24 protein-coding genes and 1 pseudogene are annotated in these 40,382 nt (G+C 68.9%); 13 read left to right on the forward strand and 12 right to left on the reverse strand.

Annotation, left to right across the window (positions count from 1 at the left end):
• The 3 genes and pseudogenes from G4D87_RS02740 to G4D87_RS02750 all read right to left on the reverse strand — a co-directional run.
• A partial coding sequence (locus G4D87_RS02740) for a hypothetical protein (RefSeq protein ID WP_163778297.1) occupies positions 1 to 624 on the reverse strand: 624 nt, incomplete at its 3' end.
• 14 nt (positions 625 to 638) lie between these two features.
• The gene (locus G4D87_RS02745; protein ID WP_163778301.1) at positions 639 to 2,198 is read right to left on the reverse strand and encodes a deoxynucleoside kinase; all 1,560 of its coding nucleotides are present in this window, start codon (positions 2,196 to 2,198) and stop codon (positions 639 to 641) included.
• A 393-nt stretch (positions 2,199 to 2,591) separates the two neighbouring features.
• Positions 2,592 to 2,846: pseudogene (locus G4D87_RS02750) on the reverse strand (IS1182-like element ISStau7 family transposase); the annotation flags it as partial.
• Between the two features lie 116 nt (positions 2,847 to 2,962).
• On the opposite strand from G4D87_RS02750, the gene G4D87_RS02755 reads away from it, so the two are divergent.
• Entirely contained in the window at positions 2,963 to 3,172 is a 210-nt protein-coding gene (locus tag G4D87_RS02755) for a hypothetical protein (protein ID WP_163778307.1), read from the forward strand.
• Positions 3,173 to 3,419: 247 nt separating this feature from the next.
• Here G4D87_RS02755 and G4D87_RS02760 read toward each other — a convergent pair whose 3' ends face one another.
• The 3 genes from G4D87_RS02760 to G4D87_RS02770 are packed head-to-tail and all read right to left on the reverse strand — an operon-like array spanning position 3,420 to position 17,372.
• Positions 3,420 to 6,686 carry a phospholipase D-like domain-containing protein gene (locus tag G4D87_RS02760; RefSeq protein ID WP_163778310.1) on the reverse strand — a complete coding sequence of 1,089 codons (3,267 nt, stop codon included), beginning with the start codon at positions 6,684 to 6,686 and terminating at the stop codon, positions 3,420 to 3,422.
• 16 nt (positions 6,687 to 6,702) lie between these two features.
• Positions 6,703 to 10,104, reverse strand: a complete 3,402-nt coding sequence (locus G4D87_RS02765; RefSeq protein ID WP_163778313.1) for an Ig-like domain-containing protein — start codon at positions 10,102 to 10,104, stop codon at positions 6,703 to 6,705.
• A gap of 20 nt (positions 10,105 to 10,124) precedes the next feature.
• Positions 10,125 to 17,372 (reverse strand): hypothetical protein, encoded by a 7,248-nt coding sequence (locus G4D87_RS02770; RefSeq protein WP_163778316.1) that lies wholly within the window; start codon positions 17,370 to 17,372, stop codon positions 10,125 to 10,127.
• Between the two features lie 621 nt (positions 17,373 to 17,993).
• Here G4D87_RS02770 and G4D87_RS02775 point away from each other — a divergent pair.
• Both G4D87_RS02775 and G4D87_RS02780 read left to right on the forward strand, forming a co-directional pair.
• Positions 17,994 to 18,383 carry an ArsR/SmtB family transcription factor gene (locus G4D87_RS02775; protein ID WP_163778321.1) on the forward strand — a complete coding sequence of 130 codons (390 nt, stop codon included), beginning with the start codon at positions 17,994 to 17,996 and terminating at the stop codon, positions 18,381 to 18,383.
• The gene (locus G4D87_RS02780; RefSeq protein ID WP_163778325.1) at positions 18,380 to 18,847 is read left to right on the forward strand and encodes an SRPBCC family protein; all 468 of its coding nucleotides are present in this window, start codon (positions 18,380 to 18,382) and stop codon (positions 18,845 to 18,847) included. Before G4D87_RS02775 ends, G4D87_RS02780 begins: the two co-directional genes overlap by 4 nt.
• A gap of 65 nt (positions 18,848 to 18,912) precedes the next feature.
• Here the strand turns inward: G4D87_RS02780 and G4D87_RS02785 are convergent, their stop codons facing one another.
• The 3 genes from G4D87_RS02785 to hflX form a co-directional block, all read right to left on the reverse strand.
• Positions 18,913 to 19,074, reverse strand: a complete 162-nt coding sequence (locus G4D87_RS02785; protein ID WP_163778328.1) for a hypothetical protein — start codon at positions 19,072 to 19,074, stop codon at positions 18,913 to 18,915.
• 138 nt (positions 19,075 to 19,212) lie between these two features.
• Positions 19,213 to 20,133 carry a hypothetical protein gene (locus G4D87_RS02790; RefSeq protein WP_163778331.1) on the reverse strand — a complete coding sequence of 307 codons (921 nt, stop codon included), beginning with the start codon at positions 20,131 to 20,133 and terminating at the stop codon, positions 19,213 to 19,215.
• 264 nt (positions 20,134 to 20,397) lie between these two features.
• The gene (gene hflX / locus G4D87_RS02795) at positions 20,398 to 21,816 is read right to left on the reverse strand and encodes a GTPase HflX (RefSeq protein ID WP_163778334.1); all 1,419 of its coding nucleotides are present in this window, start codon (positions 21,814 to 21,816) and stop codon (positions 20,398 to 20,400) included.
• 168 nt (positions 21,817 to 21,984) lie between these two features.
• Between hflX and G4D87_RS02800 the strand changes: the two genes are divergently transcribed.
• Positions 21,985 to 23,262, forward strand: coding sequence for a DEAD/DEAH box helicase (locus G4D87_RS02800; RefSeq protein WP_163778337.1), 1,278 nt, complete (start codon positions 21,985 to 21,987; stop codon positions 23,260 to 23,262).
• 66 nt (positions 23,263 to 23,328) lie between these two features.
• The gene (locus G4D87_RS02805) at positions 23,329 to 24,234 is read left to right on the forward strand and encodes an RluA family pseudouridine synthase (RefSeq protein WP_163778340.1); all 906 of its coding nucleotides are present in this window, start codon (positions 23,329 to 23,331) and stop codon (positions 24,232 to 24,234) included.
• 201 nt (positions 24,235 to 24,435) lie between these two features.
• Here the strand turns inward: G4D87_RS02805 and G4D87_RS38810 are convergent, their stop codons facing one another.
• Together G4D87_RS38810 and G4D87_RS02815 are read right to left on the reverse strand one after the other, a co-directional pair.
• Positions 24,436 to 25,953: a hypothetical protein gene (locus tag G4D87_RS38810; protein ID WP_205507399.1), complete on the reverse strand. Its 1,518-nt coding sequence runs from the start codon at positions 25,951 to 25,953 to the stop codon at positions 24,436 to 24,438.
• 267 nt (positions 25,954 to 26,220) lie between these two features.
• The gene (locus tag G4D87_RS02815; RefSeq protein WP_163778343.1) at positions 26,221 to 26,889 is read right to left on the reverse strand and encodes a hypothetical protein; all 669 of its coding nucleotides are present in this window, start codon (positions 26,887 to 26,889) and stop codon (positions 26,221 to 26,223) included.
• A gap of 35 nt (positions 26,890 to 26,924) precedes the next feature.
• Here G4D87_RS02815 and G4D87_RS02820 point away from each other — a divergent pair, with 35 nt between their 5' ends.
• Entirely contained in the window at positions 26,925 to 27,977 is a 1,053-nt protein-coding gene (locus G4D87_RS02820) for an AraC family transcriptional regulator (RefSeq protein ID WP_163778346.1), read from the forward strand.
• Between the two features lie 65 nt (positions 27,978 to 28,042).
• Positions 28,043 to 28,624 (forward strand): imm11 family protein, encoded by a 582-nt coding sequence (locus G4D87_RS02825; RefSeq protein WP_163778351.1) that lies wholly within the window; start codon positions 28,043 to 28,045, stop codon positions 28,622 to 28,624.
• A 62-nt stretch (positions 28,625 to 28,686) separates the two neighbouring features.
• On the opposite strand, the gene G4D87_RS02830 is transcribed toward G4D87_RS02825, so the two are convergent.
• Complete coding sequence (locus G4D87_RS02830; protein WP_163778353.1) at positions 28,687 to 30,006, reverse strand: ferritin-like domain-containing protein; 1,320 nt, start codon at positions 30,004 to 30,006, stop codon at positions 28,687 to 28,689.
• A 1,033-nt stretch (positions 30,007 to 31,039) separates the two neighbouring features.
• Here G4D87_RS02830 and G4D87_RS02835 point away from each other — a divergent pair.
• The 6 genes from G4D87_RS02835 to G4D87_RS02860 form a co-directional block, all read left to right on the forward strand.
• Positions 31,040 to 31,453, forward strand: coding sequence for a PaaI family thioesterase (locus G4D87_RS02835; RefSeq protein ID WP_163778356.1), 414 nt, complete (start codon positions 31,040 to 31,042; stop codon positions 31,451 to 31,453).
• Positions 31,454 to 31,625: 172 nt separating this feature from the next.
• A complete protein-coding gene (locus G4D87_RS02840; protein ID WP_163778359.1) occupies positions 31,626 to 35,264 on the forward strand; it encodes an AMP-binding protein in 3,639 nt (1,212 codons plus the stop codon).
• 66 nt (positions 35,265 to 35,330) lie between these two features.
• Positions 35,331 to 36,149: a fatty acid desaturase family protein gene (locus tag G4D87_RS02845; RefSeq protein ID WP_163778362.1), complete on the forward strand. Its 819-nt coding sequence runs from the start codon at positions 35,331 to 35,333 to the stop codon at positions 36,147 to 36,149.
• A 47-nt stretch (positions 36,150 to 36,196) separates the two neighbouring features.
• Entirely contained in the window at positions 36,197 to 37,039 is an 843-nt protein-coding gene (locus G4D87_RS02850; RefSeq protein WP_163778365.1) for a hypothetical protein, read from the forward strand.
• Positions 37,040 to 37,120: 81 nt separating this feature from the next.
• Positions 37,121 to 39,874 (forward strand): type I polyketide synthase, encoded by a 2,754-nt coding sequence (locus tag G4D87_RS02855; protein WP_163778368.1) that lies wholly within the window; start codon positions 37,121 to 37,123, stop codon positions 39,872 to 39,874.
• 28 nt (positions 39,875 to 39,902) lie between these two features.
• Positions 39,903 to 40,382: acyl carrier protein (locus G4D87_RS02860; RefSeq protein WP_163778372.1), on the forward strand; the 480-nt coding region annotated here is incomplete at its 3' end.

A 40,382-nucleotide genomic window follows, 5' to 3' on the forward strand; every position in this document is an offset into this window, starting at 1 on the left:
GACCTCTGCAGTGATGCTGCGGCCATATCGATCTGGGTTACCAGGCCTCTCCAACATGCTCTTAGGCGCTCTGCCCATTCTATTAGCATGAGCCGGAATTGTAATTCCATCATCAATGTACGACTTCGTCATAAACGTAACCTCGAAGTCGATCTTTTCTTCAATCTTTGCCGACTGACCATACTTGGATTCAAAAAACTGATGAACCTTGGCCGTCAACTCCTGAATACGCTGCCTTGAACTGACGAGCCGTTGAATAAAAGCCTCCTTTGAGCCACTGACATCTCCTGCTGTTGCAACGCCTTCGACTTGGCCCGTCACATACTGATCAATCAAACTAGATGCATATGCCAACTGTTCCTGGCGGCGACGCTCCGTTTCAAGGACATCATCAAGCCGCGAAGCGAAAACAGACGAAACACCAAATAGCGCAAGTGCTGCCAACCCCATCGCAATGGCCCTGAGCAGCAATGGCCCTACACCCAAACCATCCAACTCCTTCGCAGCATAATACTCCGCAACAATGCCGCCATAAAAGCCTCCGAACGAAAAGAGAACACGAACAATACTTTTCTGCGTCGGACGAAGACCTGCGTACCAACCTATGAGTTTATTCATTGGCATTCAAACCTGCCCACCTACCCTACCGGGAAAAACCTCTTTAAAAAGCTCTGAATCTCTTCCGACATCAGCAACTTTGGAATATCCGTCAACCTGCGACAGGAAATCGAGAGCAACAAGTCATCCTTCGTCTGTATCCCGGCACCAACAAACGACTCGGGAATCTCCAGACAGTGAACAACAATACATGGCTTCTTAAGCCCTAGAGCCAACCCGAACTCATAATGAGTGCCGTGACTCAGTCCCGGAATTGCGACAATCATATCGCATTCCTCGACAGCCTCCGTGCACCCCCTAAAGACCTTTTCAGCACTAAGCGTCCTTCTTCCCCACTTATTGACATCACGATGCGGAATAAAACTATGCACACCCATAACACGAAGAGTTCTCTCGATACCCGTCAGCATGTTGCGATATCTTCCGGGAGCTATGACTCCGTGGGGGGCTTTCTCCGAAATCAATTCCTCTCCTCTCTTGAGAACCCCTTTAGCCTTGGCTGTAAATGGAGCAGCAACATACGCAGTTGGGTAGCGCGGCGTCACGCTCGCCACTGACAGCTTTGGCCCTTCATCGACAGACTTAGGTTTGTCATATTGGACTCTGAAGAACAAAGGCTCACGACGAGTTGTCCCTCCGCCACCCGCCGCAGCGACTGCTTCAAACAAGCTAAGCTGCGCTTCCATAGGGGACCTTTGCCCCCACAACCACACAAACTCCGAACAAATATCCTTCGCGACTCCATCATTCAGCCAGTTATTCTTTTCACTATCAATACTCCAAACAGACGACTCACGATATCCCGACATCCACTGGGAGTAGAGTGAGCCAATCGCCTCCAGATGCCCCCTGGTATGCAGGGGCCTGTCATCTCTCGCGCGCGCCTTAATCCTGGAATACGCAATATCAATTGGCACATCGCAGAATATCACAAGTTCCGGAGACAGTATGCTTTGCGTAAAATGGCTCGCCAACGCCTTATAGGTGTCAAATGACCGTTGATCTATGTCCCCCGACTCGAAGAAGCTGCGGGCAAACACATAGACATCTTCATAGATCGACCGATCGACAATCACCCTCCTGAATCTGCTAAGCGCGTCTGACAACTCAAGTGCCTTATGACACAGAAAGGCAATTTGAGTCTCATAGGCCCATCGACGAGGGTCTGCCTTTAGGTCGGACAAATACGATTTCCCTACGGGGCTTTGCCCTACATAGTGATACCCCAATCGAGAAGCCATTGTTCTGGCAAGCGTTGTCTTCCCACTGGCTTGGAGTCCTGATATAGCTACTAGATGCGGGAGCCCGCGCGGAGCAGTTCCAGCACTCAACTCCTGAGCGGTTCGAAGCCTCACTGCTTCCAGTTCAAAAGGAAGCCATAGCTCTTGAGGAACCTCAAGATAGCGGCAAATGCCACGCAGAACGGTCCGGCTGGGAAGTCTGATCCCTTGTTCCAAATGCGCAATAGCTGAACGATTCGATTTCGGAGCGAGTCGTTCCGCCAGTTGGCTTTGTGTTAGGCGACGCGCCTGTCTGTAGATCTTTACTGCATCGCCAAGTTGTTGAAGGGATGCCGCCATTGAACGTTTAGGTGCGTGTTTCCAGTGAAGCTATGGCATTTCCGGTGCTCGTGCCAGCTTTCGAGTTGATTGGGCCCCCATGACAGCACTGGGTCGCCACAACCCCACTCCGGGTCTCGGTTGACAGGACGGAGGCGCCTATCATTACTGCGTCAGGGGCCCACAGGTGGCCGTGGAGGCCCGGCGGGCGACGTGAGGCGCGGTGGTGGTTGGCGCGGTGATGGTTGTGGTGCGGTGTCAGGTGGGGCAGCGAGACAATCCGGTGGCATTCTCCCGCACCATCGCGAGCCGTGCGGTGGTGATGCCAGCCGGGGAAGAGGCGGCCTTCGTCAGGGGAGGCTCAACTCCCCCTGGGCCTACCCCTGACGCGGTAGCGCTAGAGCGCCGAACAGGTTAGGTCACGCCGCGAGTTGGTAGGTAGCGCGCGGCGACCTCAAGGTTTTGGACGACGACGACCGCGAGTCGCCTGAAGTCAAAGAGGTTGCGACGCGTGCCGCGGTATCGGGCCTTCGAGCCCTGGCGGTTGGCGAGATGTGCCAGGCAATGCTCGACGCCGACCCGCTCGCGGAGTTGTGCGCGGCCCGCGCGCGACTGCAGACGTGAGCGAAGGCGCTGCTGGACCCGCTCGTCGTCGCCCATTGTTGCCGAGCACGTTTGTTGATGGCCGGGTGAGTCCGCTGGATGATGGACGCCGGAATCCCGAGTCGGTTCAAGGCCCTTCGGCCGCCTGGCGGCGGTGCCCTCCGGGCAGCTTGAGCCGCCTCGTGCTCCGGCTCAAGCTGCAACCGTCGATTCCCCAAAGGGAATCGCCTCAAGAAGAGGCCATCATCGGCGGTGACACCCGGCCGCGCGCGCTCGTGATGGACTCCAGTGGTTTCGCGCGATTGCTGGAGGTGCCCATCAACGAGCCGGTCCGTGGAACGCCGTGGAACCATCAAAAAGCGTGCGCGACAACATTTGGGAGCGGCCGCTAAACCGGAAGCGGATGGGGGCGCGGTGGGGCTGAGTTCCGCACCACCGACGCAGCATGCGGGCCAACCACAGCCACCGGGAGCACCTCTGCAATCGACCCCTCGATTGACTGGAAGCTGAGCTGCACCAAGCCCGCGCGCATGTCCTCCACATCGAGGTGCCCGTAGACGCCTGACGTAGCGGTGAGGCTGGGCGGCCCCGCCGCGCCATCAAGACACTCCCTTCCGCGGGACGCCTCGCCTCCCCCGCTCAGGACAGGTACTCGATGGCGAAGAGCTCCGCCCACAGGGGCGTCTCCTCGGCCACTGCCTTGCCGTCCGGGTTGGCCTGGCGCAGGAGCGCGTCGGTGATGGGCGCCGCGTCGGCGGTGCGCTTGAGCGGCTCCACGAAGCCGCCCCCGCCGGTCTCCAGCACCTCCGACACCACGTCGAACGCGGTGGACAGGTCCCCCAGGCGCACGAAGCCGGGGTGGGCCATGTTGCCCTCCGTGGCGGGGATGCCCAGTCTCCGGGCCATCAGCGTCCGACGGAAGTGGGCGATGGAGGGACACACGTCCTGCTCGTACACCGTGTCGGTGAAGACCAGGTCGCTGCTGGCGTCGAACGTCAGCCCGCGGCGGCGCAGCGTGCTGGAGCCCACCAGCGCCCAGGTGTCGTCCACGATGATGCTCGTCGTCGCCAGCCGGCTCGGACGGCCAGGAAAGCCCATGGGGTGGAAGACGCGCTTGCGGTCCGCCGGCAGCGAGTCCAGCCGCGCCTGGCGGTCCTTCATCTCGTAGTCGATGAAGTTCTGGAACCGGGGCGGGTAGTCCGTCTGCCTCGGCGTGCACAGCACCACCTGCAGCGTCGGCACCTCCATCATCCGCGCCAGCAACACGCTGAAGAGGTCCTCGGGCGCGGGCGTCTGGGTGCCCTGCACCAGGCGGGTGGTGCCCAGGCCCGGCGTCTCGATGTAGACGAACCGCCGCGCCCGGCCCAGCGCCGCCCGCAGCGCCCACTCGGTGTCGCGCCGCCCGTACACCGCCGTCACCACGCGCCGGTCCAGCTCATGGAACAGCCGCTGCTTGCGCAGGTTGGCCGTGGCCACGGGCAGGTTCAGGTCGGTGACGGCCTGGTTCACCTCATCGCGGATGTCCGTCAGCATCTGCCGCGTGGGGGCCGCCACCTCGATGTCGTTGCCGTCCACCGTGACGGTCTTCCCCTGCAGCCGGGTATCAATCCAGTCCACCAGGTCCGAAAAGTTGTTGGCGGGGTTCGTCCACCCGGCCCGCGCCGTGGCGTAGTCGCCCATCTCGTCCTTGAGGAAGTACAGGCCCGGCATCTCGGCCAGCGGCGCGGTGTTCTGGAGCACCGCGCCCGCGAAGGTGCCGGCCGCGGGCGCCGCGGGCGCATCCCAGACCTGCCCGAAGAGCACGAACAGCCCCGTCGGGAGGAACCGCGTGCGCCGCAGCCCCAGCACCGTCAGGTCATGCCTCAGCAACCCGCCCGAGGTGGACACGCCGACGGACTGGACCTCGCGCCCCCCTGGCCCGCCCGGCGAGCCCAGGCGCGACTGCGCGGACAGCGTCTCCGGCGTGAGCCGGCCTCCGGAGATGACGGCGCTGGTGAAGCTGGACACCACCAGGTCCCGGCACGCCATGGTGGGAAAGCGCGGGGGCTCACGCCCCACGGGCCCTGGCGCGCCCGGGTTCTCCGCCTCCACGCCCACCAGGCCCCAGAGCAGGTCCAGCGCGCTGCTGGCTCCCGGCGGTGTCAGCCCCAGCACCCGGGCGCTGCACGTGCTCTTGTACACGCCGGCCAGGCCCAGGGCGTTGGCCACCGGCGCCACGGGCAGGTTGGTGTCCGGCACGGTGTCGCTGGCTGCGAGGCTCACGTCCTGGTTGCCGAAGATGCGGGCCACCGGCGAACCATTCATCAACTGGTCGCTGACGAGCGCCAGGTCGTAGCGCAGCACCGCATTGGTAGGAATGCTCTTCACCGTCCCATCCAGGCCCACCAGACCGAAGGGGTCCTTCAGCACCAACGACACGGACGTCTGATTCGCGGCCACCACCGCGCCCGCCCCGTCGCCCCGCGTCACCACCGCGTCCTCGGAGAACTTCCGGGGGAAGACGTGCACCGCCGTTCCCGGCTCCAGGTTGTTCAGCGTCAGCAGCACGTCCGGCGTGGTCGCCCCCTGCACAGTGATGTACGCCGCGCCCCCATTGAAGCTCCGCGCGGTGAGGTAGTCGGGCGGCAGCGCCCCGGGCCCGGTCACCGGCTGCGGCGCGAAGGCGGGCCACTTCGAGCCCGCGCCCACCACGGCGGGCACGGTGAAGGTGTCGTCCAGGGCCTGCGCCACGCACTGGAACTGGCTGTTGGGGGGAGCCCCCGCCAGCACCGCCTGCGCCGCGCCCAGCACGTCGTTGCCGTCCGGCAGCGGGGTGAGCGTCTCCGCCATGCGCACCGCCGGGCGCTGCTCCAGCGCCACGCCGTTGGCGCGCGCGAAGTCCGGGTCCGGCGTGCCGAGCAGGAACGCTTCCAGGTCCAGCACCCGCACGGTGAAGAAGTCGCGGAACATGGCCGGGCGCGGTCCCGGCTGAGCGCCGGTGATGACGCCCGACAGGTCCGGAAGCGGCGTGGGCGGCGTGAAGGCCGCCCCCAGCGTGCCCCGGTGCGGCGAGCCCAGCACCCGCGAGGCGGGCTGGCCCCCGTTCCGGGTGACGGTGCCCCCAAGGCCATTGGTCAAGTCGCACAGGCCGGTGGCGGCATCCACCGCGCCAATGCCGCCCAGGCCCGCGCCTGAGTGAGGCTGGCCCTCCGGGCCGCACAGCCGCAGCCGCACCCGGTTCGGGTTTCCCTGGGAGAGGACCTGGGCCAGGCCTCCCAGCAGGTTCTGCGCCGGGGGGTCCACAATCATCAGCGGCAGCCACATCAGCGACGGGTGGTACGCCAGGAGGATGTTGAGCGCGGAGAACACCGCCAGCGGGTCAATGGGCTGCCCGTGCACGTCGTAGATGCGCAGGTCCTCGTACTGGCCCAGCTCATCCCCCGGGTTCACTCCGCCGTTGAGCTTGAGCGCCAGGTTGGGCGTCATGTCCTGCGCGGAATAGAAGAAGTACTTCGGCACCGGGCGCACCGGCACGCCGCGCGGGTTCACCGGGTTGCCTGGCACCGCGGGCGTCTCCAGCAGCTCGCAGTACAGGCGGGACAGGCGCGCGTAGAGCTGCGGGAAGAGCGTGACGAGCACCCCCGTGCCCTGCTCCGGCGTCCCGTCCGCGCGCACCAGCGGCACACCCAGGGGCAGGTTGGCCGAGGTGTCCACCTGCCGCATCGTCCCCGCCATCATGGCAATCCAGGTCGCCGGGGTGTTGGCGCCCTGCACCAGGCCCCGCAGGGTGAGGGGGGGCTGCCCGTTGGGGTCCTCCGAGGACGTGACGGTGACCCCATCCACCCATGGGCTCCAGGCGATGCGGGGCATGGCCAGTCCGAAGGCCTGCATCCCCAGCTTGCTCAGGACGTTCATCACGATGGTCATGGCGTGGCCCCTCTCCTTACGGCCCGTTGAACAGCTGCGCGATGGGCACTTCCGTGGCCCGCCCCAGCGGATCCACCAGCCGCAGCACGAAGGGCGAGCCCCAGATGGGCCGCTGGTACGACTGCTGCGTCTGCGGGTCCGTCACCATCTCCGTCTTTCCCAGCAGCTTCACGTACAGCCGGTACTGCGCGGGGAAGGCGTTGTTCGGGCTGCGGAAGAACCGCAGCAGGTGCCCCGCCTGCAGGACGGTCGCCACCATGACGTCGGGATTGGGGAACGCCCCCTGCGCCGCCAGCTCGTGCGTCTTCGCCTGGAGCACCCGGTTCCGCGTGGGCACGCCCCGGGCCGACACGCCCGTCTGGTACAGCTCGATGAGGGCCACGCCCAGGGGCGACAGCCGGTGTGGCAGGTCCGTCTGGAAGGTGAGCATGTTGACGCGGTCGTTCGCGTCCACCCAGGTGTTCCCCAGGAAGTCGAGCGACGGCGGAGCCGGCGGCGTGTGGAACACCTCCACCACGCTGGACGCCTCGGACTCGCCCGGGTAGCGCCCATGCATCACCGGGTCGTCGGGCTGCATGCCGCCCAGCGCCTGCGCCCGGTAGTAGAACGGGAACCAGGACGGCGCCTGCGCGTCCACGAGCACCCGCGTCTCCACCAGCTCCGCGCTGCCCAGAGACTTCGGCACCAGCTCCGTCTGCCACTGCGGCGCGGTGTGGCCGTACGCCGCGGGCCCCATCAGCCCCACGTCCCGGGCCTGCACCTCGCGGCGGACGCGGTGGAGCCGGAAGCCGTCTGCCTCGGGCCCGGGCCCGGGGTGCACGGTGAGCCGGATGCCCCCCGGCTCCGAGCGCGCCATCAGCACTGGCTGGCCCGGCTGCACCCGCTCCGGCACGCCCACCGCGTACATCTCCGACGAGCGCGTGGACTCCACGCCCGTCTTCGACACCGCGGAGAAGCGATAGAGGAAGAGCATTCCCGACGAGCCCGGCAGGTCCGCCTCGAACTCCGTCGCCTTCAGGGGCTTCTCGTTGAGGCGGGTGAAGACGCGGATGGAGTCCTCATCGTCGGACAAGGCCGCGTTGCGCACGGTGTCCTTGAGCAGCAGCGCGCGCTCCTGGATGCCCTCGGGCAGGGCCAGGTTGGCCTTCTTCGCCAGCGCGGACTCGGTGGCCATCCACACCATGTAGCCGTCCGCGGCCGGGTCCCCATCCCACGTCAGCCGGGCGCGAGCCTTACCGATGACATCCGGCAGCGACGTCCACTTCACCTGCGGCGGCGTCAGGTCCACGGCGGGCGGCGTGGGGTCGAAGACGTACGTGACGCGAGGCCCCACCGACGTGCTCCACGCGCCGGGCGCGGGAGGCACGGGGCGCACCGCCTCACTGCCGCGCGCATAGGCGGCATAGCCCACCTTCTTCTGGGACGCGGTGAAGTCCACCGCGCCGCCGTCCAGGATGAGCCGGTAGCGCCGCACGTCCGAGTTGCCGTCCGCCACCGCCCCCAGCACCTGCACGGTGCCATGCCCCGCGTGGGCGGCGCTGGCGAGGTAGGGCTGCTGAGCGCCGTCGAAGCGCACGTGCACCGGCGTCCCCGCGCCCGCCGGCGTCAGCGCGAAGCCCGCGGGCGGCGCGGGGTCCGGATCCACGCCCTCGCCGGGGAAGAAGCGCCCGGTGAGTTCGATGGTGTGTGGGCTGCGGTCTCCCCAGTCCCAGGCGAAGTCCACCACCCACCTGCCGTGGAGGGTGGCGCCGGTCTCCCCCGGGTTGGGCTCGAACATCACCTTGTCCACGCCGGGCCGGGCCACCGCGTCCGCGGTGGAGTTGAAGGACGCCTGCGTCCAGGAGGTGGACCAGCGGCCGAAGACATCCGTGCCGATGACGAAGTAGCGCGTGGTGTTGCCGCCGCTGTAGGGCTGCCGGCCGTACCGGTCCACGTAGTGCGAGCGGGTGCCAGGCATCACCACGCCCTCCACCGTCCCCGGCCGACCGGGCACATAGGGCTGGTAGCCCTTGCCGCCCAGGCGGGGCCCGTTGAGGATGACGGGCGTGGCGGCCGCCCGCTCCGCGACCAGGCCATAAGACTGGGGCAGGAGCGACGGCAGCCACTCGAGCCGGCGGGACTCGTAGGCCTGCGTGTCCCGCGACGGCGGCCTGTCGCGCGACAGCAGCGAGGCGCTCAGGGACTGCGCGGCCGCGGGCTCCGGGCGCACCTCGGCGATGGCGGCCAACTCCACGTCCCACTCCACATGGGTGCCCACCACCTGGGCCAGCACGTGGAAGGGCGCGACCACCATGTAGTCATGGGGAAGGTCCACCAGGCCCGTGGGCCGCACGTACGAGGAGGGCAGCGGCAGGTTCAGCCCGCCGCCCCTGGGCGAGGACACGGTGGACGGGGGCGGAAGGTCGATGGTGCCGTACCCCAGTCCGGTGGCCGCGAAGCTGTCGGTGGCCACGTTCATCATCGACGTGCCCACCACCGGCAGGCGGAACGTCGTCGTGCCCTCGGGAGGCACGTTCTGTCCCACCTGGGCGAGCCCGTCCAACTCGTGGGTGACGACGAAGTCGCGCTGCTGCCGCGTCGGGTCGCTGTCCACCGTCTGCGACAGGCATGCGCGCACCGCCCGGAAGAAGGAGCGCCCGCCCGAGCCCGCGCGGCCGTTCACCATCTCCTGGAGGAAGAGCACCGGGTCCGGCGCGGGCCAGGCCGGAGACACCACCACGCCAGGAACCGGCGGCGGGTCCACCTGCATCAGCGCGGCGATCTCCAGCCGGAACTGCGCGGCGTTGTACCCCGTCATGCTCGCGGGCGCGTAGCCCTGGAGCATGGCGCCGGCATAGACGGGCGCGGCCGCCTCGCCCGCCTTGTAGGGCAGCCCCACCACTTGGATGGGCTGGTTCCAGGTGACCAGGTTCACCAGCGTCTCCTGGGGAATGCCCACCAGCGTGTTCACCGTGCCCACGCCGCTGAAGCCCAGGCTGGCGATGCCGTGCGCCCGGAAGCGCCCCCAGCCAGACCCGCTGAACGTGATGCGCTGGCCGGGCAGGGGTTCGCCGTACGTGTCCCGCGCCACCACCGTCAGCGTGTTGCCCGCCGCCAGGGTGACCCGGAGCGCCACGTCGAACATGGTGTTGCTGCCCCACGTCCACTTCGTGTTGGCCGGCACTGCGAAGGCACCCACCGCCAGCAACTGACCGTGCAGGTTGAGGTCGTCCCCCGTGCGCAGCCGGCGGTAGACCTGGAACGGCCGGCGCGGAAAACCGAGCATCGGCCGCGACATCCACCGCAGCGCCACCGAAGGCCCGGTGGGGTACGTGATGTGGAGGCGCTGCTTGACCAGCTCCTGGCGGCCCTGACGGTCCGCTTCGCTCAGGGGGCCGGCGTGCAGCATCAGGCCCCGGGACCAGACGGTTCTAGCCATGACGCTCCTCCCGCGTGGAATCAGTAATCAAGGTCGTCCTCCCACGGTGGGGTGGCGGTGAGCTGAAGGGTGAGCAGGTCCGCGCCGTCCTGCGGCAGCAGGTCCGCGTACAGGCTGCTGGCGGGGCGGTTGAGCCGCAGGGTGAAGGTGGAACCAGGCTGTCCCTGCGGGGGCAGCATCGCCGGGTCGAAGAAGGCCACCGTGCGCGCGCCGCCCGTCGTGTGGATGAAGCGCTGGATGTGGCCGCTCGGGGACGTCAGCGCCAGGGCCGGCCGGGTGCGCAGCTCCACCCGCTTGAAGTTCGGGTCATACGTGTAGTCGTCCGCGTCCTGCACCGGGACGAGCTCCGGCTCCTGGCGGGTGCGCCAGTGCGGCTCCACCGTGTCGATGAGCACCGCGTGCGGTTGGTCCCCCACCCAGTAGACGGTGAGGGTGTTCTCCCCGGGCGCCGGCAGGGCCTGCTCTCCGGCCGCCATCAGCGCGCCGAGGACCTCCTCCTCCGTGCGCGCGCCGGACACTCCCGGCAGGTGGATGGCGGAGCCCAGCACCTTGTGCCGCACCCGCGCGCCGCGCACGTCCTCGGCGAAGGCGTGCAGGTCCGCGTACCGGCCCGTCTTGAACGAGCGCCGGAAGAAGGGCAGCTCGCCCTGGGCTCCCTCCACCGGCTTGAGCTGCACCGGCGTGCCCTCGTCGATGGCCACCGGCAGCAGCTCGAAGGTGTAGCCCATCAGCGGCGCCAACTGCGCGGCGAGCTTCACGTACGTCTGCGTCTTGCTGGTGCCGGACGCGTTGATGCACGGCAGGTCGGGCAGCGTCTCCAGCAGCGTGTCGTAGTAGGGCGAGCCGAAGTCCGCGGCCTTCTCACCCGAGAACGGCGCGATGTCCACGTCGACGGACGTCTCCGGGTCCTGGGGCTGCGGGAAGGGGTTGCCTCCCTCGTCCTGCAGCGGCGGCATCACCGCCCGGCCGTCCGCTCCGCGGAGGCGGTACTGCAGCTTCGCGTTGTACGCGGCCAGCATGGGGAGGGTGGAGACGTCGTTGAACACCACCATCACCGGCTCGCCGTAGAAGTGGAACGCGTCGCCCGTGTCCGGGTTGAGCCCCATGACATAGGGGTCCAGCCGGCTGGGCAGGTGCGAGTCGGTGCGGAAGAAGAACGAGCGCTTGTAGGCCGTCAGGTCCGTCACCTGCTCGTACGGCTCGATGCCGGGGCCCACCTCGATGGTGGAGACACCGTTGGCCTCGTACTCCACGTCCAGGCGGTACTCGGAGCCAGGGGTGAGCAGCGCCACCGCCTCGCCCTCCTCCACGTAGTCCTGGAGGGTCTCCTTCTTCGTCTCCTTCTTGGAGGACTCGAACTTGAAGCGCTGCTCCTCGGCCAGCGAGCAGACCTCCACCGCGCCCACCACCAGCGTGTACTCCTTCTGCGTGACGGACAGCACCGGCTTGCAGCGCAGCTGGACGATGGCGCAGCGCGACTCCGGCTTGAGGGTGAGCAGCAGCCGGCTCATGAAGGCGAACTCGGGCTTGCCGCTCGTGAAGAAGTCGTAGACGGGGGTGACCTCCTGGGCCCACGGCAGCGCCGGGTCCCTCCACTGGGCCGGCAGGTCCGCGGCGCTGGCCAGCACCTGGGGCGCGGCCAGGTTGAGCGCGGTGGTCTTCAGCAGCACGCCCTTGTTGTCCAACTGGCGCACCTCGAAGACGCCTTGGCTCCAGCTGGCGTCCGCCAGCAGCAGCAGGCGGACCTGGTTGGCCAGCCCCGTGTGCAGGTTGACCCACAGCTTCTGCTGGAGCGCCAGCATCACCTGGTTGTACGCAGGCGGCTTGGGGAACGTGGATGGCGCGTGCGCCGTCTTGTCGAACAGGCGCGGCAGCTGCAGGCCCCGGGCACAGCGCAGGCGCGCCACCTCGCGCTCCGACTGAGGCACCCGGCCAACGACCTTGGCGGGCGCGGGGAACGGGTCCCCGGACTCCTCGGCCACGGTGGCGATGACCTGCTCCTCCGGGGTGAGAATGAGCTCGCCCACGTACATCCCCGTGGGCGGAGGCGTCTCGCGCTCCGTGCCCGGCGGGTCCGGCAGCGGCGTGCCCTCCAAATCCCATCCCTTGCCGGAGGGGCCCAGCGGCTTGTCGCAGAGGGTCCACAGCACGCACGCGGGCGGCGCGGCGGGCGTGCAGGTGGACTCCCAGCTCGACTCCACCAGCGTCTCCAGCTCCGTGGAGCGCTCCAGGGCGCGCGGCGTGGGCGACGGCGTGCGGCTGCCCAGCGCCAGGTCCACCCGCTTGTCGGGCTTGTCGTTGCGGGCCTGCTTCTCGAAACGCCACACCGCGGGCGGCGCCTCCCCGCCGTAGCTCTCCGCCACGAAGGCGTCGGCCGTGCCCGCCTTGCGGCGCCACAGCGACAGGCGCGTGAGGCGGAAGCGGCACTTGAGCGAGCCCAGCGTGAGGTAGCCGTCCTTCGCGTGGAGCGCGGGGGAGATGGGCAGGGCCTCGGTGAAGGTGGCGGTCGGCTCGCGCGGGACGGGGGCCTGGTTGGCCGCGTCCATCCACACCTCGTCGGTGGCGCCCACCCGCGGAGCGCACAGCATCTGCAGCACCGGGATGCTGTCGATGGGCACCACCGGCATGCTCCCCTCGGAGCCGGCCGGGGGCTCGTCGCCGTCGGTGTTGCCCGAAGGCACGCCCCGCACCGCGTTGCCCAGGCTGGCGTCGATGGGCCGCTCGCCACCCTGCCCCGCCGTGATGACGGGCGCGAAGCTCTGCAGGTACACGCCGTTGAGGAAGTCCGGGAAGCCCTGGGTGTTCGGCTCCGAGCCGCCGAACTCCACGTCCACGCAGCCTTCAATCTCGAAGAACAGCAGATGCACCTTGCCGCACACCTCGCCGCGGAACCACGCGGGGGGCGCCTTGATGGTGAGCGCGGCGGACGCGGAGATGCTGATGATCCACAGGTTCAGCTCGCCCGTCAGGCGGAACAGGCCCACCATGAAGAACGGGTCGAACGAGAAGCCCACGTCGGCGCGGGCGGACAGCTCCAGGTAGAGGCCAATCGACTTGGAGCCCCACACCATGCTGGCGAAGATGCCCGCCGCCACGGCGACACCTTCCAGCGTGATTTCATCCCCGCCACCCACCGGGAAGCCGGGAATCTCGTCCCCGGCGATCATGAAGTAGCCGCCACCGCGGATGATGCCGAGGATCTCCGCCTTGGCCGGCTGCTGGATGGTGCCGACGTACAGGTGCCACTGGTCCGGCTTGTTCCAACTGAAGAACAGCTCGATGGGCAGCTTGATCTGGATCAACTCCTTCACCGAGAAGTCGATGATGACGCCCAGGGTGATCTGCCCCAGGTTGAAGTCCAGGTCGAGCACGCCCAGCAGGCCCGTGGTGACGTTGCCCTTCAGGTCCCCCGGCAGCTGGGAGATGACCGTCATCTTCACGGCGATGAGGATGCGGGGCCCGGGCAGCTCCAGCATGAACATGCCGCGCAGGTTGGTGAGGAAGCCCCCGTCCAGCGTGCCGAGGATGGCGCCCACCCCGAAGCTCCACCGGTCCTTCTCCGTCCCCCAGAGCGGCGCGTTGCTGGAGTTGACCAGCCGGGCCGGCTCGCCCTCGGCCTTCTCCAGCCAGCGGAGCGCCGGGCCCACCGGGTCTCCCGGCTGGCGCGGCTCCTCCAGCCGCTTGTAGTGCATGGCGAACAGGCCCTGAAACCCGTAGATGCCCAGGCCGGTGGCGCCCAGGATGATGGGCGAGGGGAACTCCACGGTGAGCCCGACGAAGACAGCGGTGACGCGCTCGGCGGGCGGCGCGGTCGCCGGCACCTGCTGCACACCCAGGCTGGCGGCGATTCGCACCTTGAGCGGCACCAGGGTGACGTCCAGCGAGCCCTCGAAGCCGTTGTCCAGCAGGTGCAGCCGGCCGTTGCCCTTCAGCGTGCCCGGCACGTCCACCTTCACCCCGGCGGGGAGGATGCTGGGCAGCCCCGGCCCCGGGTCGGCGATGGGCCACTTCACCTTGAGCTCGTCCACGGTGACGACGCCCAGGTCGATGTTGAGCCCCAGGTCCACCTCGAGGGTGAGCGGGTTGTAGCGGGCCACCCGCGCACCCAGCACCTTGATGAGGTCTCCCAGGAGCCCGTCCACCTCGAAGAGGCTCGGGTCGTCCAGGTTCAGCTCGTAGCCCTTGGACGGATCGAAGATGGGCTGGTACTGCCAGGCGTCACCGTTCAGCGGCACGTGGAGGTTGAAGCCCACCGCTTTGTAGCGCACGCGCAGCGGCTTGCTGGACTTCACCTTCACGACCTTGAAGTCGACGCCGAAGTCCACCGCGTAGTCGAACAGCACCGCGGCGTCGGAGAAGTGGACGTCCTGCCCCGGCGGCGCGTACTGGCGGGCCTTCAGCTCACCGCCGTAGAGGGTGAGCTGCTTCGTCTGGATGACGTCCAGTCCCCCCAGCAGCGCCGGCACGCCCCACGAGACGGCCATGCCCGCCCAGTCCTCGGGCTGGTCCAGCTCCGCCGTGCCCGTCGCCTTGGACAGGATGGGCGACAGCAGCATCATCGCCCCCAGCATGTTCTTCCACCGGTAGCCCGCCTCGTTCGGCTCCAGGACGATGGGCGGCAGCACGCCGTCCAGGTCCTCCTGCGCGGCGTGGATGCGCAGGCTCTCCGTGCGGTAGTGCGTGGATGGGTCGTACGTATAGGCGAAGGTGAACTCGGTGATGCCGTCGCCGGGGTTGTTGAAGAGCGGCTTCTGGGGCGCGTTGTCGCCCTGGATCTGCTGCTCGCGGACCTTGCGCTCCAGCGTGGTCTCGAAGTCCAGCTCGCCCTCGACCTGGGCCAGGATGAGGGTGTTGCGCTCCACGCGCACGCGCACGCTCATGCGGCGGAACACGTCAGGCGGCGCGTTGGACGGCGGATAGGGCGGCGGCTCCTTGGGCGGTGGGACGATGATGGGCTGGGACGCGTCGCGCTTGAGGGTGCCTGTCGCCGTGGCGGCGGAAGCCCCGCCCACCCCGTCGGCGCGCAGCAGCACCACGCGGTCGTGGATGTTGCCTTCGCGGCCCTTTCCGCTCATCTCCCCGGGCGGGTAGACGGCGGGGTCCGTCTCCGTGTCCGAGCCGCCGTGCAGCTTCTGGCCCGCCTTGGCCAGCAGCTCGCCATGCGCCACCGTGTCCACGTCCCCTGCCGGTGGCTGGAGCACCTTGCGGTTGGCGATCTCCACCGGGGCGCCGGGGTGCTTCGCGTTGTAGTCGTCCACCGCCGCGTAGGCGACGGCCAGCCTTCGCATGGAGAGCTTGAAGTTGTGCGTCTCGGTCCAGGAGTGGCCCTCGGTGCTGGCGTAGCCGTCCACGGAGACGGTCCGCTTGCCGTTCAGCTCGGGCACTCGGTGCCACAGCCAGGCCCGCAGGGCCTCTGGGCCCGTCTGGCCGGGGGACGGGGGCGAGCCCGCCGCGGCGCCCGCGGACGGCAGGGGCCAGGCCGGCGTGGGCACCTTGCTGCCCATGAAGAACGGATCCACCTTGTCCGGCGGTGACGCGCCGAAGCCGCCCACGTAGGCGGGGACGATGCCCGGGTACTCATCCTCGAAGGGCCGGTCGTAGTCGTAGAGGAGGTGGAAGTACTCCCGCTTCGAGTCCACCTGCGCCAGCGCCAGCTCCACGTCGTACTCGGCGCCCTCGGGCACGTCGATGGGGATGGTGGGGACGTAGTACTTCCGCGGGCCGATGACCGGCTTGTTCGTCGCCTTGTCGGTGACGGTGACGGTGACGCCATCCCGGAGGAGATTGTGCCGGGGCGCGGAGACGGTGAGCGTCTCGGTGATGCCGGTGGTGGCCGGCACGAAGGTGACGGTGACGTCCGGGGGAATGGCGTCCGGGTCCCACATCGCCGTGTGCTTCACCGGCGTGCCCGGGGCGGGCAGCTGCGGCTGCTGCGAGGACGGCGTCAGCACCAGGGCCGTCTTCTGATAGCGAGTACGGGGCGCGGGCTTGGACGAGTCCGTCATCGCCACCACCAGCTCGCCCGTCTTCGGCGGAGCGCCGGTGAGCTGGGCGCGCCCCTTCGCGGCGTCCCACGGCAGCGGCGCGCCCGCATAGGAGATGGACACGGTGAAGCCGGGCACCCCGCCCAGGGCGGACACCTGGATGTAGGCGTCCTCGGGCACCACCGCGTTGCCGGAGACGCACTCGGCCTCCGAGTCGGCCTGGATGCCGGGCTGGTAGTCGATGGAGGTGGCGCCGTCCAGCAGCAGCACCGACATGCGGAAGTCGGCCTGGAGCACCACGTCCACGAAGGCGTCGAAGGAGACCTCGCCCTGGAAGGAGATGAGCGCGTTGTCGACGCCGAAGGTGAAGCCCCACTGCTTGGCTTCGTCGGTGTAGTAGACGCGGATGGCCTTGATGAACAGGCCCGTCCAGGCCTCGTCGGTGCCGAAGTACTCCAGGATTTGCGGGGGCGTGGAGTCCTGGCTCAGGTCCAGCAGCACCTGGTCCACGCCGAAGGCGAAGCGCCCGCTCTCGTGCATGGCGATGGGCGGCTCCATGCGGATGAGCTCGCCCACCCCCAGGTCCGCGGGAGCGTCGAAGCCGCCGCTGCCCCAGGACTTCATGCGGAAGCGGGGGGCCGTCGCGTAGCCCTGGTCCTGCTGGTACTCGAACACCACCCTGGGGAGGACGAAGCGCACGTCCCCGTCCGGGTTGGCCGGGTCGATGAGGATGCGGTGGTCCTGGTACACGCCGGGCTTCCAGGCCTTGCCCAGGTGGAAGGACAGCTCCGGCATCATCAACTCCAGCCGGAACGCGGTCCCCAGCGCGTCGGTGGTGGCCCCGGCCGCCAGCGGCGCGCCCTGCGTGGGCACCGGCCCGAGCCGGTCCACCAGGCTGTTCAGGTTGCGCATCGTCCGCCCATCACGGACGAGCGCTGGCTCCAGGTTGGCGGCGATGAGGTCCTGGCCCGCGGCGTCGACCTCGTCGACGGCGGCCTGCAGGTCCTGCGAGGCCGTGTTGCGCGGCACGGTGAGCCGGAAGGGAATGGTGAGCGCGTCCCAGGTGAAGACTTCGCCAGAGGGCGCGCGGTGCTCGCGCTTGGGGAGGGCCCCGGCGTCGCCCATGAGGCTGAGCGTGCCGGTGTAGACGACGGCCGTGTCGTCATAGGTGGCCTGGAGCGAGTCCACCCCGAGGACGGAGAGGTACTCATCGATGAAGTCGGGGAAGGGAATGGCGAACTGCGGCGCGAGCAGCTCGTACAGCCCCAGTTTGGTCGCGGCCATGCAGACCCCTCTTCCCGGGCACACCGGTGCGAATAAAAAGCGCTTCGAAATACATAACGATCCGCCCCTGACATCCTCCTCACGGCCCCTCCGATTTCAGGGTCTGGGCGGAGGTGGGCGATGCTGCGCGCGTCTATGTCATTGGCGGGGCCGCGCCGCAGGTGGAGCCCGAAGTCCTCCATGCGCCACCTTTCCGCCCGCTTCCTCCTTTGTGCCGTGCCGCCCCTGGCGGGCCTCGCGCAGGAGCCCACGCCCTCACCTCCCCCGGACGCGAGTGTCAACGCAGATGACGCGTGAAAGGATTGAGCCGAGCGCTTCACTCCCTGCACTGCCTGGGTAGGGGGCGGGGCCGAGGCGCACAGGGCCAGCGGGAGTCCAATCCCAATCGCGCGTCTTGCCGCGACAGCGCTGCGGTGTCGAGCCGAAGGCTTGCCTGCGCTCGGCGACGCTCGCCGCCATGGGTCGCCAGGCGGTCCCACTTCCGCACACTATCCGGGACGTTCCCGTTTCCACATCGCCGACGCCCTGATGCCATCCTCGCGCGCCGTTCAACGCGATTCGCGCGCCCGCGCTTGCACTTGATTAACCAAGTGGTTATTTTCCCACCTGGTTAATTACGCCATGTCGATCGACCCGCTCAGCGCCACCTTTGCCGCACTCGCCGACCCGACCCGGCGCGCGATCCTCGCGCGGCTCGCGAAGGGTGAAACCTCCGTCACGGAGCTCGCGCAGCCTTTCGAAATGAGCCTCCCTGCCGTGACGAAGCACCTCAAGGTGCTTGAGCGCGCAGGGCTGATTACGCGGAGCCGCGAAGCGCAGTGGCGCCCCTGCCGACTCGCGCCGAAGCCGCTGAAAGACGCGAACGCCTGGCTCGAGCACTACCGCGAATTCTGGGAGGGCAGCTTCGACCGGCTCGAGGACTACCTCGCCGACCTCCAGGGGCAGAAGCGCCCGGCGCGCGCCCGCAAGGTTCCAACTCCGAAGAAGCCCAAACGAGGAGCACACACATGAACGCAGCGATCGACCTCAACGAACTCGCGAAGCGGCAGTTGCAAATCTCGCGGCTGATCAGCGCCCCACGCGCGCTGGTCTTTCAGGCGTTCACCGACGCGAAGATGATCTCCAACTGGTGGGGGCCGAACGGCTTCCGCACGACGACGGTGAGCAAGGATGTGCGTCCGGGTGGCGCGTGGAAGTTCACCATGCACGGGCCGGATGGTACCGACTTCCCGAACCACATCGTCTACACGAAGGTCGTCCCCAACGAGCGGCTTGAATGGGATCACGGCTCGAAGGAGGGCGAGGTGATGTTCAAGGCGGTCGTCACCTTCGAGGATGAGGCGGGACAGACGCGCGTCACGTTGCAGCACACGATGCCCACCGTCGAAGCGCGCGAGCAGGCGGCAAAGTACGCAGTCGAAGGCGGCAATCAGACGCTCGCGCGACTCGAGCAGCACCTCGCGACGCAGCAGTAGTCGCTCGTCGCCACGGTACCGTGCGCGCGAGTGCCCACGTCAGCTCGGCTTCAAGCGCAGCGAACTCAGCAAGGGGAAGAACCGAAGCCCGTGGGGATGCGGCCCTGGTCGGAAATGAGCTCGACGCAGTGAAGGGGAGTTTCGGCCGGCGCTAACATCCCCGGCAATGCCTCGCTCAAGCCCTTCATCGCGCGCATCACGAAATCACCGATGGCTTTCCGCAGCATGAGCGTTGATGGTTTTGTCACTCCTCTGCCGAGCGCATATCGCGAATCGATCGCTTCTCCGTCTGCCGGACGCGTCGCGCTCGCGATCCGCTGGGGCGAGCAGCCCCGCGACCGCGAGCGCGCGTAGCGCCAGGGCGCTTACGGGGTCGGCGGCACGATCTCGCGTGCCGAGGGGTAGGCGAAGTCGACCCGCCGCCAGCCGTCCACGCGGAACGTCGTCTCCCAGCCGGCCCACGTGGCCGCCCGATCGTAGTGACCGGTGTTCTCGCCGTCGCGGTCGTGCCATTCGGTGAAGAGGCGGAACTCGTTACGCGGCGTGCCGGAGGCGTCGAAGGGGTTGGTGTCGAGGAACAGCAGGTTCCGGGTGCCGCCTTCGACCAGATACGAGACCACCTTCACGCCGAGCCAGCGGCCTTCCTGCAACTGGTAGTCGAAGGAGGGCGTGAGCGAGAGGTGGTCGTAGGTCGGGTGGTCGAGCTCGCGGTAGGCCTGGGGCGAGACGCCGCCGAACGGGACGTCCATGCCGACGCAGCTCGAGCGCGCCACCTGGGGCTTCGTGTGCTGGCCGCCGCGCATCTTCCAGGACATGGAGTGGTGCGTGCCGTTGTCCTCGTGGGCGCGCACGTAGACGGTGGCCTCGAAGTTCAGGAGATCGTCGGGGCTGCCGATGAAGCCGTTCTCGAGGGCGCCGTCACGCCAGGTGAAGGACTGCTCGCCGCCGCCGGGACGGAGGTGCAGCCGCACCGTCTTTCCGGCGGGCTTGCCGCTCGCGTACGTGACGCGGTGGCCGGTGGTCGACCAGTAGGGGACGCCGGCTTCGAGGCCAGGCGTGGCCTCGTCGCCTTCCATGTCGAAGAATGGCTCGGAGTCGGTGGGGTCGCCGTCGCTGAGGTGGAAGCTGCTGCCGGAGGGCTCGGAGGGGAACAGCATCCCCACTCCGTCCGGACCAACCTCCGCCACGGGAGCGGGCGGAGTGGCCGGGGCGGCGAGCGCCGGAGCGGCGGTGCCAATGACGAGCGCGGAGATGAACGAAGCTCTGAGGAGGTTTGGGATCGTCATGAGCGGCGCGAACCGCGTGCGGTGACGAGATCATCCCGAACGGGGGCGGCGGTGCGTGCCGGTAGGCGAGCACGCGGCGCTATGCGCGGAGCCCGTTCGACTGACCGCGGCTTCCCGAGGCGCGCTGGAAGGTGATGTGGAAGCCGGGTGCTGAGGAGATTCAGCAGGGGCTTCAGCGGTAGGAATTCCCGACCCAGGCGCGTCAGCGCCCGCAGCTCGCAAAAGGGGGGCCATCCGCCAACGGGGGCGGCCCCCGGGGAAGACCTACTCCTGGAACGTCTGGGTGAGCTTCGCGATGGCCCCTGGCAGCCCCCGCACGCGCAGCCGGCTGCCGCTCTCGTCGTGGGACTGGGACACCACCGTGGTGTGCTCGTACACCTCGCCGATGCGCCCCTGCCGGGCGTAGGGAATCACCAGGTCCGCCTCCACCATCGAGGACTCGAAGAAGGCGATGATGTTCTTGCGCAGCATCGCCACGTCGTCCGGCAGGTGCGCGGAGAGCATCAGGGCGTCCGGGTGCTTCGCGAGCAGCGCTTCCTTCGCCGCCGCGTCCAGCCGGTCCGCCTTGTTGAAGAGCAGCTTGCTCGGTACGGCGTCCGCGCCGATTTCCCGGAGCACCGTGCGGGTGACCTCCAGCTGCGCGGCCCACGTGGGGTCCGACGCATCCACCACGTAGAGCAGCAGTGACGCTTCCAGGGCCTCGTCCAGCGTGGAGCGGAAGGACGCGACCAGGTCGTGCGGCAGCTTCTGGATGAAGCCCACCGTGTCGGAGACCAGGATGCGCGGACGGGTCTCCGGCTGCATCGCGCGCACCGTGGTGTCGAGCGTGGCGAAGAGCTGGTCCGCGACCAGCACCGTGCTGCCCGTCAACGCACGCATCAGCGAGGACTTGCCCGCGTTCGTGTAGCCCACCAGCGCCACCCGCAGCTGGTCCCTTCGCGCGTAGCGGCGGTGGTCCTGGTCCTTCTGGATGGCCGCCAGGCCCTCGCGCAGCTCCGCCAGCCGGTCGCGAATCTTGCGGCGGTCCAGCTCCACCGCGGAGTCACCCGCGCCACGCCCCTGCTGCCGCTCGCGGCCTCCGGTGGATTCGCGCAGCCGGGGGGCCAGGTAGTTGAGCCTGGCGATCTCCACCTGCATCCGCGCTTCGTGGCTCTTCGCGTGCCGGTGGAAGATGTCGACAATCACGCCCGCGCGGTCCAGCACCATCGCGCCGGTGGCCTTCTCCAGGTTGCGCAGCTGGCTGGGCGACAGCTCGTGGTCCACGACCACCACGGTGGGCCGGGGCCCCGCCGTGTCGTCTTCTTCCGAAGGCGGGGGCAGCAGCGCGTCCTCCGGCTCCACGTCGCCGGCCTCCTCCTCCTCGGGGGCGGCCTCCGTGTTGGCGGCGGCCTCCCACTTCTCACGGGCCTTCGACATTCGGTCGCTCGCCCCGGACGCAATCACGCCGGAGCCGCCGGTGAGGGCCGCCAGCTCCTTGAGCTTGCCCGTCCCGAGCACCGTGCCCGTGGCCAGCCGCGTCCGCTTCTGGGACACGGTCGCCACCGTGTCATACCCCAGCGTGTGAACCAGCCGGCGCAGCTCCGCGAAGTCCGCGGCGTGCTCTTCGTCGGAGACGCCCGGAAGCTGGACACCGACGAGGACGGCACGCGGACGCTCAGGGAGGGTGGATATCGTCATGCGCATGCTCGTACCACGTCGGGCCGTCCCGCGACGGGGCGAGTCCACGCCCCCCGCCCCCCACCGGGTCCGGGCGACACCTCGCCTGGATGGGGAGGGGGCAGGAATGCCGAGGGCGGACGTCCCGGACAGGGTAGGCTTCCGCGTCCTCGCGTCACCCAAGGCTTCCTTCCCATGACATTCGCTTCGCTCGGCCTGTCGGACGCGCTCACCCGCGCCTTGGCGGGACTCGGATACGACGAACCCACGCCAGTGCAGCGCGCGGCCATCCCCGTGGTCCTGCGAGGTGGCGACGTCTGGGCTTCGGCGAAGACGGGCTCGGGGAAGACCGCCGCGTTCCTGCTGCCCATCCTGGAGGCCTTGCGGGCGCGGCCCGGAGGGTCGGTCCGACCGGTGCGGGCCTTCATCCTGGTGCCCACGCGGGAGCTCGCCGCGCAGATCGTCGATTCCATCGAGCGGTACGGCCAACACCTGAAGAAGCCGCTGAAGACCTGCCTCGCGGTCGGTGGCGTCTCCGCCAACCCGCAGATGCTGGCGCTGCGGGGCGGCGCGGACATCGTCGTGGCCACGCCCGGCCGCGCGCTGGACCTGGTGCATCAGAACGCGCTCCGGCTGGACGAGGTGGAGACGCTGGTGCTCGACGAGGCCGACCGGCTGTTCTCGCTGGGCTTCGCCGATGAGCTCAACAGCCTGCTGGCGCTGCTGCCCGGGCGCCGACAGAGCCTGTTGTTCTCCGCCACCTTCCCGCCCGAGGTGCGGAAGTTCGCGGAGCAGCTGCTGCACGAGCCCACGCGCATCGACGTCGATGACGGGGAGCTGCCCTCGACGGAGTTCATCCTCCAGCGGGCCCTCCAGGTGGATGTGCCCCGGCGCACGATGCTGCTGCGGCACCTGCTGGAAACCCACGCATGGAGCCATGTGCTCACGTTCGTGGCCAGCCGCTACACGGCGGACCATGTCGCGCTGAAGCTGAACCGCGCCGGCATCGCCGCGACGTCATTGCATGGGGAGCTCAGCCAGGGCGCGCGCACGAAGGCGCTCGCGGACTTCAAGGCGAAGCGCGTGCGCGTGCTCGTGGCCACGGACGTCGCCGCTCGCGGCCTGGACATCGCGCAGCTGCCGGCGGTCGTGAACTACGACTTGCCCCGCTCGACCGTGGACTACGTGCATCGCATCGGCCGCACGGGGCGGGCGGGCGACAAGGGCGTGGCGATCAGCTTCGTCAGCGCGGACACCGAAGCCCACTTCCGACTCATCGAGAAACGCCACCAGCTCGGCCTCCCGCGTGAGCAGGTGCCGGGCTTCGAGCCGACGGAAAAGGTCTCGCCGACCCCGCCGCCCCTGGATCCGAACGGCGGTGTGAAGGGTCGGCGCAAGAGCAAGAAGGACAAGCTGCGCGAAGCCGCCGCCGCTGCCGCTGCCGCCACTCCCCCTCCGAAGCGCAGGCCGTAGCGGCTTGCTCCCGCGCGGTCAGCAGGGCCACGCGCGGGTCAGTCCCTCGTGGTGTAGGGTGCGCGAGTGCTGCTCAACGACGGCTATGTGTATCGCGAGAAGCTCGGGCGCCGACCGGGCAGCAGCGCGCTCGCCCATCTGACGGACAAGTATCGTCACTCCTCGGAGGAGGAGTGGCGGGCCCGCTTCGCTCGGGGCGAGGTGCGACTCGACGACGTCACCGCCGACGGCTCGGAGCCGCTGAGGCCGGGGCAGTGGCTGTGCTGGCACCGCCCGCCGTGGGAAGAGGCGGACACGCCGCAGTCCTTCGAGCTCGTGTACGAGGACGCGGAGCTGGTCGTCGTGGTGAAGCCGAGCGGACTGCCGACCCTGCCCTCGGGAGGCTTTCTGAAGAACACCCTGCTCTCCTTCGTCCAGGCACGATGGCCCGAAGCGGTCCCCATGCACCGCCTGGGACGCGCGACGTCGGGCCTCGTGCTCTTCACTCGCACCCGCGACGCAGCCGCGCGCCTGGCGAGCGATTGGCGTGAGGGCCGCGTGCACAAGCGCTACCGCGCGCTCTCCCAGGGGCTCGCCGCCCAGGAGGCCTACGACATCCGCGCGCCCATCGGACTGGTGCCCCATCCGCTGCTGGGTGAAGTCCATGGTGCCAGTGCGCGGGGCAAGCCCTCACACAGCACGGCCCGGGTGCTGGAGCGGCGCTCCGAGCACACCCTCTTCGAGGTGGACATCCACACGGGGCGCTCCGAGCAGATCCGCATCCACCTCGCCTTCATCGGCCACCCGCTCGTGGGGGACCCGCTCTTCGCCGTGGGCGGCCTGCCGCTGGAGGAGCACCCCGGCCTGCCCGGAGACGGCGGCTATCTGCTGCACGCGGAGTCGCTCACCTTCCTGCATCCGCGCTCGGGCGAGCACGTTCAGCTTCACGCGCCACCCCCGCTCGAGCTCCGCGTCCAGGACTCCCTGCGATAGCGCCCGGACGCACCCCTTGAGCCACGCGCGCGCCCCGGCCACAGGGTGCCGCGCGGTGACCTGTTCGGCAGTGGGGACGCGCCACCCGCGCGACGTTGTCCTGAGCCCCAAGCGGACGTCCCCCGGAGCTTGCCCGTTGGAAGGGGGCTCCGAGGGACGTCTTCAAGCCGGGAGCTGCTGGCGCAAGGCCACGCCACGGACTCAGAGCATGCTGGCGATGTCCTTCACCGGCTGCGGCGCGGCCTCCGTGTTCGCCAGCGCGCCCATGGCGCCTCCGAAGATCATGGAGGCCGGGTTGATGCGGCCCGTGGTGACAGCCCCGAGGACCCCCTCCGCGGCGCCCTTCACGGTGTTGAGGTAGCCCTTCGCGGCGCCCTCGAAGACGCCCTTGACGCCGCCCTCCGAGTTGCCAATGCCCGTCAGGACATTGCTGACGCCCGGCAGGAACCACAGGTGCTTGCCCGCCTCACCCGCGAACCACTGGAAGTTGTCCTTGTTGCTTCCGTCCGCCTTGACGTGGGTGTCCTTCGTGGTCGGCAACTGGTGCTCCCCCAGGAAGGAGTACCCCTTCTCCGCGAAGTCCTTCACCATGCCGGCCTCGGTGCCGTGCCGCGCATCGCCATCCTTGGTGATGCCCTCGATGTTGCCGTCGCCCTTGCCATTCTTGACCTTGTTCGACCGGTCGTCGCCCGTGGAAGCCTTCGCGCTGTCGATGAACTCCAGCACCTTGGCCAGCCGGTAGACGGCGTCCGGGTTCTGCTTCGCGTCCTTCAGGTCGAGCTTGGGGTCGATGCCCGTCTGCTTGCACAGCTCCTTGAACTTGATGTCCTTCTGGCGGCCCAGGTTCTTCAGCGCGGGGGAGTCATCGACGATCTGCGCCGCCGTCCGCTTGTCTCCAGCCGGGCGCTTGTCCTTGGCGCTGGGGACGCCGGAGCCGGAGTCCTCGGGCGCGGGCTTGAGGTTCTCCAGGTTCTTGGGCATCCCGCGGGGCGCGAAGGTGGCGGGCTGGCTGACCGGCCCCTGCGCCCCCGGCAACATCGGCGCGTTGAAGGACTGCGGGTGGGGCATGGCGCCCATTCCGAACCCGTCCATCGGGTTGGCGTGGCCCATGGGCACGCCACCAGCCTGGAGCGGCGACATCGGACCGAAGCCGCCCATCGGCGGGAGCGCCGCCCCCGGACCGAAGCCGCCCATCGGCGCGAGCGCGGCCCCCGGACCGAAGCCGCCCACCGGCGGGAGCGCCGCCCCAGGACCGAAGGCGCCCATCGGCGGGAGCGCCGCCGCCGGACCGAAGCCGCCCATCTGCGGGGCCGCCGCCGCCGGACCGAAGCTGTCCATCGGCGGGAGCGCGGCCCCAGGACCGAAGCCACCCATCGGCGGGAGCGCCGCCGCCGGGCCGAAGGCGCCCGCGGCTTGGAGCGCCGCGGGGCCGTAGTCCGTCACGGCCTGGAGCGCCGCCTCCCGGCCGGAGGTCCGTCCAGGCGCGCCGGACTGGGGCGCCGCCGCCGGGTTGGAGGGCCGAGAGGGCCCGCCTGAGGGCTGGAACGAATCCACCGGGCCGGAAGGCCGCGTGGACTGGCTCGACGGGCCCTGGGAGACGCGCCCGCCCTTGTCCGGAACCGGCCCCGCCGAGGGCGGCGGCTTCGGCGTCGCGGGAGAGGGCTGCGCAGCGTCCGGACGCTTGGGGGAGAAGGAGCGGGTCTTGGCCTTGCCGATCATGGGATCACCTGGTTTTGACAGCGAAGGAGGATTGCTGCGGCGAGTCTGTCCCGCCCATGCGCTGTCTCACTGCAGCGCCCATGCCACCTTGGGCACGCGACGTAACATGCTGATTTCACATGGCTGCGATGGCTTCGACGCCCCCATGTGAGGGGTTGGGCCGGTGACCGCAGTCACCAGGCAGATGGCGCCAGTCACCACCGCGGAGCCGTCACCCCGAGCGCCTCCCCATCCGCTTCATCCACCGAGGTGTCTCGGGGTTCGGTCCTAGCGGAACGGTGCGAGGTGCACGTAGGTCACGTCGGCGTCGGTGGCGTCACCTTCGTGCAGCGGTGGCACGCGCCCGCGAAACGCCACGACCTGGTCATCCGGGCCGAGTCGAAGCGCCATGGGTGCAATCGCCAGCGCGACGAAGAAGCTCGTCGCACGCATCCGCACGGTGTCGCCGTGCAAGGTCAGCTCGAAGCCGTAGGTGCGGCCTCGGTCCCAGAACTCCAGGGGGACGGCCTGACCGGCGCGCAGCTCACGCAGGTGCGTGCGTACGAACCGAAACAGCGTCGGGCCGACGACGAGGTCTGCCCCGCGGCGCTCGCCGCCATCGAAGTGGTGTGCTTCGCCGCGTTGACCGTGCACCTCATCGAACGCAATGAGGCGACCGTCACCCGCTTGCGTCGCCTGCTGCAGCACGACCGGCGTATTGTCGGCGAAGGTGATGTGCGTCGAGACGCGCTCGCCGTTCGGGCGCTCGACGACGCGTCGCTCGTAGCGAAACACAGGGGCGGTGCTCCCCTCGGGCGTCACCGTTCCAACGGAGATCAACTCACCATGGCTGGCCACGGGCGCCGCCAACCGCGACGTCTGCTCGGGCGTGAGAGGTACGTGCCCGCAGCCAACCACACCGCACACAACAAAGAAGAGCGCACTCAGGCATTTCATGCGGAGATGATGCGGACCCATGGGAGCCGCCAACAATGTCGCAGGCCGCCAAACCACTGTCCGAGGGCGACATCGCCGCGTGCAACGTCATCCCGGCGTTCGAAACGTCACTCCGGTTCGGTGCTACCGAGGACGAACTGGCAAGCCAGCTCGGCTGGAGCCGACAGGTGCTGCTCGAGCCTGACGCGTGCGTCAGCGGCGCGTCGACGTACAAGCACATGGAGCTGATGTTCGAGAAGCCCCGCTATGCCGAGTTCGTCGTCGCGGCCGTGCGTGCATACGACGCCAAGAGCCTCGGTGTCGTGGGCCTCGCCTGCAAGACCATGCCGAACATCGGCGTCGCGATGGCGTGTCACGCCCGCTTTCAAAGGCTGACCAACCGCACCGCGACCTACCAGACGGCCCTCGCGGCCACCGGCCTACACCTCCGCGAACAGCGAGATGACCCGCGCCTCGGCAGCCAGCTCATCTCCGACTACACCCTGCTCGTCGCCGTCCGCCTGCTCTCCCTGCTGAGCGACGCCCCCATCCCCGTGCGTGCGATGTTCAGCCGCAGAGCGCGGATGCCAGCACGGGAGCGCGCACTCTATGAGGAGACACTCGGCGCCGCAGTGACGACCGGCGCGACCTTCGCCGAGCTGATCTTGGAGCCGGCTGTCTCCACCCTGGGCGTGCGCAAAGCGGACGCGGAGATGGAGAGCTATTTTCGCGGCGTCCTCGAGCGCGCCCTGCCGATGCCCGACGATGCTCCGAAGCTGCTCACCTCGGTACGCGCTGTCATCCGAGCGCACCTCCAGCAGGGTGCGCCGACGCTGGGCAGGGTCGCCCAGGCCTTGGGACTCGGCGAGCGCACGCTGCAGCGGCGTCTCCAGGGTTTCGGACTTGGCTTTCAAGAGCTGCTCGACGACACACGCAAGGCGCTGGCGGAGGGCTACATGAGGCAGCCGGAGCTGACCCTCGCCGAGGTTGCATATCTCCTCGGCTTCGCCGAGCAGGCGTCGTTCTTTCGTGCCTTTCGTCGCTGGCACGACATGACACCGCAAGCCTATCGGACGCGCAGTCTGGCCCGCTTCCCTCAATGCCGTTGAACTCCGACACTCCGAAATAGTATTCGCGACCCAGTCAAGAACATGACCTTTCGCTAGAGCCACCCATGGCAAGCAAGAACTTCTACATCATGCTGGCGGATCCACCCTGGGCGGGCCCGACATCAAAAATCATCTCAGGCCCAGACATCCAGGTGAATGACGGGCTCCTCCTGGACAACGTACAACAGGGTTATTCAATCGTCCTGTCCGTAGACAAGAAGGCGAAGGATGTCTCCGGGTTCCCTCCGTGTGACATCCACGCCCCCTCTCGCGCCCTCCTGTTTTCTCAGCGGTTTATCGAGCTGCTCACGGGGCTCGGGGTAGACAATGTTCAGTATTTTGATGCGGATGTTGTCTACGAGCCTACCGGGCAAAAGCTGCCCTACAAGGTGGCGAATGTCGTCGGCATCGTGAACGGGCTCGACCTGGACCAGTCGGATGTCGTGATGTCTGGCCGTGGAAACGTTCTGCAAATCAAGGAAATGTGCCTGGACGAAGACAAGCTACAGGGCCAGAAGATCTGCCGCCTCCGTGAGGACATCATGCTGATTGTCGTTCACAAGAGCATCAAGGAAGCCGTTGAACAGGCGGCGCTCACCGGCTTCATGTTCATTGCCGATGATGAATATGAGCCGGGCATGATTTAAACCGAGCTTCGCGATCCTCGAGCAGGGAGGAGCTCGCCCACGAACAGGAGCAGGCCCGGACCTCAATTCCAGAGCTCCCGCGAGAGCAGGTCCACCATCGCGACAGCGACCTTTGGCTCGGGCAGCCCCAGCGTCCGCAGGAGCGCACCATCGGTCGGCGCGGAGACCTCCGCACGCAGCGCCTCCACCGCCCGCTGACGTGCCGCGCGCACCGCCGCCCGTTCGGCGGACGGCAGTCGCTCTACCGTCCAACGGTCAATGGCCCAGGACAGGTCCGCGTGCCGGGTCTCATCCTCGGCGATACGGACCATCGCCTCGCGTACCTCGCCGTCCTCCGCGTGCAGTGCCTGATGGTGAGCCAGCAGCGCGCCGTACGTCTCGCGCACGCAGCCCTCCACCGCGTTGTCCAGCGCCACCTCGAGCAGCGGCCTGGGTGGGAGTGGCGCCACCACCGCGCGCTCAGGCGTCGCGCCATGACGACGCGCCAGTCGTCCACACACCTCCGTGTGAGCCACCTCATCGAGTGCGCTGCGCAGCGCCGCCTGCTGGAGCTCGACCGCCGCACCATGAAGCGCCAGCTCGTCCCGCAGCCGCAAGAAGGCCGTGATGGAAGCTTCCTCCAGGTGGGCGATGAGCGCGAAGTGCTGCCCCAGCGCATCCGCGCATGCCACCGAGCCATCCGAGCGGAGTCCCTCGGGCCTGCGCCCCACGGTGCACCCCTTCGTGCCCCGCTCAAGGATGTGGGCCTGCTTCACGCGCACCTCGCCCGAGGGCGTCACCTCCAGCAGATACTGCGTCAGGTTGGAGCCCTCTCCACACGCAACCCCCTGCGTGGCGACGACGTTGAAGGTCCCGTCCGCGTTGGCCTTCACCGCGCCTTTCTCCAACTCGGTGCAGCTCAGGCTGTAGCCCTCCGCGAAGACCCGGAGCAGCGCCTCCTGAGCGGTGTCGATGCCGCCCAGGAAGGCCTGGAGCGCCTCCTCAGAGGTGTGGGCCTCCACCACATCCCCTCGCGTCGTCACGAGGTAGTACGCGTAGCAGTCTGGCTCGCAGAGGGAGCGAAACCCCTCCTCGGAGGAGAGGGCCTCGAGCTCCGCGTTGCACGCCACCGGCTGCGTGGCGCTCTCACACGGCGTCCCCGAGGACGCGAGGGTCTGCTGTCGAGGCGTGGTGTACAGGTCGGCGACGAGCCGCAGCTCGACGAAGTCCGTCTGTGCCGCGGGAGAGAGCCCTTGGACCGACAGACTTCCACCATCGCAGGCGGGAGGTGTGTAGCCTTCCAGGGAAATCCCCCCACTGCCACAACCGGTGAGCAGCAGCGGGGACGCCAGTGACGCACTCAGCGCTCGGGCGAAGAGCCGACGCAGTTGATCCGAGTTCACGTAACACTCCTCTTTGGAGACGACCTCGCTTTCAGAAGCAATGACGATGCCAGGAGCGATTCATTCGAGGAGCCCGGGGTCGCCGGCTGAACCATGTCCCTGTTTTCCACGAGCAGACTCAGAAACCTGAGGTGCTCGAGGTTGGCTCCCGGAATCAGTCACAGGGCAGCAGGAGGGTGAACTCCGACATGTCGAAGGACTCACGCTGGAGCGCCGGAGTCCGCGCTTCGGCGCGAGAGACATCCAGAAGGTTGTTGCCGTGACGGTGACGCGGGCGCCTTGAACCGCCTGGGGGGATTGGCGAGCGCGGAGCACCAGCCGGAGAGGGCCGCTTCGGTTGCACGTGCGCCGTGCCGGCCCCCCGCCCACCTGACGGGTTGAATCCCAACGCGCCAGGGGGCGCCACCGGGCCCGACCCCGTGGCGCGGATGCGACGCCGCCCAGGCGGATTTCCCCTCCCGGACCACCCGCCGCGGTTCGCAGACATCAAGCGTCCGGCCGCGCTCGCGCAATGACATTTATCCCGGCGACCCTGCGGGTTGACCAGACATCCGGACAGGCGCATCAGGGAAGAACCCACCCGGAGCCGTTTGTTCTCGCGAACTGACAAGGCCCGCTTGGCGGGAAGACTCGGGAGGTGATGTAAAATGACAGACTAAAACGCACGTACCGGGCCCTGGTCTGATGGACGGCGGGGCGGTATCACTACGCCCGCTCGAAAACACCCACGGACGGCTCCAAGGCAATAACCATACGTAGCCACTGATATCCGGATTTACTTGACAAATAAGCATCCGCGACTGAATGTATCGAGAGGTCAGACGTCAACTCAATCAGCGGGACAAGGGGATGAGCGCACGCGCATCCGCCGGGGACCGCCCGAGGCCGGTGGCCCTGACGAGCACCCCACGGTGCGTCCGGCCAGTCTCCTTCCCCGGCGCCCAGGGTGTTCTGGTTCGTCTAGATTTGCAGGTACGCGCATGCCCTGCCTGTGATAGGCGGAGGGGGCCTCATTCCCCAAAGGAGATCACACATGTCGAACCCACTCCACGCCCTGCTGATTGCACAGTTCACCGAAGCGCCGGTCAACAAGCTGCTGGGCGTCACGCTCGAATACAACGACCAGAACGAAGCCATCTGCCGCTGGAAGCGCAAGCCTGACTTCGACCATGGGATGCAGGACACGCATGGCGGCATCCTGGCGACGCTGCTGGACATGGCCGGCTGGTTCACGGCCGCCGCGCACAGCGGGGCCATCGTCGTCACGTCGGACATCAACGTGAGGCTCCTCCAGCCCGCGAAGCAGCAGGACCTGGTGGCCACCGCGAAGGTCATCCGTGACGGCTCCAAGGCCGTCATCGCGGAGATGACCGTGACGTCTCCGAAGGGCCTGGTGGCCATGGCCACCGCGTCCTTCGCGAAGATCGGCGAGCTGCCCAAGGGCTGACGCCCCGCGCCGGAGCCCGGCGGTCTTCCAGACCTTTCCTCGTCCACCGCGACGATGCCGCCGTGCCCGCGCCGGGCGCGGCGGCGCCGCCGCCCCACATGGAGTCATGACGCACGTGCAGCCAGAACAACGGGTCATCGAAAATCCAGCAGGGATGAGTCTCGAAGGGGTCATGACGGATTCCGCCGACGCGCTCCGTTTCTCTCCCACGCTGGTCCACGCGCTGCGGCACTGGGCGCAGGTGCAGCCCCAGAAGAACGCGTTCACCTACCTGAGCGGCCGGGATCAACCGGAGCAGCCCATCACCTACGGTGAGCTGGCGCGCACCGTGTTCGGCGTGGCCGCCCACCTGGAGCGCGAGGGCTTCCGAGGCGAGCGGGTGCTCATCGTCATGCGCTCCGGGCTGGAGTACATCGTCGGCTTCCTGGCATGCGCCGCCGCGGGCGCCATCGCCGCCCCGCTCTACCCGCCGGCGAGCGACAAGGACTGGGCGAAGCTGCGCGCCATCACCCGGGACTGCCAGCCGAAGGCGATGCTGGTGGCGCGCGCCGGGGACGCAAGCCACGCCGCGCAGCAGCCGGACTGCCCCGCGCTCGTCATGGGAGAGCTGATCGCCGCGCACGGCGGCGGCGACCCCACCGGCGCCGGGCTGCCCACGCCCCTGCCGGACGACGTGGCCTTCCTCCAGTACACGTCCGGTTCGACGGGGGACCCCAAGGGGGTAATGGTCACCCACCGCAGCATCGTCCACAACAACCGCATGACGGCCGTGGCCATGGGCAACACGCGCGACAGCGTCATCGTGACGTGGCTGCCGCTGTACCACGACATGGGCCTCATCGGGATGATCCTCCAGTCGCTGGGGCTGGGGGCGCGCACGGTGCTGATGGCGCCCAAGAGCTTCGTGCGCGACCCGGCGCTGTGGCTCCAGGCGGTGTCCACGTACCGGGGCACCTGCGCGGGCGGGCCCAACTTCGCCTACGACATCTGCATCGAGAAGGTGGACGACGCCGTCATCGGCACCCTGGACCTGTCGTCATGGAAGAGCGCCTTCAACGGCGCGGAGCCCATCAAGGCCAGCACGCTGGAGCGCTTCCAGCGCCGGTTCGAGCGCGCGGGCTTCCGGAGCGAGATGTTCTTCCCCTGCTACGGCCTGGCGGAGGCCACGCTGTTCGTCGCGGGCGGGCCGCGCGGCAAGGCCCCCACCACGTTCGAGCTGCGGGACGAGCGGCGCGTGCAGACGCTGGTGGGCATGGCGCTGGACCAGCGCGAGCAGACGGTGCGCATCGTCGACCCGGAGTCCTGGACGCTCCAGCCCGACGCGCGGGTGGGCGAGGTCTGGCTCAAGAGCGACAGCGTCACGCGCGGCTACTGGAACCGGGCCCAGGCGACGGCGGACACCTTCCACGCGTACACCACCGACACCGGCGAGGGCCCCTTCCTGCGCACCGGTGATTTGGGCTTCGTCCACGAGGGCAGCCTCTACATCACCGGCCGCATCAAGGAGCTCATCATCGTCAACGGCTTCAACCACCACCCCCAGGACCTCGAGGACACGGTCCAGGCGCTGTCGGACGACCTGCGCGTCCACTGCGGCGCGGCGTTCAGCTTCGACGACGAGAAGCTGGCCGTCGTCCAGGCCGTGACGCGGGGACGGGAGGTGGCGCCGCGCTTCGAGGAGCTCACCGCGAGCATCCGCCGCGAGGTGCTGCGGGTGCACGGGGTCGCGCCCGCGTACATCGCGCTGGTCAACGCGGGGATGATTCCCAAGACGAGCAGCGGGAAGATTCAGCGCGGCGAGGTGCGCAAGGCGTTCCTCGACGGCACGCTGGAGGTCCTCCACGACTGGCGGCCGGAGCCTCCCCAGCAGGCCGCCCCCCTCCGCGCCGTCCCCGGGGACGCCAAGGCGCTCCGGCCCGTGGTGGCGGAGAAGCTCGCCTGGGTGCGGGACTACTGCGCCACGCGGCTGAACTCGTTCGTCATCGACGAGCGGCGCACGCTGCCGCCCTACGTCATCCTCGACTTCGGCAACCAGGGCCTCCTGGGGATGCTCGTCCCGGAGGCGCACGGCGGCCTGGGCTTCACCACGCGCGAGTTCCTCCGGGTGATGGAGCTGCTCGGCAGCAAGGACATGACGCTGGCGCTGTTCGTGGGCCTCAACAACGTGCTGGGCGTGCGCCCGGTGCTGCGCTTCGGCGGCGAGCAGCTCAAGGCCCGGTACCTGCCGGCGCTGGCGCGCGGCCGGGAGCTGGCGGCCTTCTCCCTGACGGAGCCCGGCGCCGGGTCCAACCCCCAGGCCCTGGAGACGACGGCCCGGGCCTCCGGTGACGGCTACCGGCTGAGCGGAACGAAAATCTGGAGCGGCTCCGCGGCGTGGGCCGGGCTGATGAACGTCTTCGCGCGGCACGTGGACGCGAACGGGCAGCCGGCGGGCTTCTCCGCGTTCGCCATCCCGCAGGGCAGCCCGGGCGTGCGCCAGGGCCCCGAGGCGCTCACCATGGGCCTGAGGGGGATGATCCAGAACACCGTCCACCTGGAGGACGTCCCGGTGGAGCCGTGGCAGCTGCTCGGCGAGCCCGGCAACGGCATGGCCGTGGCGCAGGACACGCTGTGCTACGGACGGCTCGCCATCGCCTCCGTGTGCCTGGGGGCCACCCGGCTGTGCGTGCAGCTGATGCTCCAGTACGCCCAGGGCCGCCGCGTCTCCACGGGCCCCCTGCTCCAGAACCCCTACACCCGCGCGGTGCTGGGCGAGGCGATGCACCAGATCGCCGCCATTGAAGCGCTCATCGACCGCGTCGTGGGCAAGGTCGAGGCGGGCCAGGACGTGGCGCCAGAGGTGCTGGCGGTGTGCAAGTCGGTGTCCACGGAGGTGCTGTGGACCACCGTGGACCGCACCATGCAACTGGCGGGCGGACGGGGCTACCTCGAGTCCAACTTCATCCCGCAGTTGTTCCGCGACGCCCGCATCTTCCGCATCTTCGAGGGGCCCACGGAGACGCTGCACCACTTCGTCGGCACCTCGGCGCTGCGCGGCCGCCCGGTGCTGCGCGCCTTCCTGCGCGAGTCCCTGGACGAGGACACGGTGCGGACGCACTACGACGCCGTCCTCGCCGCGCTCCAGCCCGCCCGGCCGGGCGAGCGCGACACATCCCTGGAGGACTGGCAGGGCCTGCGGTTCGGCCAGTACGTCGATGACCTGGTGCTCTACGCCGCCGCGGCTGGAAGCGGCGTTGACGCGGCGACGCGCCGCTGGCTGCACGAGCGGCTCCAGGCAGCCCTGGCCCGGGTCACCCAGGCGACGCGGGCGTTCCCGGAGCTGCCAGGCGCCGAAGCGCTGCGGGCCTTCGGTGAGGCGCTGGACCGCGACTTCGGTCGCCGGGGAGACGGCCCCGCGATGCCCGACGTGTCGCTCGACGCGCTCTTCACGCCCACGGCCGCCGCGCCCACCGCACCTCCGCCAGCGCCAGCGCCGGCGGCGGCGCCATCCGCGCCCGTGGTGGCGGCCCCACCCGCCATGCACGTGGTGGCGGCGCCAACCCCGGTGGGGCGCGCGGAGGTGGAGGCCTTCATCCGCCAGTGGATCTCCGGCCGGTGCGCCAGGCCCGTGGCGTCGCTCCAGGGTGACGTGGAGTTCGCCATGCTGGGCCTGGGCTCCATCGACGCCATCGACCTGGGGGCCGCGCTGTCGGACGAGTACGCGCTGACCGTCGACCCCTCCGTCCTCTTCAGCTACCCGAACATCCGGGAGCTCGCCGGCTTCCTTCTGGGAAGGTTGAACAAGAGGAGCGGCGCGAAGGTGGCCGGGTAGTCCGGCCGCTGTTTCCTGGGCGGACCTCCGGGTCCGCCTTCAGTGAACCTGCTCACGAGGCATCCCATGCGGAATAAGCTGCTCCCCTTCCCGGCCGACGGCTGGGCGGTGGTCCTCATTGTCTTGACGTTCGCCGCGCAGCTCTCGCTCTACCTGTTTGTCGACAGCATCGGCTGGCTGGCGGCGGGCGCGTTCGCGCTGGTGCCGTTCTGTCTGTCGGTGGTGGCCTACAACCACAATCACATGCATGTGCGGACGTTCTCGAACCAGCCGCTCAATCGCATCCTCGAAGTCCTCATCTTCCTGGAGACGGGCTCCTCGCCGTTCAGCGGCACGCTCAACCACATCGTCGGGCACCACGCCAGCTATGACAAACCCGAGCTGGACACGCTCAACTGGCGCCGGCGCGACGGCACGACGATGGGGCGCCACGAGTTCGCCCTCCGCTGCTTGGCCTGGCACTACCCGTCCTGCTTCGTGCTGGGCCAGAAGAACCCGCGCCTCCGGGCGCAGTTCCTCACCTGGCTGGCGCTGGGGGTGGCCCTCCTGGGGGGGCTCATCGCCTACCGGCCCGTCCCGGCGCTCATCGTGTTCGTGGCGCCCATGCTGCTGATGCTCTACGCGCTGAAGTGGTCCGCGTACGCGCACCACAGCGGGCTGCCCTACGGCGACGACTACACCGCGTCGAGGACGCACACGGGGCGCTTCTACAACTGGTTCACGTGGAACGCGGGCTACCACGCCGCGCACCACTTCAAGCAGGCGCTGCACTGGTCCCAGCTCCCCGAATACCACGCGACGCTGGCCCCCCGGATTCCCGCGGAGCTGCAGGGGGACGGCTGGGGCGAGGACCTGAAGCGACGAAGCATGACGCCGGCGGCCTGAAGTCCCACCCCGAAACACAGACAGCCCATTCAGCCAAGGAGCCCGAGATGAAGTTCCCCATCGAGAATCCGCGGGAGATTTCCCGCCGCATCGTGCGTGAGTCCGTCGACGCGGACCTCTGGCAGCAGAACGAAGACTTCACCCGGAAGCTCGAGCGCGGCATCAAGGATTCGCGCCTGTTCAACCATCCGGTCATCGCGTCGTTCGCCCGGAAGGAGTTCACGCTCAAGTCCATGGGCCTGGTGCACTCGGAGGTGCGCTACGCCTTCGCGGAGCACTTCGGTGACGGGCTCATCCGCCTGATGGAGACCACCGGCGCGCTCGAGCGCCGGCTGGGGGCGAAGGCGAAGATGGCGGCGCGCTTCCTCATCCAGCTCAACGTGCTGGAGGAGCTGGGCTACAAGCCGACGCCGCTGGGCAAGGCGGGCTTCTGCGGCCACCCGGGCTTCTCCCACTACTGGCAGCTCGTGGACACGCTGACGGCCGTGGGCCACCCCGAGGAGAGCTGGTCCTCCTACGAGGCGTCGCCGGAGTCGGCCGCGGTGCGCAAGCGGCTGCTCGACAGCTTCAGCGACCATCTGCGGCTGGCGGTGGTGCTCGCCGGCATCGAGACGGCGTTCATCCCCTACTACGGCCCGTGGGCGGACAACACCCTCGCCGTCTGCCCGACGGACATCTCGGATGGCTACCACAGCATCCACGTCGAGGATGAGTCCGGCGCCGTCGTCGACACCGACCACTCCGAGGACAGCTGGTTCATCGTCCGCCAGGCGCTGACGCCGGACCGCTACGCGGAGGTGGAGTCGTTCCTGAACGACACGGTGGAGGAGTGGGCGCGCTTCGTCGACATGCTGGCGGCGAAGGACCGCGAGGTGAAGCGCGCGGCGTGAGGTGACACGGGCACCCGCGCCAGCGGCTTCGGCGCGGGCGCCCCCAGGGGCCTTCCAGGGACGAAAGGGATGGGACAGCGCATGGCATCGGCCGAGGACAGCAAGGTCGCCGTCGTTGGGGCGGCGGGACGGTTTCCAGGCGCCGCCAGCCTGGACGACTACTGGCGGCTCCTGGTGGAGGGGCGCGTGGCGGCGGCGGAGCCGGACGCGTCGCGCGGGGACCTGTGGAAGGCCGCGAAGGACCCCCTGCTGGGCAAGCGCATCCTCACGTTGCGCGCCGGCTACCTGGACGACGTGTTCCGCTTCGACGCCGACTACTTCAGCGTGTCCCCGCGAGAGGCCGTCAAGCTGGACCCCCAGCAGCGGCTGCTGCTGGAGGTGACGCACGACGCGCTGGAGGACGGCGGCATCACGCGGGAGGAGCTGCGGCGCGCGAACGTCGGCGTGTTCATCGGCGTGGGCAGCTCGGACTACATGAGCCTGGACTCCGGCCAGAAGCAGCACGTGGACGGCTACTTCGGCATCGGCAACTCGCACAACCTGCTGGCCGGGCGCATCTCCTACTTCCTCAACTTGAAGGGCCCGAGCCTGGCCATCGACACGGCGTGCTCGTCGTCACTCACCGCGCTGCACTTCGCGATGCAGTCGCTGCGCGGCGGGGAGATTGACATGGCCATCGTCGGCGGCGTCAACGTCATCCTGTCGGCCGACCTTCCGCTCGCGTTCTCCCAGGCGAAGATGCTGTCCCCCAGCGGGCGCTGCAAGACGTTCAGCGCCGACGCGGATGGCTACGGTCGCGCCGAGGGCGTCGCGGTGGCCGTCCTGCGGCGGGTGACGGAGGCGGAGCTGGAGCACCAGCCCGTGCGGTGCTTCATCGCCTCCACGGCCATCAACCAGGACGGGCGCAGCAACGGCATCGCGGCGCCCAACGGCGCCAGTCAAATCCGGGTGATTCGCGCCGCGCTGGAGCGCGCGGGCCTGTCGCCGTCGGACATCGCGTACGTGGAGGCCCACGGCACGGGGACGTCGCTGGGGGACGCCATCGAGCTGAACGCGCTCCAGGAGGTCTTCGGCGGGACGCCAGGCGAGCCGTGCTTCGTGGGCTCCGCGAAGGCCAGCATCGGCCACGCGGAGGCCGCGGCGGGCCTCTGCGGGCTCTTGAAGGGCATGCTCATCCTGGAGCACGGCGTGGTGCCGCCCCATCCAGTGGCGCCGCCGCACGCGCCCTTCTTCCATGCGGAGGACTGCGCGCTGAGGATCGCCGGGCAGGCGCAGCCCCTGCCGGCGGACCGGCGCCACGTCGGCATCAGCTCGTTCGGCTTCGGCGGGTCCAACGCCCATGTCGTGCTGGAGCGCCACGCCGCCCGGGAGCGTGAAGCCTCCGCGTCCGGACGCCCCGTGCTGCTGCCGCTGTCGAGCCACTTCGCGCAAGGGCTGAAGGAGGACGCGCTCGCGCTCGCGGCCCACCTGGCCGCGTCAACGGGGCCGCTCGAGGCGGTCTCCGACACGCTGATGGTCGCCCGGGAGCACCTGGCGCACCGCCGCGCCGTCGTCGTGAGGACGCGCGAGGAGGCCCTCCGCGCCCTCCGCGAGGTCCGGCCCCGCGCCGAGCCGTTGCCCGTCCAGCCGGGCGGGAGGCCGAAGGTGGCCTTCATGTTCACCGGCCAGGGCTCGCAGTTCCTTGGCATGGGCCAATCGCTGTACACGTCCCTCGCGCCGTTCCGGGACGCGTTCGACCGCTGCGACGCGCTGGCTCGCGAGCAGGCGGGCGTGTCGCTGGCGCACCTCGTGTACGAGCCGTCCGCCGGGGGCGATGAGCGCCTGACGTCCGACACCCACGCGGCGCAGCTCTCCCTGTTCGCGTTCGAGTACGCGCTCGCGAGCACGTGGATCGCGCTGGGCCTGACTCCGGACTTCGCCATCGGACACAGCCTGGGAGAGCTGGTGGCGCACACCGTCGCGGGCTCGCTGTCCCTCGCGGATGGCGTGGCGCTGGTCCACGAGCGGGGGCGGCTGATGCAGTCGGTGCCACACGACGGCGCCATGGTGGCGGTGTCGCTCGACGCCACGTCGTTGGAGGCGCTGCTGCGGGAGCTGGGGGAGCCGCTCCACCTCGCCGCCATCAATGGCAGGCAGCGCGTCGTGGTCAGCGGGGAGCGTCCGGCCGTGGCGCGCCTGGAGCAGCGCCTGGAGCGGGAGCGCGTGCGGTTCCGCGCGCTACGGACACGCCATGCCTTCCACTCCCCCGTCTTCGACGAGGCCGCGGCCCGGCTGGCGGAGCGTTCGCGGAGCCTCCCGCTCCACGCCGGGACGTTCCCGGTGGTGGGGAACCTCGACGGCGCGGTGGTGGCCCCCGGCGTCCTGGACGGCGACTACTGGGGACGGCACATCGCGAAGCCCGTGCAGTTCGCCGCGGGGACCGAGACGCTCGTCGGCCTGGGCGCGCGCGTGTTCCTGGAGGTGGGCCCGGACCGGGTGCTGTCCCCGCTCGTCGCGGCGGACCACGGCGCGCGGGTGAGCGCCGTGAGCAGCGGGGTCCGCGGCCGGGACAGCGAGGAGTGCCTGCTCGCCGCGGTCGGGACGCTGCATGAGCTGGGGCTGGACCTGGACTTCGCGCCGCTGTGCCACTCGGCGCCGCCTCGACGGGTGTCGCTCCCGGCCAGGCGTCTGGAGAACAAGCGGTACTGGACGGCGAGCAGCGCGGAGTCGGGCGCGGCCGTCCCGGAGCGGAGCGAGCCGCTCGCGCCCGGCGAGGCGGAGCCGTCGCTCCAGGCCGTCATCGACCGGCAGCTCCACGTGATGCGCCAGCAGCTCGCGCTGCTGGGCGACCCGTAACCTTCCTTGAGTCCCCATGGGAACTGACATGAGCAACGAGACGTCCAGCAACGACGCGGTGTCCCGCATCCAGGCCCTGGTGCTGCGCGAGGTCGCGTACTGCCTCAAGCAGGCGCCGGAGAACGTCGATCCCCACCTGCCCTTCGCCGACATGGGCGCGGACTCGTTGATCCTCCTGGAGGTCATCCAGGAGCTCAACGCACGCTTCCAGGTATCGCTCACGGTCCTGGAGATCTACGAGAAGGTCAACACCGTGGACCGGCTCGCCCGCTTCATCCACGAGCACCGCGCGCAAGAGGAGGCCGCCCCCACCGTCCAGGCCCAGGCGCCCGAGCCCGTGGGCCTCCCCGAAGTCCCGGAGGTGGACCTGGCGCCCCGGACCCGCGGCGGCCGGAGCCAGGAGCTCGAGGACATCGTCCGGCACCAGCTCGACTTGATGGACCGGCAGCTCACCCTGCTGGGCCGCAAGCCCGGGACGGCGGCGGCGAAGGCCTCCGCGCCCCAGCGG

Source organism: Myxococcus vastator (genome assembly GCF_010894475.1).
GTDB classification, from domain to species: Bacteria; Myxococcota; Myxococcia; order Myxococcales; family Myxococcaceae; genus Myxococcus; species Myxococcus vastator.

What these genes read in the sequence shown, in the direction of transcription:
- G4D87_RS02745 (WP_163778301.1), bottom strand. Translation starts at nt 2,198, where the DNA reads ATGGCGGCATCCCTTCAACAACTTGGCGATGCAGTAAAGATCTACAGA.
- G4D87_RS02760 (WP_163778310.1), bottom strand. Translation starts at nt 6,686, where the DNA reads ATGACCATCGTGATGAACGTCCTGAGCAAGCTGGGGATGCAGGCCTTC.
- G4D87_RS02765 (WP_163778313.1), bottom strand. Translation starts at nt 10,104, where the DNA reads ATGGCTAGAACCGTCTGGTCCCGGGGCCTGATGCTGCACGCCGGCCCC.
- G4D87_RS02770 (WP_163778316.1), bottom strand. Translation starts at nt 17,372, where the DNA reads ATGGCCGCGACCAAACTGGGGCTGTACGAGCTGCTCGCGCCGCAGTTC.
- G4D87_RS02775 (WP_163778321.1), top strand. Translation starts at nt 17,994, where the DNA reads ATGTCGATCGACCCGCTCAGCGCCACCTTTGCCGCACTCGCCGACCCG.
- G4D87_RS02780 (WP_163778325.1), top strand. Translation starts at nt 18,380, where the DNA reads ATGAACGCAGCGATCGACCTCAACGAACTCGCGAAGCGGCAGTTGCAA.
- G4D87_RS02785 (WP_163778328.1), bottom strand. Translation starts at nt 19,074, where the DNA reads ATGCTGCGGAAAGCCATCGGTGATTTCGTGATGCGCGCGATGAAGGGC.
- G4D87_RS02790 (WP_163778331.1), bottom strand. Translation starts at nt 20,133, where the DNA reads ATGACGATCCCAAACCTCCTCAGAGCTTCGTTCATCTCCGCGCTCGTC.
- hflX (WP_163778334.1), bottom strand. Translation starts at nt 21,816, where the DNA reads ATGCGCATGACGATATCCACCCTCCCTGAGCGTCCGCGTGCCGTCCTC.
- G4D87_RS02800 (WP_163778337.1), top strand. Translation starts at nt 21,985, where the DNA reads ATGACATTCGCTTCGCTCGGCCTGTCGGACGCGCTCACCCGCGCCTTG.
- G4D87_RS38810 (WP_205507399.1), bottom strand. Translation starts at nt 25,953, where the DNA reads ATGATCGGCAAGGCCAAGACCCGCTCCTTCTCCCCCAAGCGTCCGGAC.
- G4D87_RS02815 (WP_163778343.1), bottom strand. Translation starts at nt 26,889, where the DNA reads ATGAAATGCCTGAGTGCGCTCTTCTTTGTTGTGTGCGGTGTGGTTGGC.
- G4D87_RS02820 (WP_163778346.1), top strand. Translation starts at nt 26,925, where the DNA reads ATGTCGCAGGCCGCCAAACCACTGTCCGAGGGCGACATCGCCGCGTGC.
- G4D87_RS02825 (WP_163778351.1), top strand. Translation starts at nt 28,043, where the DNA reads ATGGCAAGCAAGAACTTCTACATCATGCTGGCGGATCCACCCTGGGCG.
- G4D87_RS02835 (WP_163778356.1), top strand. Translation starts at nt 31,040, where the DNA reads ATGTCGAACCCACTCCACGCCCTGCTGATTGCACAGTTCACCGAAGCG.
- G4D87_RS02840 (WP_163778359.1), top strand. Translation starts at nt 31,626, where the DNA reads ATGACGGATTCCGCCGACGCGCTCCGTTTCTCTCCCACGCTGGTCCAC.
- G4D87_RS02845 (WP_163778362.1), top strand. Translation starts at nt 35,331, where the DNA reads ATGCGGAATAAGCTGCTCCCCTTCCCGGCCGACGGCTGGGCGGTGGTC.
- G4D87_RS02850 (WP_163778365.1), top strand. Translation starts at nt 36,197, where the DNA reads ATGAAGTTCCCCATCGAGAATCCGCGGGAGATTTCCCGCCGCATCGTG.
- G4D87_RS02855 (WP_163778368.1), top strand. Translation starts at nt 37,121, where the DNA reads ATGGCATCGGCCGAGGACAGCAAGGTCGCCGTCGTTGGGGCGGCGGGA.